Here is a 50,991-nt window from a genome sequence, read left to right as displayed (position 1 = left end):
GGCGTCCGCAATGACCCCTTTTGCTAGTTGTGGTCGTATTCGCCGGTGCGGGTGTCCGTGTGAGCTGGCTCTCAATGTGCAGGTCAGGGCCGGTTATGGCATGCCCATGGCGTCCGTTATGTCCCACTAGGGTGGATCGTAGGTGATGTGGGTCATGTGGGGTGCTTCACCGGTCAGCGGTCCTCGAACGTGACCCCCGTCTCGAACCCCACCCCGAAATTCCCCTTGCCCACCCCCCACCCCCCTCTTTATAGTCACCAAGACTATTAAGGAGCTGTCCGTGAACTGGAACCTGACCTGGACCGAAGCGCTCGGCTTCGCGACCGGTGCCGCCTGTGTCTGGCTGGTGGCCCGCCAGCACATCGCGAACTGGCCCGTCGGCATCGCCAACAACGTCTTCTTCATCGTGCTCTTCGTCCAAGCCGGCCTGTACGCCGACGCCGGCCTCCAGGTCGTCTTCATCGCGCTGGCGGCCTACGGCTGGTGGACCTGGGCCCGCGGCGCCGGACCGGTCACCGGCGGCGCCCTGCCGGTGCGCCGCACCACGGGCGCCGAATGGGCCTGGCTCGCCGCCGCCGGAGTGCTGGGCACCGCTGCCCTCACCCTGCTCCTCGACCGGGCCACCGACTCCACCGTCCCCTTCTGGGACGCGCTCACCACCGCCCTCTCCCTGACCGCCACCTACGGCCAGTGCCGCAAGCTGCTGGAGTCCTGGTGGCTGTGGATCGCCGCCGACCTGGTCTACATACCGCTCTACGCGGCAAAGGGTCTGTACCTGACCTCCCTCCTCTACGTCGGCTTCCTGGTCCTGTGCGTGGTCGGCCTCCTCGGCTGGCGGCGCACCCTCGCGGCCGCCGGCCCGCGCCCCGCCACGGCGGTGGCCGCATGAACGCCGTCCCCGCTCCCGCCCCCGTCCCCGCTCCCGTCGCAGGCCCCGCCGTCGCCCGCCCGTACCGGCACGGCCTGGTCCTGGGCAAGTTCTATCCGCCGCACGCCGGCCACCACCACCTCGTCCGCACCGCCGTCGCGCAGTGCGACCGGCTGACCGTCCTGGTCTGCGCCGCCTCGGTGGAGTCGGTGCCGCTCGCCGACCGGGTGGCGTGGTTGCGCGAGGCCCATCCCGAAGCCGAGGTCGTCGGCGCCGTGGACGACCACCCGGTCGATCTGCACGACGCCGCGGTGTGGGAGGCCCACATGGGGGTCTTCCGCACGGCCGTCCCGGAGCCGGTGGACGCCGTGTTCACCTCCGAGTCCTACGGCACCGAACTGGCCCGGCGTTTCGGCGCGGCCGAGGTGTGCGTGGACCCGGACCGCACCACGTACCCGGTCTCCGCGACGGCCGTCCGCAAGGACCCGGTGGGCTGCTGGGACTTCCTCGGCCCGGGCGTGCGCGCCGCACTCACCCGGCGCGTGGTCGTCCTGGGCGCCGAGTCCACCGGTACGACCACCCTCTCCCGGGCGCTGGCCGCCCACTACCGCGCACGCGGCGGGGTCTGGGCGGACACCGGCTGGGTGCCCGAGTACGGGCGCACCTACAGCGAAGAGAAGCTGGCCGCCCTGCGGACCGCCGACCCCGAAGCCGACTGGACGCAAGTCGAGTTCACCTCAGACGAGTTCACCGTCATAGCCCGCCACCAGGACGCCGACGAGGAGCGGGCGGCACGCGACGGCTCCCCGGTGCTGATCTGCGACACCGACTCCTTCGCCACCGCGATCTGGCACGAGCGCTACCTCAACGCCCCCGCCCCCGAGGTCGCGGCCATCGCCGACCGCACCCCGCGCCACCTGTACCTGCTCACCGACCACGAGGGCGTGCCGTTCGAGGACGACGGCCTGCGCGACGCCCCACACCTGCGCCCCTGGATGACAGCCCGGTTCACGGAGGAACTGGAGCGCACCGGCCGCCGTTTCCTCCTGCTCACCGGCAGCCCCGAGGAACGACTGCGCGCAGCCGTGACCGCGGTGGACGGCCTCCTCGCCGAGGGCTGGCACTTCAACGACCCGCTCCCGGAACGCCGTTGACGATCGCCACCGAAGCGTCGTCTGCTGGTCAGAGGGGATGGGTGAACGAGACCGGCTTCCCGGTGGCGCGGGCGTATGCGATCTCCCTGCTCGTGGAATCGCCGACATACCCGCCCGGGTTGACGACCAGAACCCGGTCAGCCAGATCGATCTTGCGCAGGTGGAGGGCGGACAGCGCGGCCTTCTGCTCGTCCGTGATCGACTCGTCCGCTGCGTGATCCTCGGCGCGCGGGAAGACGCCCGGCGCGACGACGATGGCACCTGCGAAGGTCAGTTCACGGTTCGCCGCGCTCATCTCGTCCACAAACCGGACAGAGCCGCAGATGCAGACGATCTCAGGTCGGTCGGACACGGTTCAGTCCTTCTTCCTTCATCAACACGGCAACACGTGGCCGACGCCCGCAAGTTCAACGCATCCTGGACCCTATCGGTCGGCCGCGACGCCCGGCCCTGACGTGACGCCGTCGTGGCCGGCGCGAACAGACGCGAAGGCCGTCGCGAGGTGGTCGAGCAGGGCCGCCGTACAGGGGTGCGGGCCGCGACGCGGTACGACCGTGTAGACGCCGCGAGTTGGAGGATCGACCAGGCTCACCGTGGTGACATCCGTCCGCAGCCCGCGTGTCAGCACCCCGGGGATCAGCGCGATGGCGTGGCCGGTCGCGACGAGCGCCAGTTTGCCGGGCAGGTCGGCCGCGGTGAGTTCGATGCGGGCGCCGACTCCGGCACGCGCGGCGTGCTGGTGCAGAAGGGCCGCGGAACCGTCGTTGTCCTCGGCCCAGGTCTCGTCGGCCAGCGCCCGCATACGCAGCGGACCGCGCCCGGCCCGAGGATGATCTACGGGCAGTGCGACGACCATGTCGTCCACCCCGAGGAACCGGCGTTCGGTCCGCGGGTCGTGCGGCAGCCCGGGCGGCGCGTCCGTGACGACGGCGACGTCGAGTTCCCCGGCGACCACACGGTCGTGCAGTGGCGCGCTCAGGCCGGGAAGCAGGCTCCACCGAAGGGATCCGGATTCCTTGGACAGGGCCTGGAATTCCTTGAGCAGGGCCCGGACGGCCTCGGGCACGACCCCCGCGGCGAGCGAGGGCGTCGCGCCGACGGTCAGGGGCCGGTTGAACGCCGCCCCGTCGCCGGCCTCCCGTGCGGCGCGAACAGCGCGGTCGGCCTCGTTGAGCGTGGCCAGGGCGTGGTGCCGGAACACCTCGCCGGCGGGCGTCGGACGTACACCACGCGCATGGCGCTCCATCAGAGGCACACCGAGCTGCCGCTCCAGTCCGGCGATCTGCCGGGAGACGGCCGACTGTGTGTGATGGAGTTCCGCGGCCGCCGCCGACAGCGACCCGAGCCGGCACACGGTCACGAAGGTTCGCCACACGGTCAGATCCACATCACCAGGATATGCGCTTCACGCAGAGCTGACCTGCGCAATATGCGCTTGTCGCAGCCCTCACACTGCACCAGTCTGACGACCATGACCACACCTCACACCCACACCACGACACAGGGCACGATCGCCGTCCTCGGCCTGGGGCGGATGGGCGAGGCCATCGCGACCCGACTGGCCGCCCAGGGCTGGGACGTCGTCGGCTGGACACGCTCCGGGCGCACATCGGGCGCGGTCAAGACGACCGGCGACCCGAACGACGCCGTGGCCGCCGCCGACTTCGTACTCCTGGCGCTGTTCGACGGCCCTGCCTGCCGCCAAGTCCTGGACGATGTACGTGACTTGCTGCGGACGGACACGATCGTGCTCAACACCAGCACGATCGCTCCCGCCGAAGCCTCGGAACTCGCCCGGCAGTTCGGCCCCTCCTACGTCCACGCGCCCGTGCTCGGTTCCGTGCCCGCCGTTGCCGCCGGCACCCTTCAGATTCTCGCCGCCGCGGATCACGACGCTCTCGACCGGGCGCGGCCCGTTCTGGAAGCGCTGGGCACGGTCCGGCGCGTCGACGACGCCTCAACCGCCGCCGCGCTCAAGCTGATCGCCAACAGCAGCCTCGCGGGTGCCGTTTTCGCGTTGCGCGACTCACTGCGGCAGGCCGACGCGCTCGGTCTGCCCCGTGCCCAGGTTCTCGACGTCCTCGAACTCGGCCAACTCGGCGGGCTCGTGGCCCGCAAACGCCCCTTCCTGGACACCCCTCCGGCCCCGGCCGCGGCGACGTTCACGATCCAAGCGCTGTCCAAGGACATGGCCCTGCTGGCCGACGCGTCGAACACCCCCTTGCGCAGCGCGTCCGGCCTGGCCGAGACCGCCTCCGAGCCCGACCCCGACCCGGAGGCCGACATCGCCGTAGCCGCCACGGTCCCCGCCGTGGAGGACGCCGTACTCGCACCGCTCCGCGCCTACATCCGCGGACACGCCACCGGCGACCCCTCCTACTTCCGGGACGCGTTCCTGCCCACCGCCCACATCGAGGGGATCCGGGACGGCGCGTTCGTCTCCTGGCACCTGGACGAGTACTGCACCCTCTTCCCGGGCCGACCGGCCCCGGACGAACCGACCCGCACCCGCCGCATCGACGCCGTCGATGTCCACGGGACCGTCGCGACCGCCACGATGACGCTCTCACACGGGGCGGACACGTTCACCGACGTCTTCCTGCTGGCCCGCGTCGCCGACGGCTGGCGCATCGCCAACAAGGCGTACCACCACCGCACTTGCGCGACGTAGATGCAAAAGAGATGTCACTGCGTATCGGCGGCGAACCGATCGGTGCCCAGCACGCTGAGCAGGGCGAGCTTCTCGTGGCTCTCCGTGCCGGGGGTGGCGGTGAAGACGAGCAGCGACTGTCCCTGGTCGGGGTCAAGGAGGAGTTGGCAGTAGAGGTCCAGCTCGCCGACCTGGGGATGGACGAAGCGTTTGGTCTCGCTCCAGCGCAGACCCACCTCGTGGCGCTCCCACAACCGAGCGAATTCCTCACTGGTGCGCCGTAGGACGTCGGCCAGGTCGGCCGCGGCGGAGCCGGGCCCGCCCCGGGTGACGGCTTCGCGCAGCAGCGCGACGTTGGTGCGGCTGTTCTTGCCGTGCTGGTCGGGGTGGTAGCGCTCGCGCGCGGCGGGGTCGGTGAACCACCGGTACGTCGCGCTGCGGGCATGGCCGGTGTACTGGGTCTGGTGGCCGAGAAGGGCCACGGCGGGCGGCGTCTGCACCAGCGTCTCGCCGAGCGGCCCCATGATCTGCGCGGCCTGATGGGCCAGACCGTCCATGACCCGCATCAGCCCGGGACTCACATGCGCGGACCGCAGCTCGCGAGGGGCGGTGCGGTAGCCGGCGAGCAGGAAGAGGTGGTCGCGTTCGTCGGGTGTCAGGCGCAGGCCCCGGGCGATCGCCGCGACCATCTGCTCCGAGGGCTGCGGGCCGTCGCCGCGTTCGAGCCGGGCGAAGTAGTCGGCGGACATGGTGCACAGCTCGGCCACCTCCTCGCGGCGCAGGCCCGGGGCACGTCGGCGGGGGCCCCGGCGCAGCCCGACGTCCTCGGGTTGCAGCGCTGAGCGCCGGGTGCGCAGGAAGGCGCCCAGGGACGAACGGTCGAATGCATGCTCCATGGCTTCATGGTTGGGCATCCGGCGCGGCCCAGCCACGACCTGTCGTTCAGTGGTTGAGCGTGTCCTTCCTCCGTCTGTGGCGGGGCCGTTGACTGGCGTTGTGCTCAGCGATCACGCCGAGCACCGCGACGCCGACTCCTGGAGCCAGAGCCATGACCCGATGGACAGCGAACGACCTTCCCGACCTCACGGGCCGCACGGTCCTGATCACCGGTGCCGGCCGTGGCCTCGGCCTGATCACCGCCCGGGAACTCGCCCGCGCCGGAGCCCACTTGGTGCTGGGCGTGCGTGACGTCGGCAGGGCCCGCGCCGCCGTGGCCGGCCTGCCGGGCACCTTCGACGTCCGCCACCTCGACGTGTCGGATCTGACCTCGGTCCGCACCTTCGCCGACTCCTGGTCGGACCGTCTCGACATCCTGATCAACAACGCCGGTGTGATGGACGTCCCCGCCGGCCGCACCCCCGACGGCCTCGACATCCAGACGGCCACCAACCACACCGGCCCCTTCCTCCTGACCAACCTGCTCCTCGGACACGTCACCGACCGCGTCGTACACGTCACCAGCCAGTTGCACCGGCAGGGCAGGATCGACCTCACCGACCTGGACTGGCGTACACGTGTGTACAACGGCATGGCCGCCTACCAGGCGTCGAAGCTCGCCGTCGTCCTGTTCTCCCTGGAACTCCAACGCCGCCTGACCGCCACCGGCAGCCCGCTCCGCTCGGTCCTCGCCAGCCCGGGCATCGCCCGCACCACCCTGGCCTCCCACTCCCGCTCGAACATCGTCAACCGCTTCACCTTCCTCACCAACACCCCCGAACGCGGAGCCCTGTCACTCCTCTACGCCGCCACCCAGGACGTCCCCGGCAACACCTACATCGGCCCGAACGGCCTCGGCGGCCTACGAGGCGACCCGACGATCCGCCGCCAGGGCGAGAACGGCCTGGACGAGGCGATGGCGGCACGGCTGTGGGACGCGACGGCAGATCTCGTGGGAGCGATTGCCCGATGAATTGCCGGCGACCGCTGCCCACTCACCCCAGACGGGGTCTGGCGGGCGGCGAGTGCGTGATCGTCGAAGGCATGCTTCACGTCTGAGGAGCGGCCCGCTCGGCTTCGCAGCCAGTTTTCTTCCGGAGGGTGTCGTGTAAACGGCCCGTTCGATCCCCCTCCTTTTGTAGGGCACCACTTCGGCGTGCACAGCCGGGCGGTGCGAGAGCATACAAAGGAGAGCGCGATGGGGAGCACGGCTGTGGGGATGATGATCCTTCTTGTACTCGGTAACAGGTCGTGGCGCAGGGCCGAAGTCATTCGCGCCAAGGCAGCAGCGGGCAACAAGCTGGAGCGTCGCCGTGGCTGAGGACAACACCTCTGAAGAGTCCATCGAGGCCTCTTACGAAGGGCGGCGCACGCAGATGGTCGGCGTGGCTCGCAAGCTGCTCGCGGACGAAGGGATCCCCGAGTCCAAGGTCGGTGCCGAAGACGTCGTCCAGAACGCATTTCTCAAAGCCCTGCAGAAGCAGAAGACCACCCCCATCGCCCGCTCAGGCGCTTATGTCTTCGCTGTGCTCCGTAACCAGGTCCGTGACGAGGCACGTCGACGGGACAACACCACCGTGCCGGTACCGGAGCACGACTCCACCGTCACCGTTCGGCACGCGCATCCCGATCCGGCCGAGCAGGTGCACCAGCGGATCGCCCTGCGCAACGCCCTGAGACGGCTGTCCCCTGTCCAGCGGCGCGTCGTCTGGATGACCCGGCACATGGGGTACACGCACGCCGAGACGGCCCGCCTCACCGGGGTCAGGACGACGACCGTCAGCATGCACGCCCTCCGCGGAACCATTGCGGTCAGGGCCTTGCTGACGGGGGTCTTCATGATGATCGTGGCACTGGGCCTGAAGGCGCTGGGTCTCCTGGACGGCAGCGCGGAACTGGCCAGCACGGGCCGGACGGATCTGGTTGTCCGAGCCGAGGACCTGGCGTGGGGCGGCCTCTACGTGGTCCTCTTCCTGGGTGCCGCACGCGTCGTGAGCAACACCCTTGCCGGTATCCGGACCCGCCGCCCCCTGCTGTGGCTGCTCGCCGTTCTGATGCTGGCTGCGCAATTCACCGTCACGGTGTGCAGTCTGCGGCTCCTCTTCCACGTCGGTGTGCACCCGCCCGGCTGGGCGGGGGCCGTGACGGTGATGGACTGGCTCAACGTGCCGATGGAGCCCCGGGCCAACGCCAAGGTCCTCGTGGGTGTGCACACGTTTCTCTACTGGGTGGGGCGGTGGAGAGAGGACGCCATGGGTCGCCGCACGACGGATCGGGCCCCCGTCCCGTACCCGACGATGCGAGCGCGCCGCCGTCGCGCCGGACCCGCCTGGCTGCGGCGAGCCGTGCCCGGCCGAAGGCGGCGGCACCACGACTGGTAGGCGCACGCTGCGTGGCTGGTGGTCTCTGGCTGCGTGGTCCGCGCTCGATCAGCGGTCTCCTAAACGCTCGTGATCAATGCACGTGGAGGCTTGGCTGCCCTGTTGGCGCCGGGCCCGGTACGGTGGTGATCGACCGGCCACCGATGAGGAGGTGGGCACCTGTGACCCTTCCTGTGATGCACCCACGCCCCGGCAACCTGCGTGAGGTCGCTGAGCAGATCGAGGCATCCACCGGACTGCGAGTCGAGATCATCGGAGGCAGCCTCGTGATGTCCCCCACCCCGCGCGGCAAGCACGCCGGTACGATCCGCCGCCTCCGGGTGCAGATCGAGCCGCGTCTGTCAGAAGCGTTGGCGCCGTACGAGATGTCGTCGGTTGCGATGCCGGAGGACCCGGACGACTACGCCACCCCGGATCTGACGGTGCTGCCGGTGGAGTGGGACGAGGACGACTCCTGGCTCGCCGACCCCCGCGATGTCGCCCTGGCGGTCGAGGTGATCTCCCAGTCGGAGAAGGCGAAGGACATCACCGACAAGAACGGCTGGTACGCCCGTGCAGGGATCGCTGTCCTGCTGGTCCTGGACCCCCGTACTGGCCGTTGGACCCTGCACACCCACCCGAAGGACGGCGAGTACCACGGTCGGCTCGACGGCGTGTATGGGGAACCGGTCGACCTGCCGGCTCCGTTGCCGTCCCCGATCGACACCGGAGTTCTGCCACGGTACGGCTCCTGACGCGGTTGGCGATCGTGCCGGACGCGTCCGTGGCGGCGTACGTAATGGCTACTCCTTCACGAACGCCAGCAGGTCGGCGTTCAGGACCTCGGCGTGGGTCGTCAGCATGCCGTGCGGGTAGCCGTCGTAGGACTTGAGGCGGCCGTTCTGGAGGAGTTCGGCGGAGAGGGGACCGGCGTCCTCGTAGGGCACGATCTGGTCGTCCGTGCCGTGCAGGACGAGCGTGGGGACGGTGATCGTCTTCAGGTCCTCGGTGAAGTCGGTTTCCGAGAACGCCTTGATGCATTCGTAGTGCGCGTTGGCCGCGCCCGTCATGCCCTGGCGCCACCAGTTGGCGATGACGCCCTCGGACACCTCGGCGCCGGGCCGGTTGAAGCCGTAGAACGGGCCCTCCGGGACGTCACGGAAGAACTGGGCGCGGTTCGCGGCCAGGGCGGCGCGGAAGCCGTCGAAGACCTCGATCGGCAGCCCGCCGGGATTGGCCGGCGTCTTCACCATGATCGGGGGCACCGCGCTGACGAGGACGGCCTTGGCGACCCTGCCCGGCTTGGCACGCGCCACGTAGCGCGTGACCTCGCCGCCGCCGGTGGAATGGCCGATGTGGACGGCGTCACGCAGGTCGAGTTCGTCGGTCAGGGCGGCGACGTCGGCGGCGTAGGTGTCCATCTCGTGGCCGGTCGCGCTCTGGGTGGAGCGGCCGTGGCCGCGCCGGTCGTGGGCGATGACGCGGTAGCCCTCGCCGAGGAAGAACAGCAACTGGGCGTCCCAGTCGTCCGCGCTCAGCGGCCAGCCGTGGTGGAACACGATCGGCTGGGCGTCGCGAGGGCCCCAGTCCTTGTAGAAGATGCTCGTGCCGTCGCTGGTGGTGACCGTACCCATGGGAAGTCCCGTCTATTGACCTTGTTTCCGGACTGGTGATGCGCAAGATCGGTATGCCCCAGCATCCAGGGTATGACCAGGCCGGGTTTGGTGCTAATTAGAACTTTCTGCCTGATACCTCCCTGAATCGTCGGAATGCCGGCCCAGGCCCGCGATGCGAAGGTGAGAGGAGCACGACGTGAGGGGAGGCGCCACGACCATGACCGGCGATGAGCAACGACGCGATCTCGGGCTGCTGTTGCTGCGTATGGCCGTCGGCGGCACCCTCGCCGCGCACGGCTCGCAGAAGCTGTTCGGCTGGTTCGGCGGGGGAGGGGTCAAGGGCTCCGCCCGGTTCATGGAGTCCGTCGGCTTCGACCCGGGCGAACCGAGCGCGGTGGCCGCCGGGCTCGCCGAGGGAGGCGGTGGCACCCTCCTGGCCCTCGGCCTCGCCACCCCCGCCGCCGGATCGGCCGCGGCCGGCGCCATGACCGGCGCGAGCGCGGTGACCTGGCCCAACGGCTTCTTCGCCCAGAAGGGCGGCTTCGAACTATCCGGCGTCCTGGGGGCGGCTTCCCTCGCCCTCGCCGTCTCGGGCCCCGGCCGCTACTCCCTCGACCATGTCCTCCGCAACGTACTCAACCGCCCCTGGATGGTCCCTACGGCACTGGCGGTGGTCGGCACGGGAACGGCACTCGTGGTGCACAGACGCGACCAGCGCGTGCAGCGGCAGAGGGAACAGAAGGCAGCGGAGACGGCGGACACCCACACAGAATGACGTCCGCGCGGGCAGGGTGCGCCGACCCTACAGACCGGTCCCCGGCATACGCACGACCGCCCTGCCCCCTTCCAGATCAACCGTCGTCCGGTTCGGCGGCGCCCCGTCCTCCTCGTCGTCGCGCATCACCAGCGCCGACTGCCGTTCCTTGAGTTCGTTCTGCTTCCCGGGCGAGAGACTCGCGTGGAGCTGCTCGAACCCGGTCGCCGATATCTGGCCCTGCCGGGCGCTGTTGCGCCAGGGCAGAAATCCGGCCCGCCCCGCGCGCAGCAGCAGTTGATCCACGAAGGCCACGACGGTCAGCAGGATGACCAGCCCGGGCAGGGTCGCGAAGACGGCGAATTCCATGCCTTCAGTATCCCGTCCGAGCGAGCCCTGCCCAGGCCCCCGCCCTCGGCCCCACCCGCGCCCCCTCACCCGGACCGCCCCTCCACCCGCCGCGCGAATCCCGCCGCCCCCGCCGCCCCGACCGACAGCAGACCGCACATCACCCACACCACCACGTACCCGGCCTCGCTCGGTGATCCATGGTCGCCGGAGGACGACGAGACGCCCTCCGACGCCGGCGTCGCCAGGATCACGGCGATGGCCGCGCCGGCGATCGCCCCGCCCAGCGTCTTGACGTTGTTGTACAGGGCCGTGGTGACGCCCGTGCGGGACGGCGCGCTCGCCTCCGCGATCACCGTGGGCATCGCGCCGAGCGCCACACCCATCCCGAGTCCCGCGAGCACCTTCGCCGCCACGAGCTGCCAGATCTCCGCGTGGAAGGCCGCGGTGGTGAGGAAGCTCGTGCCGATCAGCGCGAACGACGCGACGAGCGTCGGACGGTACCCCAGGCGCCCGGCGATCCTCGCGGTCAGCGTGGAGCCGAGGACCGCCACCACTCCCGCGGGCAGGGCGACCAGCGAGATGGACAGGGCCGAGAGTTCGAACCCGTAGCCGGTGCGTTCGGGGTCCGCGGCCAGGAAGGTGGCGTCCGGCGCCAGACTGCCGAAGTAGACGACACCGAAGGCGACCGCGCACAGGAAGTACGGCGCCACGCGGCGGTCACCGAGCGCCCGCAGGTCGACCAGCGGCTCGGCGACACGCAGCTCCCGGACCGCCCACCCCGTGCCCACCAGCAGCGCGAGGAGCACCGGGATGAGCACCGCTCCGGAAAGCAAGACACCACCCTTCGCCGCGGAGATCCCGGTGAGCAGCAGAAGCATGGCCACGCTCAGCAGGCCCACGCCCGGCCAGTCGAGCCGCCCGCCGGGCACCTGCCTGGACTCCGGGATCGCGAGGAACGAGACCGGGATGCACAGCAGCGCCAGGACGGCCGGGATGAGCAGGGTGATCCGTACGTCACCGGTCGCCCGGTGGGCCAGGCCCATCAGCACCCCGCCGAGCAGGGTCCCGAGGGTGAGTGCCCCGACCAGGCGGGCGATGGCACTGCGGGCCTGCTCCACGGAGAGCCGATCGCGGACGAGCGCGATCTCGAGGGGCAGCAGCGCGGCGAGCGGCCCGAGCAGCACGCGCCCCACGAGGAGCACGGGCAGCGAGGGAGCGAGGGCCACGAGCAGGGAGCCGACGGCGATGCACACGAGCGAGACGCGCAGCATCAGCCGGTGCCCGTACAGGTCGCCGAGCCGGCCGAAGGCGGGCACGGACACGGCGGCGGCGAGCAGTTGGGCGGAGATCACCCAGTTGAGATCGGCGTCGGCCATGCCCAGTTCGGCGCCGATGGCCGGCAGCAGCGGGGCGATGCCGCCCTGGAGGAAGCCGCTGGTCACTTCGAAGAGGACGAGCAGCCCGACGACCGCGCCGACCGAGCCGACGGGCGGGGCGCCGGTGGCCGCGGACGCTGACGTGCGGGGGTCGGTCTTGCTCATGAGGGCTCCTCGGCGGCGAACTGGAGGCGGATGGCGGCGAGTTCGGCGAGGAGCACGGCGGCGTCCACGACCGCGCGGTCGTCGTAGACCGCCTGGGCGGAGTGGTTCATGGGGGCCGTCATCGGGTCGCGGCCGGGCGGGCAGGCGCCGAGGCCGACGTAGGCGCCGGGCACCTCGCGCAGGATGTACGAGAAGTCCTCGGAGCCGGCCATCGGGCGGGGCGTCTCGAAGACCTGCCCGGCCCCGAACAGGGCCCCGGCGGTGCGCAGGGCGAAGGCGGCCTCGGCGGGATCGTTGACGGTGACCGGGTAGTTCTCCCGGTAGTCGATGTCGACCGTCACGCCGTGCGCGTCGGCGACTCCGCGCACGGTCCGCTCGAATCCGGACCGCACGCGCGCGTGGGCCTCGTCGGAGAACGACCGTACGGTGGCGACGAATTCGGCGTCCTCGGGGATGACGTTGCCCGCGGATCCGGCGTGCAGCGAGCCCACGGTGACCACGGCCGGGTCGAAGATGTCGACGCTGCGCGTGACCATCGTCTGGAGCGCCGTGACCATCTCGCACACGGCGGGCACCGGGTCCTTGGCCGCGTGCGGCGAGGAGCCGTGGCCGCCGGCGCCGGTGACCCGGACGGTCACCTCGTCGGAGGCCGCGAGGACCGGCCCCGGCCGTACGGTGGCGACGCCCGCGGGCAGCAGCGCGGAGGTGACGTGGAGGGCGTACGCGGCGACGACCCGCGCCCCCGCCGCGTCGAGCACGCCCTCCTCGATCATCAACCGGGCGCCGCCCATGCCCTCCTCGCCGGGCTGGAACATGAAGACCACGTCGCCCGGCAGCTCCTCGCGCCGGGCGGCGAGCAGCCGCGCCGCACCGACCAGGGCGGCGGTGTGCAGGTCATGACCACAGGCGTGCATCCTGCCGGGGACCTTGGAGGCGTACGGCACCCCGCTGTCTTCCTGGACGGGCAGCGCGTCCATGTCACCGCGCAGCAGGACGGCGGGACCGGGCCGGCCGCCGCGCAGTACGGCGGTGACGGAGGTGAGCCGCTTCCCGAGGCTGATCTCCAGCGGCAGACCGGCCAGGGCGTCGAGCACCGCCTGCTGGGTACGGGGCAGCTCCAGTCCCAGCTCCGGCTGCCGGTGCAGGGCATGGCGCAGCCGGACGAGGGAGTCTTCGAGGACGAGGGCGTCGGCACGTTCGAACATGGCTGGTATGGTGCCGATCCGATCGATAGGGTTGATGATGATGCCGGAATCTGCCGAATCTGATTGATCATTTGCAGGAAATGACCAAAAGATCGCCCTCTCGGCGTGCTGGAAGAAGGTGGCCCGTGCTCGACGAACTCGACCATCTCCTCGTCACCGCGCTCCAGATCGCGCCACGCGCCGACTGGAGCACCCTCGGCGAGGTCCTGGACATCGACGCCTCTACGGCGGCCCGGCACTGGGCCCGGCTGACGAAGGCGGGGCACGCCTGGATCGGCGTCCACCAGTCCGTGCAGGCGATCGTCCCCGGCAGCCCCCTTCTCGTTGCCTTCATCGAGGTCGACTGCTCCGCCGGCCGGCTGCACGAGGTGGCCGCCCGTATCGCCGAGGACACCCATGTGTTCAACCTCGAACACGTCAGCGGCAGCCGCGATCTCCTGGTGACCGCCGTCTTCACGGACCATGCGGAACTCGCCCGGTACGTGGGCTTCCGGCTGGGCGCCCTCGACGGGGTGGCCGCATCCCGCACCCAGGTCGCCACCACACTCCACACCGAGGGCAGCCGCTGGCGGCTCGACCGTCTCACCGAGGAGCAGCGCCGCAAGCTCGCACCCGCGACCACCGACCGGCTGCCCAACCGCACGGTCCCCGAACGCGACCTGGAACTCGTCCGCGTGCTGAGCGAGGACCCGCGCCAGCCCGTCGCCCGGCTCGCCGAACGCACCGGTCTGAGCCCCACCACCGTCCGTCGCCGCCTCGACCGGCTCGACGCCGAGCAGGCGCTCGCCTACCGCTGCGAAGTGGCGCGGTCGCTGTCGGGCTGGCCGGTCTCCGTCTCGTACTGGGCCGCCGCCCCGCAGAGCCGGGCCGCACACCTGGCCAAGAGCATCAGCACCATCCGCGAGATCAGGCTCTGCGCATCACTCTCGGGCCCGCACAACCTGCTCCTGGCCGCGTGGCTCCGCTCGGTCGACGACATCGCCGCCTTCGAGTCCCAGCTCACCGACCGCCACCCGGAACTCGTGGTGGCCGACCGGGCCGTCACCCTGTGGCCGATGAAACTGGCCGGCCACCTTCTCGATCCCCAGGGCCGCCACCTCCGCGCGGTCCCCCTCGGCCGCTGGCACGACCCGCGGTCGGACACCGCCGAAGCCGACCTCCTGGCGCGCCTCCGCACGCCATCGGTCCAGTGAGCCGACGCGTTCGCCCAAGTGGCGGTGTGGCATCGCTCCGGCGGCTTCAGGTGAGCACCAACCACCGTCGGCCGTCGACGAGTTCCGGTGTGGCATCGAGATGTCCGGCGTGGCAGGCGGTCTCGGTGATGACGTGCAGCAGCACGTCCCGAACGGTGTGCAAGTGCGGTGCGCCGAAGAGGTGGTGGGGCCACCAGACCAGCGGGGCGTCCGCGTCCGCGGCGGCCACGGCGGCGTTCGCGAGGCCGGCCTCGGCGCGGTACCGGTCGAGCACCTCGGTGTGGGGTACGTCGGCGGCCGCCTGGTCACTGCGCGATCTCCCAGATGTGCCCGCCCGGATCCTTGAAACTGGCCGTTCGTATGCCCCAGGGGCGGTCCATCGGACCGTTCAGCAACGTCACGCCGCGGCTGGTCAGTTCCTCGTACATCGCGTCCACGTCGTCCACGGGGAGGGTGAACGCGGGAACCGGCGTCCGGCCTCCGCACCGGCTCCCCGAAGGCTTCCCGCCGGCCTCCCGAGGGCTCGCGGGCTCGGCTCGGTGAAATGGGGTGGCCCAGGACGGCCCCGGCGTCAAGAATCGCCGGATGCGTGAAGTGAAGCTGTCCGACGGGATCGTCACCCTCTCCCCGCTGCGCCCGGACGACGTGGAGCCGCATCTCGCGGGGGAGGACGAGCTGCTCGTTCGCTGGCTCAGCGGCGGGCCCAGCACACGGGAGGGCGCCGAAGCGTACTTCCGGCACTGCCGGGAGCAGTGGGACACCGCGGGACCCCTCCGCGCGTTCGGCATCCGGGTGGGCTCCGACGAGGTGCTCGCGGGCACGATCGACCTGCGGTTCGCAGGAGCAGGTCTGGAGCCCGGCCAGGTGAACGTCGCCTACGGCCTCTATCCGCCCTGGCGGGGGCGCGGCCTGGCCACCCGCGCCGTCTTGTTGGCGTTCCCGTACGTGGCGAGTGAGGGCGGGGCGGAGGCCGTGATCAAGGTGGAGCCCGGGAACCCCGCCTCTGCCGCGGTCGCGCAGCGGGCGGGATTCACCCCCGGCGGATCGGCGTACGACAAGGACGGCACACTCTACGACCGGTACGTCCGCACCTGCACACGGCCGCCCGGTGATTGACCAACTGCCGTGGGAGAGCGCCTAGTCGCCCCCGCCACCCCCACCGTCGCCGCCTCCGCCGTCGCTTCCACCGGAATCGCCGCCGTCACCGCCGTCACCGCCGTCGGAACCCCAACCGTCGCTGCCGCCGGGCTCGTTGTCCTCGCTTCCGCTGCCGAGGTTGCTGAACCAGGGACGGTCCCAGTCGGCGTCGACGGCGATCGGTTCACCGTCGTGCACCGGGTGTCGCTGGGCCCGGAACCGCGCCCGGCCCGTGGTGTCCCCGAGCCCGAAGGCGACGGCGCACACGTGCGCCATGACGGCGTCCAGCGGGTCGGAGCTCTCGTACCGCACCGGGGCGAGCGGCAGCAGGACCGTGGCGGGGTCGAGCGTCGGCCGGCGCGGGGGACGGGTCAGAAGGGCGACGCGCCGCTCGTCGCGCAGGAGCCACGAGCTGACGGCGTTCTCCCGCCGCAGCACCCACTGCTGCCCGGGCAGGCGCACCTCCACCGAACTCCTGGACTTGCGCAGCTTCTTCCTGAGCGCGAGCTGCGCCGTGACGTCGCCGACGGTCAGACGCAGACCCTGGGACGGATCCGCAGAGCCGAGCCGGAAGCCGTGCGGCGCCCGGATCCGGACGACGGGAGCGTGCGGCCCCCACACGTCCACACGCACCAGACGCCGGTCCACACAGACGGCTATCGGCCCGGCGGGCCCCGGCGCGAAACGCCGGGCCATCCACAGCGGTACGCCCTCGGCGCGGGCCCGCGCCGCCAGGGCGGCGACCTGATCCGGTCCGCCGCACTGCCGTACGGCCAACTCGCCCAGACGGTCGGCGAATTCGGCGGCATGGCGCACCCTCACCGGGGCGGCGGTCCCGGTGACGCGTGTCACCGGGACGACGCCGGGCCCGTTCGCCAGCCGCTCCCGTGGACGTTCCGCCCCGCCGCCCCCGAGCCAGCGGCCCCGCAGGAACGCCTCGGCCATGGCGGCGAGGTTCAGCTCGCCCAGCGGCGTGGTCCTGCCGCCCTGGCGCAGACCGGCCTCGGTCAGCTCCACGGTCCGCGCCAGCGGGTTCCACGACCGTTCGCTGTAGAGCACCTGGCTCACGACAACCCCCGTAGTACGTCTCCTACTTGAGCTACTTGCTGATGGCGAAGCGCATGAGGGCGTGCTCGTCGCCCTGCTTGATCTTCCCCGTCGTGTTGATCACTTCGAGCTTCCAGGCGCCGCCGACCCGTATCGCCTTGGCCACGGCGCAGCCGTTGTCCTGGGTGAGCAGACTGGGCCAGATGTCGGCGACCTGCTGGGTGGTGCCGCCGGTCGCGTCGTACACCTTGAAGCTGATGTTGCGCGCCTTCTGGAAGGAACTGCCCTTCTTGAAGGCGGCGGCGACGAACACGATCGACGTGATGTTGGACGGGACCCGGCCGAACTCGACCGTGACGGTCTCGTCGTCACCGTCCCCGCGCCCGGTCTGGTTGTCACCGCTGTGCACCAGGGAGCCGTTGCCCATGGGGTCCAGCGAGTCGAGCCCGGCCAGACGCACGGGGTCCGTGCCCTGCATGGCGATGGCGATCAGATCGAGGTCCGTCCCCGCCTTACGGCGCAGGAAGCCCATGGCACCCCCACTGGCGCCGGCCGTGGGGTCCCAGGACACCCCGATGGACAGGTGGGTCACTCCATCCAGGTCCGCCGGACCGTCTTCCTTCGTGAGCGTGATCATGCGTGGACCATCCTTCTGCCGGTGCGATTACTACAGGCAGAGTCTGCCTGGCGCCTTCTTGGTTCCCTGCGACGGGGCCCTGTAGCGTGCGGGCCCGTACGTGCCGGACCTGCATACGGGGAGAATCTCGGCCCCCTGGGCATGTGGTCGATCCAGTACAGGTCATACGTTGCGGCGAGCGGGCGTGTCATCGCCGTGGGCCCGGGCGTCCTATGGCAGTTGGGCACGAGCTTCGCAGAGGCGCTGACCTACGTGGTGGATGGCGACGGCGGCGCCGACCGCGCCGAGCGGGCAGCGTGGCTGTACTCCTAGTCCAAGGTCGCATCAAGGGCCCATACCGTGGACAGGTGGTTCCGGGATACCGCTGAACGACCAAGCAGGGGGCGCAACATGTCCGAGCGGACACCGACCTGGCAGGAACTCCTGGACACCGCCGTCGAGCAGCGGACGCCGACGGCGTTCCGCGCGGCACTGGACCGTTTCCGTGACGACGGGTTCACGTACGACCGGCTGGTCGTCGTCGCCAACGGGATAGTCGAGAGCAGGGAGTTCCCCGGTTTCGAGGGTGTGGGACGCGGTCCGTCCGAGGACGCGTGGGTCAACGCCCTCACGATGAAAGGCCGGAAGGCGCGTCGGCTGCCCGACTGGAAGTACGTGGAGCTCCTGGTCGTGGCGTACTGCAAGCACCATGGCCTCAGCGGGGAGGCGCAAGACGGCTTGGTCGTCCGCTGGGCGGACGGCTACACCGTCTGCGGCGGTCAGCCGCGGTCGAAGTATCGCCGCTCGGCCGCGACCGTGGTGACGCGGCGCAGGCGTGTCCCGTACGTCGTGGGCACGGTCGTGGTGGCGCTGGCGGCGAGTTCGGCGTACGTCTTCTGGGAGCGGGACCCGGAATCGCCCCTGTCCGTGGACGACGTGTCCTCGCTTGGATTGAGCAAGGGGGACTACGTCTTCCCGTCCACCATGAAGTTGTCGTCCTCCCAGGTGGAAGAGCTGAAGAACGAGGACTATGGGGACGGCTTGAAATTCGATGACTGGTTCCGTCAGAACGAGGGGGTGCCGTCCCATTTCCGAACCATCACTCTCACCGTCAGCGGACGCAGTGAGAAACAACTCCGCATCACGAACATCGACCTGCTCAAGGAGGACTGCACCCCGCCCCTGACCGGCACGCTGTTCCTCAACGGCGGCACCAATGGCGGCGAGGAAAAGACGAGGACTCTGTTCTTCAACCTGGACGACCGGCTTCCCGAGCCAACTGACGAGAACGGCGAACCCTATTTCGCGAGAAAGAGCATCACCCTGAAAAAGGGGGAGAGCGAGACGATCGCGGCTTTCGTCAGTGCCAATGAGCGTTCCTGCGGTTTCACGTTCCGGTTCACCGTCGTGGTCCCGGGCCGTGATCCGGTGAAACTGGAGATCGACGACGACGGAGAGCTGTTCCGGCTGACCGCTCCCGCGAACGGACTGGGAGAACACCCCTACGACCGTTATCGGGTCATGTATGTGGGAGGCGTGGCGGCCCCGGTCGGCGTCGGCCTGGTCCCGGCCGATCCCTCGACCTACGACGGGAACCCGCAGTCGCTCGTCTCTCCTTGACGGCCCCCTCCGGTGGTAACAACTGTTACCATCCGGGTATGGCGAAGACACAGCTAGGCGCACGCGTGGACGAGGACGTGGCGGAACTCGCGAAGAAGCGTGCCGCTGACCTGGGACTGAGCATCGGGGACTATCTCGCCCGGCTCGTGCAGGACGACGCCAGCGGGCTGCGCGCCCGCGCGCTGGACGCGGCTTCGCGCTTCCTGGCCGAGCATCAGTCGGTCTTCGATGACGCCGAGGACGCCCAGCAGGCGTCCGGGGGAGCGCGCGCGGCTTGATGAACCTGCACATCGACGTTCCCTGGATCCTTCAGGTCGCCGAGGCCGCCGGAGCGGACGACCCGGCCCCCGACGACTACGGGGTGCCGGTCTCCGCGGTCGCCCGCCACCGCGCCGAACTCTTCGAGCAGCCTGTCTACGACGGTCCCTACGCCAAGGCCGCCGCCCTGGTGCACACGCTGGGACGATGCCGTTGGCTGGAGCGCTCCAACCTCGCTGTGGCCGCGGCCACCGGCGTGATGTATCTCGAGGCGGCCGGCGTCACGGTCAAACCCACCCGCGAGGACGCCGTCGCCCTCAAGGACGTGCTCCTGGACCCGGCCTGCACTGCGGTGAAGATCGCCGCTGTGCTGAGGGCCTGGCCCACCGCTACGTGAAGCAGCTCGGCAGCCCGCCTCCCCGTGGGGAAGTCACTAACCGAGGAATACGTCTATCCCGACGTCGCATGTCCCCGGCTCACCGGTCCCTCCACTAGGCAGTCACGTGCCTGTTCGAGGGGAAACGAGCGAGGCCAACCCGTTCAGCACCGCCGCCCGAGCAGGCTCGGCATGGGTGTCCTGAACGACGCTCTGCCACCACTGGGGACCGTCCTCCACGCATCGCAGCAAAACACCCTCGCGCACAGCCCAGGGGCAGACGGTCACCGTGCGTAGTCCCATGAGCTTCATGGCGGTGTGAGCCACCACCGCCCCGGCCAGGCTCTGCGCCGCGCGCGGCACGGAGATGCCGGGAAGCTGGGCCCGTTCGGCTGCCGGTAGGGCGGACAGGGTGGTGATCGTCCTGCGCAGGTCGTCGCGGTGGATGCGCCGCTGAATGAACGGGCCTCGTCGCCCGGGGGCACAACCGCACAGCCGGGCCAGTTGCTGGAAGGTGCGGGAGGTGACGACCGTGGAGCGGGGGTTCTCCCAGCGGATGCGGTCCGCGGCGTCGCGCAGTTGATGGCGTGCGCGGCGGCGCACCGCCTTCACCGCCTCCGCCGTGGGCGGGTCGGGCTCGGTGAGGAACTGCCGGGTCAGCCGGTTCGCGCCGAGCGGGAGGGACACGGCGAACTCGGGGACACTGCCCTGACCGTACGCCACCTCCAGCGAACCGCCTCCGATGTCGAGCAACGCCAAGGGGCCCGCGCGCCACCCCATCCAGCGGCGTGCGGCCAGGAAGGTCAACTCGGCCTCCACCTGACCGGGCAGGGTGCAAAGCTGGACCCCGCTGCCCTCGCGCACAGCACGCAGTACCTCCTCGCGGTTTGGTGCCCGGCGCACCACGGCGGTCGCGAACGCCAGCGGCTCGGCCGCCCCCACTCCCGCGCCGTACGGACCGCCCCGGTCACTGCTTCGACGAGCTGCGCGGTGGCGTCCGGGCCGAGGGATCCGTCGGCACCGACCTGCTCGGAGAGCCGTAGCTTCCACTTGACCGTGTGGACCGGCAGCGGCACACCGGCTTCCATGTCCGCGACCGCCAGCCGCACCGTGTTCGACCCTGCGTCCACCACGCTCACCCGCATGTACTCCGGGTACCCCGCGGCGGACATCCCAGCGGGGGAGGGCGGGCCGATCTGCCTCCGCGGTCCGAATGCTGTCCGTCCGGTGGTGCCAGGTGGTGCCCGGCAGGGAGAGTGAGGAGGATGGCCCTGTGGCCCCGGTACCGAACGACCCTGATGAGACGAACGACGACAGCGCGCGCATCGTCGAACTGGAAGAGGAAGTCGAGCAGCTCAAAGCGGCCGTCTCCTCGCACGCCGTCGTGGATCAGGCGATCGGGATGATGGTCGCGCTCGGCCGGGTGTCCCCGGACCAGGGCTGGGACGTGCTCAAAGAGGTCTCCCAGCACACCAACATCAAGCTGCGCAACGTGGCCGAGCTCATCCTCATCTGGGGCCGCGAAGGCGAGATCCCCGCGGACATCCGGACCGAGCTGGAAGACGCACTCGACCGTCACGGCCCCACCCAGATCCCGGGAAGCCCGTCGGAGTGACCTGCTGGCGAGCCTTCTCGTTCAGTCGGCGCGTTGCAGCACGGGCGGGGTCCACTCACCCGTGAGGGCAGGCTCCCGGGGCCAGTACAGGCGCAGGAAGACGTTGAAGCAGCCCGCGGGGGCCGGTAGCCAGTTGCTCTCGCGGTCGGGGCCGGGGTTGTCGTGCTGGACGTAGATGTCCAGGGACCCGTCGGGGTTGGTGCGCATGCCGCTGCGGTCGCCGATCGCGTAACGGTTCAGCGGGTTGTCGGCGAAGAACTGGTGCTCGTTCATCATCGTGAGGGACCAGAAGCCGTCGACGGGCGGGGTCCGACCGGCGTCGAAATGGAGCACGTAGGCGTGGGCACCGTCGAGGGGCCGGCCGTCGGCGTCGGTGGTGGCGTGCGGGTACAGGGCGTCGGCGTCGAGGTTGGCTCCGTATCCGAACCGGGTGATGACCGCGCGCTTGGCGTAGTCGGTGCCGTAAGCCCCCAGGCCCCGGTGCACGGTCCAGCCACCGGCGTTCGCGGCCTCCGCCCGGGCGAGCAGGTCGCGCAGGGTGTCCGGGCCGCGCCGCGCGCCCGCGTCCAGGGCGGCGAGCTCCTCGGCGGACAGGCCGTCCAGGCTCCCGCCGGGCGCGATGCCGAGTGTGGCGAGACGGCCCAGGAACGGTGCGTCGGCGGGGTCGGGAGGGTTGTCGACCATCATCTGGTTGAGCAGGGCGAAGTAGTCGCGGCCGCTGAGCGCGTGGACCTGGTCGACCGGCGAGGTCGTCGTGTCGGCTCCGCTGGGGGCGGGGACGTCGGTGGGCGGGGAGTAGTCGTCGGGGTCGCCGGTCCACTCCGACAGTGGGATCAGCCGCGTGGCGTCCTGGAGCCGGTTGACGGCCCGGAAGTCGGACGGGCCGCTGGTCGCGTACCGGGCGATGATCCAGTTCACGGCGGTGGGCGACTTCAGCAGGGTCAGGCCGGGCGGAGTCTCGCCTGACCAGGACGGCCCGGCGATCAGGAACGGTCCCGCGGACGGGCCGTTCTTGCGCCGGCCGACGACGTCGCAGACGTTCGACCAGGCGTCCAGGATGGGGACCATCCAGAACCGGTCACCGAACTCGGGCAGGGACAGCACCAGGGGCTCGTCGGACAGATCGAGCCAGGCACTGGAGTACAGGGTGTCGGCGTTCGGCGAGACGACCTCGGTGAACGAGGCGTCCGGGGTGGAGCGCAGGTAGCAGAACTGGTTGACCGGAGCTTTCCGACGCCCGTCGTCCCGGGCCGGGACCGCCGTCATCGAGCGCTTCGTCACGGCCGCCGTGACCAGCGGATACCCGTAGAGCCACGCCTCCGTGATCTGCTTCTCCAACGCCTCGTCCGTCATCAGCTTCTCCCAGGTGCCACCGCGATCCGCATCCGGCCCGACGCTACGAGCGTCACCCGCCAACCGCGCGGCGAGTCCGCCGAACGGGTGGCGGGGGAGTGGTCTGCGCCGAGGTCTTGCCTCGTCGAAGCGACGTACGGGTTCATGGATGCGGTTGTGGAGAAGCTGACCGCACGCCGGGGCTGGTGGCGCTGGACAGGAAGGCCACCCCCGATCAAGGACACGGACGCCCGACCCCCTTCGATGCCCTTGCCGACGGTGGGGCCAGTGCGTGATGGTGGCGGACCCGGCCTGCTACCGGGCCGTGTACCCGCCGTCCACGGGCAGCGCGACGCCCGTGACATAGCCCGCGCCGTCGCTGCACAGCCACAGGACGGCCTGGGCGACTTCGTCGGCGGTGCCGAGTCGGTCGATGGCCTGGCCCGCTTCGGCCTGGCTGCGGTCCAGTTCCCCGCTCTCGACCATGGCGTCGACCATCGGGGTGCTGATCGTGCCGGGACAGACGGCGTTGATACGGACACCGCGGGTGCCGTACTCGAGGGCGGCGCTCTTGGTCAGGCCGATCACCCCGTGCTTGGTGGCGTGGTAGGCGGCGCGCCCGGGGTTGCCGACCAGGCCGCCCAGGGAGGAGCAGTTGACGATGGCCCCGCTGCCCCGGGCGCGCATGTGGCGCAGTTCGTGCTTCATGCTCGCCCAGACGCCGCGAAGATTGACGGCCTGCACACGGTCGAACTGCTCGGCGCTCTCGTCGGCGGCGTCGGTGGACGGGGGCATGATGCCGGCGTTGTTGAAGGCCATGTCGAGGCGCTCGAACGTCTCCACGGTACGGTCGACGGCTGCGGCGACCTGCTCCTCGTGGGAGACGTCGCAGACCAGCGCGAGGACCCGGCGGCCGTCGTCGGCGAGCTGTTTCGCGGCGGCGTTGACGGCGTTCTCGTCGGTGTCGGCGAGTGCGACGGCGGCTCCCGAGACGGCGAAGGCGCGGGCGGTGGCCAGACCCATGCCGGAGCCCGCACCGGTGACGAAGGCGACCTGCCCCGTGAAGTCGTAGGCGGGGTTCATGACGGGTGCTCCCAACGAAGGTATGCGGGCGGGGTGTTCAGCGGGAGATCGTCTTCCTGTACGAGGGTGTGGGGGGCGAAGTCAGGAGACTGCCTCGATGGTGATCCGGTCGGCCGTGGACAGCACACCGGCGTCGGCGTCGATGCGGCCGAGGACCAGCAGGTCGGAGGACGCGGAAGGGCCGTCCTTGTAGAAGACGGCGAGGTTGCCCCACGGGGCGTAGTAGGCGAGGTCCCCGGTCTTCGGCGCTTGGGGTTCGGGAGCGTCCTCGGTGGTCAGCTTCCTCGGCGGGTCGGCGATCCGCTCGGTCCCGTGGAAGTCCTCCAGGCGCAGGGTGAGCGGGAGCAGGGATGCCAGGTCACGGGCGGCGGGACTGTCGTTCAGGGACGCGTCGACGGACCGGCCGTCGATGGTGACGCGGATGTCCATCGGAGTGCTCCTGACCGATTCGGACGAGGGCGCCGGCGCCGGAGTCCGCGGCGGCCGGGACGATGACGCGGGGGACGGCGCCTGCTCGCTGGGTGAGTCGCCGGAACAGGCGGTCGAAGCCAGCAGGAGCACGCCGGTGGTGGCGGTTGCGGTGGTGGCGGCGCTCAGGGCTCTGCGAAGGGTGAAGGTCATGGGGCGCCGTTCCGCAGGTCGGGTATGGGATCGGGGTACAGGCGGAAGCTCTGAACGGTTCCTCCTCGTACGGCTGGGGGCCGGCGGGTCAGGGGGTGAGGAGGGTCTTGATGGCGCGGCGCTCGTCCATGGCCCTGTAGCCCTCGGCCACCTGGTCGAGGGGGAGGGTGAGGTCGAAGACCTTGCCCGGGTCGATCGCGCCGGTGAGGACACGGTCGACGAGGTCGGGCAGGTAGCGGCGTACGGGGGCGGGGCCGCCGCGCAGGCCGACGTGGGAGAAGAACAGCTCCTGCCCGTCGATCGCGACCCCGTGCGGGACGCCGACGAAGCCGACGCTGCCACCGGGGCGGGCCGACCGGAGGGCCTGGCTCATGGACTGGGCGGTGCCGACGCACTCCAGGACGCTGTCCGCGCCGATCCCGCCGGTCATCTCTTTGATCCGGGCGACACCTTCCTCGCCGCGCTCGGCGACGATGTCCGTGGCCCCGAACTCGCGGGCGAGCTTCTGCCGGGACGCGTGGCGGGACATGGCGATGATCCGCTCCGCCCCCAGTTCCCTGGCGGCGATCACCGCACACAGACCGACCGCACCGTCGCCGACGACGACGGCGGTGGAACCGGGTCCGACCCCGGCGGCGTCGGCGGCCCACCAGCCGGTGCCCATCACGTCCGAGACGGCCAGCAGACCCGGCCAGAACCGTTCGTCCGGCACGCCGTCGGTGGCGACGAGCGTGCCCTGGGCGTTCGGGATGCGGACGAAATCCGCCTGGCAGGTGGACATGAACTCACGGTTCACACAGCTCGACTGGAACCCGTGCCGGCAGTTCGCACACGTGTTGTCGGAGGTGGCGAACGAGCCGATGACGAACTGGCCCGGCTGCACCGCGGTGACCTCGGACCCGACCTCCTCCACGAAGCCGACGTACTCGTGGCCCATGGGACGGGCCTGATCGGTCGGCTCCGCACCGCGGTACGGCCACAGGTCCGACCCGCACACACAGGTCACCGCCGTGCGGATGATCGCGTCGGTGGGCTTGAGGATCTTCGGGTCCTCCAGAGTCTCGAAGCGGATGTCGCCGGGAGCGTGAAGCACTGCGCCGCGCATGAGAGGTTCCTTTGCGTACCGGATTCGGGATATGGGATTCGGGATACGAGATACGGCCCCGGACCACGAACGGCGGACCACCGGAGCCGGCTGTGAAACTCGGTCTCCGCCGTCCCTGTGGCCCCTGTGACCCTCGTGGCCCGAGGGAGAAGTACTGCGCCTTCCAGACAACCCGCTCGACACGCGCGCGGCGAGTCACTGACAAGGGGTGTACCGGCAGTACATCCCTACAGCCGCGTCCGGGACGTACCGTCGAAGGCATGGACAACCGTGAGGAGGTCCGCGAGTTCCTCACCTCGCGGCGCGCGAAGATCACCCCGGACCGGGCCGGACTGCCCTCCGGATCCCGCCGCCGGGTGCCGGGCCTGCGCCGCAGCGAGGTCGCCGCCCTCGCCGACATGAGCGTCGAGTACTACGCCAAGCTGGAGCGCGGCAACCTCGCCGGCGTCTCCCCGGCCGTCCTCGAAGCCCTCGCTCGCGCGCTACAGCTCGACGACGCCGAACGCGCCCACCTGCTGAACCTGGCCCGGGCCGCCGACGGCTCGGACGTCCTCACCCGCCCCCGCCGTCGTACCACCACCCGGCAGTGGACACCCCACCGCAGCCTGCAATGGACCCTGGACGCGATCACCGCCGGACCGGCGTTCGTCCGCAACGGCCGGATGGACGTCCTCGCCGCCAACCAGCTCTTCCGCGCCTTCTACACCGACCTCTACGCCACACCCGGCAACCGGCGGAACCTGGCGCGCTTCACCTTCCTCGACCCCGCCTCCCGCCGCTTCTACCCGGACTGGGACGCCTTCGCCGACATCACCGTCGCCATCGTGCGTGCGGAAGCCGGCCGTGACCCCCACGACAAGGACCTGCACGATCTCGTCGGAGAGCTGTCCACCCGCAGCGACGCCTTCCGCACCCGGTGGGGTGCGCACGACGTCCGCCACCACGGCACCGGCACCAAACACTTCCACCACCACGCCGTCGGCGACCTCACCCTGGCCTACGAGGGCCTGGAGATGGCTGCCGCGCCCGGTCTCACGCTCACCATCTACACCGCCGAACCCGGCTCACCCTCCGAACAGGGACTGCGCCTCCTCTCCACCTGGGCCGCCACCGAGGAAGCCGAACCGGACACGGAAGAACGATCTGCGACCATCTGAACGCCGCTCATCGCCAGGTGCCCCCGGTGCGCTGCGCCAGTGCTTCGCACAAGGTGGTGCGTGAGGCTCATCGACGGCGCCGCTGCCTTCGCTCCTCTGATCCACTCAAGCCGCGCCCGGGTATCCGAACGGGAAGGTGTTCGCCGACCTGCTCAACCCGGGACCGAGCAGTCCAGGATCCGTCCGTCCAACGTCCCGACGACCAGGCGTCGTTGATCCGCCCGGTACGCCGCGGACACCGGCGTCACCGCGTGGCCGTGCGCGCGCAAGGTGTGCCGGGCTCGCACCTCACCCGTAACCGCGTCCAGGATCTCCACCTCACCGTTGAGATACACGACGTACACCCTCCGCTCGTCGCCGTCGAGATCGGCGAGCGGCTTGTCGGTGAGGTGCACCCAACGTGCCTGCCCGTCCGGGAGTTGGCGGCTCGCGACGTACGTGCCCTCGCGGGAGTCCAGATAGGTGGCGCCCGGTTCGTACGACCGTCCCGCGTGGACGAGGCTGTCACTCAGCTCGACGGCGGGGCCGTACCAGGGCTGGATGGCGGACGTCGGATCCCAGCGCAGAGGGAACAAGGCCCGTACGGTGGCGGGGCCGTGGGCGCCGGGAGGGTCGATCGCGTGGATCCAGGGTGAGTCGTCGTCCGGGCCGCGGCCGCCGTCCACGTACAGCAGTCGGTCGCTGTGCTTGACGCGCAGCGCGGGGGAGTTGGAGCGGCTGGGGGAGAGGTCGAGGCGCGCGGCCTCCTGGTGCGTGGGGGCGAGGAGCAGCGCGGGGTGTGCGTCGCGCCCCTGCGGACGTACGGCGAGCCAGCCGTCGGCCGTGGCGTGCAGCGCGGGGGCCGACGGCACGTCCATGGTATCCACCACGTCGCCGCCCGCCGTGGATACCCGCTGCACGGCGATCGCACGGTCGACCAGGCGCCCCGTTCCCTCGTCGCGCCGGTGCCCTTGATACGTCACCCACGCCGACTCGCCGTCAGGGGCGGCCTCGACCCGTACGCTCCCCTTCCCGTCCGCGGGAAGAGCCCACGTCGGTGTGCCCGACGGATCCCAGCACTCCAGGTCCGTGTGCAGGCCGGTGGCGAGCACCCGGCCGTCGGCCAGCACCGCCAGGTCCCGCACCTCCGCGCGCCGCCGCCAACGCCCCTCCGTCAGCCGCGCGAGGGTGTCCTCCACCCGTGGGTCGTAGAGGAGCCCGCTCTCGACCATCGGATGGCGGGTGTCGTCGGGGTCGACCAGTCCGGCCGGAGCGGACAGCCAGTCGTCCGCCGCCACGGCCAGCTCGAAGCCCTTGCGGAAACCGCCGTCCTTGTCCTCCGGGGAGAGCAGCATCGCGAGCCTGCCGTCGTCCTCCAGCCAGCGCAGATGACGCACTTGGCGGCTCTTGCAGAGCAGGTTCGTCACCTGCCCGGTCTCCAGGTGCAGCAGGAGCAACTCCCCCTGGAAGTCCCACGATCCGTCGTAACGGCCGGTGCCGACGGCGACGAGCGGCAGCTCGGGGTGCGGTTCGACGGCACATACGGGGTACCGGGAGGCGACGACATGGCGCGGACGGAGCGTGCCGGCCTCGTACACGCCGATCCGATGACCGAGCCATTGCCCCGTACCGCGCCACATGACATGTCCGAGGTCACCGGCCGCGATGACACAGCCATGACGCGCGTCGGCCATCGCCCACACGGGCCGGCCGATCTCGGCGAAGGGCTGGTCTCCGAGTATCCGGCGGACGGTCAGCTCATCCGGCACGCTGTTCTCCCCCCAAATGGCGCACAGTCTGCCAGGTCCAGCAGGGCCCAGATGGGTGCCAGTGTGAGAGGCGTCAGGTGGAAAGTTGCCGTGGCGCCGTAACCACGGCCGATCACCGCAGGTTGGCGGGCCATGAAGAAGATCATCTCTGTGACCGCCCTGGCTCTCACGAGCCTGGCGCTGGCCGCCCCCGCCCACGCCGACGACGACAGCAACTTCGGGGCGGGGGTCAACGCCGCCAGCGACTGGAACTTCAGTGCCGCGTCCGTCTGCTTCCAGGAGCTGGCGGTCGTCCCGGTGGGCGGCGCGTGGAACGGCAACACCGTCAACCACTGCGTCAACGGCAACGTCCTGAACCCCAGCGGCGGCTGATCGGTCGGCAGCCGTCTGCTCCGACTCGGAACGACGCCTCCGGGGGGGAGGTCTCCGACGAGTCTTGTGGTGAGTGTGACCCCCGATTCCGGGACGCGCGCTGGGGCGGGCTGCGGGCGCGCGTCCTGGTTCGGTGAGGCACTCGACCGGCCACCGGGACCGAAGACGCCGCGAGGTGCGAGGCCGTCCGGCGTTGGCCTGGGTCAGGTGAGGGCGGGGTTCCACGGACACGCAGAGCCCTCGCCACTCTCCCACCGGCCCCCCGCATTCACCTAGACGACGCGCGGCTGTCCCCCTTCTCGCAGCCGTTCGGGCGAATCCGCCGCGGCTCTGCGCTCACGACGTCGCCGTACGGGAAGGCAGCATCCGGCGGAGGCGCGGCCAGGTCATCGGCTCCATGCAGCCGCACGCCGGACGGTGCCACGGCCGGCACGGATCCCCGGCGGGCGGCGCGCAGCCGCGCTCTCGACCTGTCCGACGAAGTGCCTCGACGAAGGGAAGTCCCACCATGGCTGTCCACGATCACGTGCCCCCGGCACCCCGCAGACCCCGGCGGCGCGTCAACGCGGTGACCGCCGCACTCACCCTCGTACCGGCTCTCGCCGCGGTACCGGCGGCGGCCGGATCCGCCTACGCCGGACCGGTCGGCGATCCGGGCCCCTGCCGGGTCTACGCAACCGTCACCACCTGCACGTACACCGTGACCGGCGAGACGACGTTCGTCGTGCCCCAGGGGGTTTCCCAGATCAGCGTCACGGTCGTCGGAGCCCCCGGCGCCGCGGGGACGGACGGCGGTGCGGGCGGATTCGGCGCCGAGGTGACGGCCAACCTGCCGGTGTCGGCCGGACGGACCCTGTACGTGGAGGTCGGAGGAGCGGGCAGCGGCAACATCGGCGGCTCCGGCGGCGGAGGAACCGCCGGCACCGGCGGTGCGGGTGGCGGAGGCGCCAGCGCGATCCAGATCTGCTCGGTGACCGCTCTCGGCTGCACGCCCACCGGCGCGGCCGGCGACCCGCGGCTCGTGGTGGCGGGCGGCGGCGGGGGCGGAGGTCCCACGGCGGCCGGCACCGGCACGGTCGGGGCGGGCGGCGGAAACGGCGCCGGCGCCGGCGGCGCGGCGGGCACCGGCGGAACCGGCACCGACGGAGTGCCGGGCAGCAGCGGTGGCACCTTCGGCACGGCGGGCGGGAACGGCGGCAACGGCGGCCCCGGCCAGACCGGTGGCGCCACCCAGGGCGGCCTGGGCGGCGGCAGCGCCGCCACGGTCGCCGGAGGCGGCGGAGGAGGCGGCGCGGCCGGCGGCAACGGCGGCAACGCGGGCGGCGCGGGCGGCGGAGGCGGCGGCAGCACGGCGGGCACCGGCGGCAACAACGGCGGCCTGACCGGCGGGCCCGGCAGGGGCGGCACCGCAGGAGCGCGAGCGGGCGCCGGCGGAGGCGGCTGGTTCGGCGGCGGGGCCGGCGGGGTCAACGGCGGTGGTGGCGGCGCGGGTTCGTCGTACGTCACCTCCTCGGCCACCGGAGCGATCGCCACCCAGGACGCCACCGGCACGCCCGAGGTCGTGATCAGCTACACCACGTCGTGCTCCTGCCGCGACCACAAGGACGAAGAGACCCACCCGTCCCGCCCGGTCCCCTCCACGTCCACCCCTCGGCCCGGCCAGCGCCTGGAGCGCCCCAACGGCGCGTGACGCGCGGCTACTTGGAACCGACAGCACCGGCCATCCTCGGTGGATCTATCCGGCAGATCGAACCAGCGTGACGCCGATACCGCAGCCGACCTCCCCGCCCGCCCACGTGGCGGCGGGGAGGCGCTGACGGAAGGACTTCGCACGCCGGACGGCAGACGCGGGGCGTCCGTAAGACCCGGGCGCCCGCGCGCTCCGGTTCCAGTCGGCGACGATCACGCAGATTGCCGAGAAGGTCGTTCTGGCGAAGGGTAGTTCCAGCTATCACGTACGGCTGCTGGAGCGGGCCGGGCTGGCGAAGGTGGTGCGGACGCGGAAGGTCCGGGGGGTCACCGAGCGGCACGTACGGATGGCCCATCTGCGGCTCACCGAGGAGCAGTTCGCGGAGCTGGGGGCGCGACTTGAGGCACTGGCGGACGAGTACCGGGAACTGTCCGATCCGTCCCTGCCGGACGCGTCGCTCGTCTTCGCACTGTTCCACCCGGCGACGCGCGAGCAGACGGGAAGGGACGCCAAGTGACCTCGGACATACGGAAGTTGCCGACCGGGTTCGGACGGCTGTGGAGCGCGCAGACGATCTCCTCGCTCGGTGACGGCGTCACGCACGCCGCGCTGGTGGACCGTTGGGACCGTCGGCGCACGATGTGGGTCACCGACGCGGCACGTGCGGTGCTGATCGGGATACCCGCGGCGGCGGCCGTACTCGACATCCTGAGCATTCCGCTGCTCGCGGCCGTCGCCTTCCTGCTCGGCCTCGGCGGACTCCTCTTCGACACCGCCGCCACGGCCTACCTGCCGGACCTGCTCCGCCGCGACCCCGCACTCCTGGAGAGCGCCAACGCGGCGTCCTTCATGCTCTCCGCACTGCTCGTCCGCACCCTGCCCGCCATGCCCCGGCCCGTCCCGGAGGCCGGCGATTCGCTGCTCCGACAGGCGCGGGCCGGGGCGTCGTACGTCTTCCGGGACCGGCTGCTGCTCGGGCTGGCGCTCCGCCCTGCGGTCGGGAACGTCGCCTTCCTCGCCGTGGAGACCGTCCTCGCCCTCTTCGCGCACGACCGCCTCGGCACCGGCACCGCACTGACCTGCACGGCCGCCGTCGAAGGACTCGCCATCCTGGGCCTGGCCGCCGCCCCGAACCCGTACGTCGCCGGGCTGCCGCTCGCCCTCTGCGGGGCAGGAATGGGCGCCACGATGGTCCTCGGCCCCTCCCTCCGCCAGGCGATCGTCCCGGCCCACCTGATGGGCCGAGTCGCCTCCGCCTCCCGCATGCCGGCCATGTGCGCCGCCCCCGTCGGAGCCTTCCTCGGCGGCTGGCCGGCCACCACCCACGACATCCGCACTCCGCTCTATGCCGCCGCCGTACTCCTCCTGTCGATGACGGCCGTCACGGCATCCATGACCAGCAACCGGCGTGTCGAAGCGGCGCGGCGTGCCGCGGCGGCCGCGGCCGATCGTCCAGACCACCAAACACCCGAGAAACCTGCCGAGGCGAGTGCAGCCGACGTGTCGTGAGCCTGCCGTGAAGGCGTCGCGACCCGACAGGTGCCGGGCGCCTGCGGGGTACGACGACGGGCCGCGCCCGACAGAGTGTGCGGACCAGGCCCGGCCGCCGATGGACCACCGACCGTCACGCACGCGGTCAGGGCGTGAGCACGAGCCTCCCTCCCACCGATCCGTTCTCGATACGACGGTGCGCTTCCGCCGCCTGGGACAACGGCAGGGTCTGGACGTCGATCGGCATCAGGCCCTGGCGTATCGCCTCCAGCGCGGCGCGGGCAGCGGGGCGGGCCTGCTCCGGGTGGTCGGGCAGGTGGTAGCCGACGGCGAAGCCGAGCATCGCGAGGTTGCCGCCCCAGAGGTGGTTGGTGGGCACGGTGTGCTGCCAGTCGCCACTGGCGTTGCCCACCAGCAGCATCCGCCCCAACGGGGCCATCACACGCAGGCTGTCCGTGCGTACCTGGCCGCCGACCGGATCCACGACGACGTCGAAGCGCCGGTCGCCGACAGCCTCGGCGAAGTCGTCACTGGCGAGCACCTCGTCATAGGGCAGGGCGGAGGCACGCGCACGCTCCAGCGAAGGGCGACGCACCGTGCCGGTCACGCCGGCCGCGCCCAGGGTGCGCGCCATGCCGGGAAAGGCCGACGCCAGCCCGCCCAACGCCCCGTGTACGAGGACATGTTCGCCGGCCTTGAGGTGCGCCACCTCGGTGAGAGCGAGGTAGGCGGTCGCGGCGTTGGGCACGGCTGCCACCGCCAGCGCCGGATCGACGCCACTGCCCTCCAGCCTGACGGTCATCGCGGCGTCGACGACCGCGACGGAGGCGTACCCGCCCTCGGCGCCGGTGCCCGACAGCGTCACCACCGGTTCGCCGACCCGCAGACCCTCAACTCCTTCGCCCAGCGCACGGACGGTGCCGGCCACCTCCAGTCCGGGCACGTAGGGCGGCTGCGGCAGCCCCTGCTGGTCCTTGTACAGACCCTGGCGGAGGTACACGTCGATCAGTCCCACCGCAGCGTGGGTGACGTCGATGGCGACTTGCCCGGGTCCGGGGGAGGGGTCGGGAAGTTCGGTGAGTTCGAAGACATCGGGCGAGCCGAAAGTCGTGACGACGGCGGCATGCATGGGGAAGTCCGTTCAGTAGGTGGGGGGTTGGAGCGCATGGCTAATTACGCAATCAGCCCGCGTTAAACCGATATGCGTCGACAAGGGTCGGGGCTGATAGCGCAATGTCATTGCGTTAAATCGACGCTAGCATGCCCGCCGCTCTAACGCATCCCGCGTGCGTTAGGCTGAGGGCATGCAGAGCCGCGCCCGTTCCCCAGAGGCCAAGCTCCGTCGTACCGAGGATCTGCTCGACGCGGCGCGCGCTCTCGCGGTTGCCCGCGGGGGAGTGCGGCACGTGACGCTCGCGGCCGTGACGGAGGCCGCCGGCCTGCACCCGTCCGCCGTGCGACGCTACTTCGACAGCAAGGAAGAACTCCTGCTGGAGCTGGCCGAACGCGGCTGGAACCAGTGGCACGACAGCCTCACCGCCCACCTGGCGGACGCCCGGAACCTGACACCGGCCGAGTCCGCCGCCGCCGTTGCCGCCACCCTGACCGCCCAGCCCCTCTTCTGTGACCTGCTCACCCACGTGCCGCTCAGCCTCGAGGGCGAGGTCGACATCGAACGGGCCCGCCGTTTCAAGACCAACTCCTTCGCGGCCCACGACGGCATCGTCGACGCCCTCACCGCCTCCTCCGACACCCTCACGACCGCACAGGCCCAGGAGTTGGTCGCCGCGGCACTCGGCCTCACCGCATACCTCTGGCAGGTCGCCCACCCGACGCCCACGCTCGCGGAGCTCTACGCCAAGAACCCCCGCTGGGGGCACGCCGCCCTCGACTTCGAACCACGCCTCACCCGCCTGTTGCAGGCCGTCGCAGTGGGAGCCACTGTGCTGGACGGCGACTGAAGAGGTGGTCGTACGCGCCAGTCCCGGGTGTGGCGGCTCCATCGACGACCTGATCGTCCTCCCGCCTGCGCCGACAGAAAACGGCTGGCAGGCGTCGATCACCGGTTGCACGGCCGGGTTCCGCGAACTGTCGTCAACGGAGGGCGGAGTGCTCGGAGTGACCTGGGTGCTGACTGAGTGCTGCCTTGGGGCAGTGGATGCAACGCAAACGAACTCGGTTAGCTGATGACCGGACCGAACCTCGACCAATGGCCTGTGGTTGTTTCGTCCATTATGAGGAGCAGGAACACCGGTTCGACGCAGGCTTGGACCCGATGGCTGGCAAACCAAACCCCCACGTGAACAGGTTCGTCTGACCGGCAGTCAGTCACTCGACTCAGGGAGGCAGGCTCTAAGGTCGTGCTCGTGATCGAGTCTTGGGTGATCAATGAGGACAGCCCTGTCCCTGTGAGTTCGGAGACGGTGCTGGGAGCCCTTCGGTCGAGGATCGACAGTGGGCGACTTGAGACGTGGCTGACCAGTTCGTCGGGACGATCGCTGGCCTTCGTGACGAATGCCGAGCGTGCGATGGTGGTGCTGCTTGAGGACGGGGACGATCCGGGCGAGCATGCCGTGGACCCCGGGGCTCAGGGCTCGAGCAAGGGGTTCGTCCTCTCCAACGGGCAGGACGACGAGTACCCGGATCAGGACACTGTGCCGATCCTTGAGGCGTGCAGGCTCGTGAAGCAGATCGTCGCCACGGGATCCTGGCCGGCAGACGCCCACTGGGTGGCAGATCGCTGAACGGAGTCCGCTGTGGCGCGGTGACTACTGAGGCGATCGTTCTCGACGGTGGTTCCAGGGGGGAGGCCGCGATGGCCCGTGCGGGTGCCCGGGTCATTGGAATGGCGGCGTCCCAGGCGGGCGCGGTCCACCGGGGCATGCTCCATGGCCTGGGGGTGGACACCACGCTCGCCGAGTCGATGGAGTGTGCACGGACCATCGCCGCGCACGTCACGTGATCGGAGTCCGGCCGTCCCCTCGCTGTCCGAGGTCGGGCGAATAGCCGACTGCCCGCTCCGAGTAGGGATTTCAGCGTGCCGCGACCACCGGACAGCCGAACCCCCGGGCGGTTCCTGGCACTTCGGGGGCTCGCTCTAGGATGTCTTGATCGCGGCGCACACCGCGCGCGTCACGGGGGAGGGGAACTGACTGATGATCAACGGGCAGGTTCTGCACGGCGGTTGGCGGACGGGAGCCCTTGTGGTCGCCGCGGCCATGGGCGCCGCACTGCTGTCGGCCGCGCCCGCAGTGGCCGTGCACGGGGCGGTGCCCGGTGACTTCAACGGCGACGGCTACCGCGACGCCGTACTGCCCGCTCCGGGGGCGAACGTAGCGGGCAAGGCGGGAGCGGGCGCCGTGGTGGTGCTCTACGGATCGAAGTCGGGCCTGTCGGCGTCCCGCAGGGCGATCGTCACGCAGAACACCGCGGGGATTCCGGGCACGGCTGAGCCGTACGACGGATTCGGTGGCGCCACCGCCACGGCGGACCTGAACCGGGACGGCTACGCGGACCTGGTGGTCTCCGCCCCCTACGAGGACACCGCGCGAGGCCGGGACGCCGGGGAGGTGACTGTCCTTTGGGGCAGCAAGAAGGGGCTGACCTCCGGCACCGACCTGCCCGAGAGCGATGCCGGCGGCTACTACGGCCTGGACGTCGCGGCGCTGAGCACGGGCCCTGGTGCGAAGACCGAGGTGCTCGTCGCCGGATACGGGGGCTCGATGCGTTTCACGGGGCCGTTCAGCAGCCGTGGCACGTACGGCGCGGCCGTGCAGAACCAGGACACCCCTTCCGTCGGAAGCGTCGCGCTGGGCGACTTCGACCGCGACGGCTTCCCGGACGAGGTGGCCGTCACGCTCCGGCTGAGCGACCTCAGCGGCGGGGAGGTGTACGTCGACCCCGCCCACGACGGCGCACAGCAGAAGGGCAACGGCCTGATCGCGGCCACCGGGGACATCAACGGCGACGGATACGCCGACCTCGTCGCCGGGGACCCCGACGAGCCGGACAAGGCCGGAGCCGACGGCGCGACCGGCGGCAGGGTGCTCGTCTGGTACGGCTCGGCACATGGCATCGCGCGGGATGCCCGCCCCGTGCAGCTCACCCAGAACACCTCGGGTGTTCCTGGCGCGAGCGAGAAGGGAGACGGCTTCGGCGGTGCCCTCGCGGTGGCCGACCTCAACCGGGACGGGCTGGCGGACATCGTGATCGGCGCGCCGCACGAGGACACGGGCAAGACGGACGCGGGGCAGGTCACGGTCGTCCCAGGGCGCCGCACCGGCGCCCTGGGCGGTGGCGCCTACGCCTTCACCCAGGACACCACTCACGTCCCCGGGGCCAGTGAACTCGAGGACAACTTCGGCACCACCGTGGCCGTCGGCGACATCAACAAGGACGGCCGACCGGAACTCTTCGTCAGTTCGGCGGCGGAGGACAACTACACCGGCGCCGTATGGGTCTTCCCCGGAGGCACCGCAGGACCCACCGGCAAGGGCAGCCGCATGTTCACCGCCCCGTCCGTCGGCCTCCCGCAGAAGGACAGCACCCGCCTCGGCGGCAGCGGCCTCCTCGGAGTGATCTGAGCCGGCCGAACCCACCGCACGGTCTTCTCCGGCAGGCTCCCGGCCCCGCCGGAGGAGACCGGCGGGCCGGAGCCGACGAGCACGAACAGCAACCTCCGGTCGCCGTCACGGTGGTAAACCAGCGCCCCGCGAACTCAGTATGCGCAGGATGGGGGACAGGAGGCTCCGGGACCAGGCGGTGCGCCGGTCGTCTGCGCCGTCAGGCTGTTCATCGAGTTCGGCAAGGACACGGCGCAGCAGTCCGACGCCTCCCAGCAGCAGTCGGGGGCTGGGACGCAGGGCGAGGACGGAGCCTACTCGTCGGGTCAGTCCCGGCCACTGCACTTGGTGAGTGACAAGCGCCCCAAGTCCGATCGCGGCCGTGACGGGGGCGCGGTTCGTCGGCAGATGTTCCTTCAGGAGGTCGACGAGGGGGCTGGCGATCTCGTCTTCCGCCTCGGGGATGCCGAACTGGATGGTGAAGGCCCGGGCGAAGTCGTCGACGGCCTCCGCGTACCGCTGCGCGTACAGGCGGACCACGCCACGCCCCACCAGGCACCCAGGCTCGAGCCGGTGCTCGGCGGAAAGAGCACGGTCGAAGTCCCGCTCCGCTTCGGTGAGTCGTCCCGCCTCCCAGTGCAGCCATCCGCGCATCTCGAACGCCGACCAGTACGAGTCGTCGAGGGACACCGCATGGTCCAGGTCGGCCAGGGCTTCGGCGTCGCGGCCCAGGCCGTGCTGTGCCCAGGCACGGACGGCGTACGTCCAGGCACGGCTGCGCGGGCCGGTTTCGTCCGGGTCGGCCAGGGCCTGGTCGGCCTCGCGAAAGGCTTCCGCGTGTCGTCCGAGAAACAGGTGCAGTTCGGCGAGGGAAGCGCGGTGCCACTCCGACGGTGAGTCCAGATCGGCAGCCCGGGTCATGTCACGGACCGCTTCGTCCCACCGTTGCAGCCTCCACAGGCAGCGCGACCGCTCCGCGTAAGCCCACATGTACTCCGGATCGATGCGCAGGGCGCGATCCAGATCCGCCAGCGCCTCCTCAAGGCGCCCGCGCGTGCGGTGCAGCCCGGCGCGACTGGCAAGGGCCCAGTCCTGTTCCGGATCGAGTTCGACGGCCCGGTCGAAATCGGCGAGCGCTTCGGCGTGACGCCCGGCCGCCAGGCGGACGTGCCCCCGATACACGTGGTTCCACGCCCCGTCCGGGCGGATGCGGATCACCTCGTCCAAGTCGGCGAGAGCGTCCTCCAGATTCCCCCTCTGCTCATGAGTGAGGGCACGTCCCACCAGGGCGTCGCCGTTCTGCGGCTCCAGGGCCAACGCCGCGCTGAAGTCCCTGATCGCCGGCTCGTGCCGCTGTGTACGCCGATGGAGACGCCCCCGGACGACTCGTGCATGCACGTGTCCCGCACTGTCCATACCCGGGTGGGCGAGCAGTGCGTCAAGGACGGCCATGACGGTCGAGCCGTCGTCCCGGGACGCAGCGGTCAGCCGCTCCCCCCAGGCCACCACGCCCTCGTCCGCACCGTCCGCCCCGGCCTGGGCGAGAAGCCGTGCCCAGCGCCGGGCCGTGCCGCTTTCGTGCTCACAGGCATGGACGATCTCCGCGAGCGCCTCGGGCAGGGCCCGGCGCGGATCGCCGCACAGGCGGTGGTACGTCTCGTTCGAACGGTGTTCGCGCCAGCCCGCGTCGTCCCAGTGGTCCTCGACCGGCACGACCTCCTCCCGCTGCGCCCGCCAGGTGCGGAACGTCTCCGCGAGCAGTTCGTGCGCGGCACGCCACCGGGCGGGGGACTGGGTGCGTTGCAGCCGGAGCATGGGAACTCGTACCACGTCGTGGTACCGGCACCGGCCGGCCTGGTCGGTGACGAAGGCCAGTCTGCGCAGCCAGGAGTACTGCTCGGCGGCCTCCGGCGGGGCGATGGCCCGGTAGAGGTCCTCGTCGAACTGCAACGGCAGGGCGCAGGCAAGGGCGGTGGCCCGCCGTGACGGGTCCATCTCCCACTTCAAGAACCGCTCCACCGCGGTTCCCGAAGGATCGTCGACCGTCTGAGCCGAGTCGGGCCGGGCCTGCGCCAGGGTATGGACCAGGACAGGAAGCCTGCCTGAGAGGCGCAGCACGACCTCGACAACCCGCTCATCGGTGACGCCCCGCAGCGCCAGCAGCGCTCGGGCCTCCTCCTCGGTGAACACGTCCAGCGGCACCTCGGTGACCAGGTCGAGCCAGTCACCCCAGCACCGGGCGTCCAGGCGGCCCTGACCGGACAGGACGATCTGGACGTTGGCCGGCAGCGTTCCGTGCACCTCGCCGAAGGCGATGTCGCGCAGCCACTCGTCCAGAGCCGGTCCCGTCCGCTCGTACACGTCGAAGATCAGCACCACCCACGGCCGCCGCCGCGCCGCCTCCGCCAGGTCCTCCAGGAACACCGGGGTCAGGCTGCGCACCGGGTCCATGACGAGTCGGACGTCGTCGTGGGAGCGCAACCGCGCGCCGAGCGCGGCCCGCAGCCGGTCCGCGCCCTGGGCGACCTGCTGCGGATCGACCGCGCCGGCGACGGCACCGACGACCGGCACCATCCCGAGGCCCACCAAGCCCACCTGTGCGGCGAGCGAGCCCGACAGGGAGGCCGCGGGCGGCTGCGCCGCGCCGCCGTCCTCCGCGGCCGTCCCCGTACCCTGCGCAGACTGAGCCTCGTGGTCGCGCTGACGGAACGTCGTGAGCAGCTTGCCGAACCTTCGCAGCTCCAGGCCCTGACGCCCCAGCCGCTCACCGATCTCCTCCATCGCTTCCACAGCGCTGTGCACGCTGTCGTCGAGATACACCGTCAGCGCACCCTGCTCGTGGGCCACCGCTTCCCACTGCCGCACGAGCGACGTCTTGCCCACGCCGGCGTTGCCTCGCACATGGAAAAGGAACTGATAGTCGTCGGCTTCCGGATCCCGGCCGAGATTCTCCCGGAACGCGGTCATCTCCCCACGCCGGCCGACGAAGCCGCTGCGACGCCGACGCCGTATCAGTTCCTGCCGCGATAAACGCTGTTCTCCCATAACGCCCCCCGCCGCCAGTATGGCAAGGCATCCCGCGTCCTGCCCGGCCTCAGCCGGCCGCGAACGCAGACAGCAGGGTGTCCGCTCGCAGCTCCAACTCCGCCGTCACGACACCGCTCACGGTCACGGAGACTTCGTCGCCGCCGACGGAGCGGGCAAGCCGGACCTGTATCTCGTGCATGCTGCCGACCAAGGGATACGAGTACCAGTGATCGGCGTGCTCGTCGTCCGTGCCCGCCAACGCCAAGGCCACCGTGTCCCAATCCGTGGCGTCGAAGTCGTATCCGACGTATAGCGACAACAGTTCCAGAAACGACCGCAAGTTGCGTCGCCAGATCCATCCACTGACTTCTGCCATGGTCCCCGTCCTGCTGGAGCGTTCCTTTGGTGTGTGAGGCCGTTGGCGCTATTCGTCGCCCCATCCCGCCCTGTTCGAGTACGACTCGTAGGAGTAGCGGGTCCCGCGATCCCACTCCTCGCCGGTGAGGTGTCGGTATGTCTCGTCGGGCACGTAGAGCAGGCTCTCTGCCCAGACCAGGTCTCGTGCATACGGAGCGAACAGTTGCGGATCATGAAGCACTGCTTCATAGGTTTCCCGGCCAGCGGCCACGATGGCCGCGCGAGTGTAGAGGAAGCTGTCGCTCGACAGACCCTGCCCGTACTCTTTGCGGTCCAGTCGGTAGAGCGCCCATGACAGTTGTTCAGCGAACCCGATGACTGTCGCCAGTGGCTCAGCGCAGAGACGGCGTGTCAGTGCCGCGGCCAGTTGTCCGGCGTCAGGGTCGGGCATGGACGGTGTGCAGCTTTCGATGAGCTTCCAGAAGGCGTCGTCATGCATGGGCAGAGCATGACGGACGGCGGTGACAACGGGGGTGCTTGGCCTGCCGCCCTGTACGGTCAGGGCCCAGCCGTTGGATGACCCAGTGATTCATGGGACCGTCGCGTGCCTGACGATCGCGCCGGGCCTGCAAGAACTCGGCGCATAAATTGCCGGTCAATTTGGTCTGCCGCCCCTGTCGTTACGCGGTACCCACCAGAGCGCCTTCAGCCCGCACCCCTCCGCCCGGTGGACTCCAGTACCGCGGTCAGAAAGCGACGCACCGTCTCCAATTCGCCCGCCTCGAAGCTCTCCGCGGCCGTCACCACCTCGCTGATCACCGGTCCGAAGAAGGCCCATCCGAGTTCCGTGGCCTTCTCCGTCACGTTCAGAAGTACGCGGCGTCGGTCCGCGGTGTCCCGGCTGCGCTGGACCAGGCCGAGCCGTTCGAGTCGGTCCACGAGGGCGGTGGTCCCGGCAGAGTTCAGTCGTAGTTGCTCGCCGAGCCGGCCGGGCGTGGCCCGCGTGCCGGCGCGTGCCGCGTCCAGCAGGTGGATCAGCGCGCGCACATCGGTGGGATGCAGGCTGTGGCGCGCGGCGAACTCGGCGCCGAGCAGGTCGAACTCCACGGTGACCGCACGCAGCAAGTGGACCAGTCCCATCGCCGGGTTCTGATCTTCGTCCATGCATCCTCCTCGACGTGACGTAATATCTCGCTGAGCGAGATTATCGCCTGGCGAGAGGAATCCCCGTGTCCCTGCCCGCCTTCGACCGCGCCTACGACGAACTCCGCGCCCGCTGGCCCGAGTCCACGGAGGAGCGCGACATCGCTACGCCGTACGGGCCCACCCGAGTTCATGTGTACGGCGCGGCGGACGGCGCGCCGCTGGTGCTGCTGCCCGGCGGCTCCGCCACCGGCCTCGTCTGGTTCGCCAACGCGCCGGCCCTCGGCGAGCGATACCGGGTCCACGCCGTGGACCTGCTGGGCGACGCCGGCCGCACGGAACGCCGGGGCACGCCACTGAAGAACGCGAACGATCTGATGGCCTGGCTGGACGCGCTGCTGGACGGCCTCGGGATCGCCCGCACGCACCTGTGCGGCCACTCGTACGGCGCCTGGATTGCCGCCAGGTACGCCCTGCACGCACCGCAGCGGGTGGACCGCCTCGCCCTCGTGGACCCCACCCAGGTCTTCGCCGGATTCCGCCCCGGCTATCTGCTGCGCGCGCTCCCCACGCTGATCCGCCCGAGCGAGGCCCGGGCCCGCGCCTTCCTGGCCTGGGAGACGGCAGGTACACACCCGGACGAGACCTGGCAGCGTCTCTACGCGCTGGCCACCACCGTTCCCGGCCGGAAGCCGATCACCGGCTCCCGCCCCCCGGATCGCCGACCTCCGCATACCGGTCCTGGTCCTGCTCGCGGAACACAGCCGCGCCCACCACGCCGCCAAGGTCGCCGACCGAGCCCGCCGGATGCTCGTACAGGGGGAGGTGGCGGTGCTCCCCGCGGCCACCCATCACTCCCTGCCGCTCACCGAGCCGAACCAGGTGAACGACCGGCTGATGGCTTTCCTCGCCTAGCTACCTCCAACGCCGCCCAACGCCGCCCACCGTGCCCTCTAGCCCCGGCCCGCCAGCCACACGCGACCCGGTGCGGTCCGGCAGGGCCTCCGTCCGCCGCCCTCCCCGTCACACTCCGCCCCCCACCGTCCCCGTGCTTTGCCGTACCACCAGATGCGTCGCCAGCTCGATGCGCTGGGCCTCTTCGCTCGGTTCGTGCTGGCGGAACAGCATTCGGGTGGCCTGTTCCGCCATCTGGCGGAGGGGCTGGTGGACCGTGGTGAGCGGGGGGCTCGACCACTGGGCTAGGGGGACGTCGTCGTAGCCGACCACTGACAGGTCGCGCGGTACGTTCAGCCCCTTGAGCCGGGCCGCCTCCAGGACGCCGAGTGCCTGGAGGTCGCTGCCCGCGAAGATCGCCGTCGGCCGGTCGGGGCCGTCGAGCAGGCTCATGGCCCGGTCGAAGCCGCCCTGTACGTGGAAGTCGCCGAAACGGATCAGGCTCGGGTCGACGTCCAGGCCCGCCATCGCCATGGCCGAGCGGTAGCCGTCGAGCCGGGCCAGCGAGCACAGCATGTCCTCGGGGCCCGTGATGATCGCGACGCGTGTGTGGCCCTGTGCGGTGAGGTGCCGGGTGGCCGCGAGGCCGCCCGACCAGTTCGCGGAGCCGACCGACGGCACGTCGGGGTCGGGGTCGCCCGCGGGGTCGATGACGACGAAGGGGATGGCCGCAGTCCTGAGCTGCTGTTTGACGTCCTGCGGAAGGGCTGAGAAGACCAGGACGACGCCCACCGGCCGCCTGCGCAGCACCCCGTCGAGCCACTCCGGCGCGGGCATGTGGCGGGTGCCGCTCGCGGTGAGGACGACCGTCGCCCCGTTGGCCCGTGCCACCTGCTCCACGCCCTTGATCAGTTCCATCGCCCAGATGCTGTCCAGCTCGTGGAACACCAGCTCGACCAGGGGCGACCGGGACGGCGTCCGGGCGCGGCGGCGATAGCCGTGGGCGTCCAGCAGGTGCTCGACCTTGGCCCGTGTCACACGGGAGACATCCGAACGTCCGTTGAGGACCTTCGAAACTGTCGGCATCGACACACCGGCCGCTTTCGCCACCTCGGCCAGGGTCACCCTGCCGCTCTCCTCGTCGTCGTGCATGTCAGCAGGGTATAGCCATGGGCGTCCGTAACGGTTTGAACGGCTGCCTGTTCGACCGTTGACCGCGTCACGGGTCTGACCTAATGTCCCCCACGCAAAGACTTTCGGTAATGAGGCCGAAACTTTCGAAAGGCGAACGATGAAGACACGTGCGCACTTGCCCAGACTGGTCGCCTGCGGTGCGACGCTCGCCCTGGCGCTGAGCCTCTCCGCCTGCGGCAGCGGCGAGGCGTCGTCGGACGACGGCAAGATCCATGTTCTGGTCTACGGTGACGCCAGCAACAAGGTCGAGAAGCAGATCGTCGACACCTTCAACAAGACGTCCGACGTGAAGGCCGTACTCGACACCATCCCCGGTGCCGACTACCAGCAGAAGCTCCAGACGATCATCAGCACCCCGCAGGCGCCGGACGTCTTCTTCAACTGGGGCGGCGGCAGCATCCAGCCGTTCGTCGAGGCCGGCCTGCTGCTGCCGCTGGACGACTTCATCAAGAAGAACCCCGACCTGGACAAGAGCTTCCTGCCGTCGGTCTTCAACAGCGCGGTCGTCGACGGCAAGCCGTACGGGGTGCCGATGCGCGGCACGCAGCCCGTCCTGCTGTTCCACAACAAGAAGGTCCTGGACGAGGCCGGCGTCACCCCGCCCCAGACCTGGGACGAGCTGCTCGACGCGGTCAAGAAGCTCAAGGCCGAAGGCGTCACCCCGATAGCCCTCGGTGGCGGCGACCGGTGGCCGACGCTCATGTGGTTCGAGTACCTCTACGACCGTATCGCCGGGCCGGGCCTGTTCCAGAAGGCCCTGGAGGGCGACAAGCAGGCGTGGGAGAGCGACGACAGCAAGAAGGCCCTGGGCATGATCAGGGACCTCGTCGACGCCGGCGCCTTCGGCAAGAACTACGACTCGGTGAAGTACACCAACGGCGCCTCACCGGCGCTGCTGGCCTCGGGCAAGGCCGGCTTCGAGCTGATGGGCTCGTGGTACTACGCCCAGCAGCAGCAGGACGCCAAGGCGTTCGCGGAGAAGGACCTCGGCTACACCACGTTCCCGTCCGTGCCCGGTGGCAAGGGCGACGCCGCGAACGTCGTCGGCAACACCAACAACTTCTACTCCGTGCTGAAGAAGACCAAGCACCCGGAAGCGGTCGCCGAGTTCCTGAAGCTCATGTACTCGGACGAGTTCGTGAAGGCGCAGCTCGCCATCGGCAACCTGCCGACGACGACGAACACGTCACAGTTCCTCGACTCCTCGGCGAACCCCGACTACTCGCGCTTCCAGTACGACCTGGTCGCCAAGGCCCCCGCGTTCCAGCTCTCCTGGGACCAGGCGTACCCGCCGGCCGCGGGCACGCCCATCCAGCAGGCCGTGCAGCAGTTCTTCAACGGCCAGATCGACGCGGACGGCTTCATCAAGGCCATGCAGGCCCTCCCGACCGAATGAACGGCTCATGACGACCGACATCAAGAGCCCCCCGCCCGCCGCCAAGTCCCGCACCGGGGCTCGGCGGCGGCCGGCCGGCTCGCCCGCCGCGAACGTGGGAAGGCCCGGCTTCGGCTGGGCGCTGCCCGCCGCCTTCTTCTTCACCCTCTTCGCGATCGTTCCCCTGATCATGGTCGCGGTGCTGTCCTTCATGAGCTGGAACGGACTCGGATCCCCCCGCTTCGTGGGCATGGACAACTGGTCGCGTCTCCTCGACGACCCGGTGATGCTCCAGAGCATCTGGATCACCCTGCTCCTGACGGTGCTCGGGATCGTCGTACAGACGCCCCTCAGTATCCTGCTGGGTGTCTGGGCCGCCGGCCACCAGCGCAACCGTGCCGTGCTCTCCGCCATCTACTTCGTCCCGCTGCTGCTGTCGGCGACCGCCGTCTCCGTGCTGTGGCGGGCCCTGCTCGACCCCAACTTCGGTATCCCCGCCGAGGCCACCTGGCTGTTCGGCGACGGCAACCTGTTCGGTGAGCAGGCCACCGCGATCGGCGTGCTGGCGTTCGTGAGCACCTGGCAGTTCACGCCCTTCCACACACTGATCTACCAAGGCGCCGCCCGCGCCGTCCCCGAGGTGCTCTACCAGGCCGCGGAGATCGACGGAGCCGGCCGCTACCGGCAGTTCTTCCACATCACCCTGCCCCAGCTCCGCAACTCGATGATCACCTCCATGATCCTCATGACCGTCGGCGGTCTGACCACGTTCGAGACGGTCCTCATCCTCACCCAGGGCGGACCCGGCACGGACACCACCATCAGCGCCTACTACATGTACGAGAAGGCGTTCAAGGGCTTCGACTTCGGCACCGGCTCGGCGATCGCCCTCACCCTGGTCGTCGCGGCCACCGTCATCTCGCTCGTCGTCGTCCGGGTGTCGGGCTACGACAAGATGCGCAGCTCCATGGAGGGTGTGTCATGAGGCGCCGTCCCAACTACCTGGCCGGAGCGGGCTCGCTGGTCTGGCTGTTCCTGGTGGGCCTGCCGCTGTACGTGATGCTCGCCGCCACCCTGCGGACCCGTGGCGACTACGCCGAGAACGGCCCCGTGTCGGTGCCCGACACCTTCACCCTGGACAACTATCTCGGGGCGTTCGACGCCGGCTTCGGCCAGTACTTCCTCAACACGATCGTCGTCACCGCGGCGGTGGTCGGACTGGTGCTGGTCCTGGTCCCGCCGCTCTCGTACGCCATCGTCCGCAGCCGCAGCAGGGTGACCTCCCAGGTCTTCCGGCTGTTCCTGCTGGGTCTCGCCATCCCGGCCCAGGCCGTGATCGTCCCGATGTTCTACCTGATCAGCGAAGCCGGGCTGTACGACAATCTTCTCGGCGTGATCCTGCCGACGGCGGCGTTCTGCCTGCCGATGTCGGCGCTGATCCTCAGCGGCTCCATGCGGGACATCTCCCCGGAACTGTTCGAGGCCATGGCCGTGGACGGAGCGACTCCGCGCCGCATGTTCTTCCAGTTGGTCGTACCGCTCTCCCGCGGCGGCCTGTCCACGATCACCGTGTTCGCCGCGCTCCAGGCATGGAACGGCTTCCTGTTCCCGCTCGTGCTGACCCAGTCCGACTCCACCAAGGTGATCACGCTGGGTCTGTACAACTTCCAGACCGAACACGGCATCGACATCCCCGGCCTGCTGGGGGCCGTGATGCTCTCCATGCTGCCCGTCCTGCTCGTCTACCTGTTCGCCCGTCGCGCCCTGGTCCAGGGCCTGATGGGCGTCGGAGGAAAGTGACCGCCACCGTGGCCGTAGAGACCACCCCCGAAACCCCCGTCTGGAACGATCCGACCCGCCCCGCCACGACCAGAGTCGCGGCCCTGATGGACGCCATGACCCTGGAGGAGAAGATCGCCCAGCTCTACGGAGTCTGGGTCGGGGCCTCCGACCAGGGCGGCGAAGTGGCCCCCCATCAGCACGACATGGAAGAGGCGGTCGATCTCGACGCGCTGCTGCCGGCCGGACTCGGCCAGCTCACCCGGCCCTTCGGCACCGTGCCCGTCGATCCCGCGCTCGGCGCCCTGTCCCTCCAGCGCACCCAGGCACGCATCGTCGCGGCCAACCGCTTCGGCATCCCCGCACTCGCCCACGAGGAATGTCTCGCCGGCTTCGCCGCCTGGGGTGCCACCGCCTACCCCGTCCCGCTGTCCTGGGGCGCCACCTTCGACCCCGGGACCGTACGCAGGATGGCCGCCGCCATCGGCCGTGACCTGCGGTCCGTCGGTGTCCACCAGGGCCTCGCCCCGGTCCTCGACGTGGTGCGCGACGCCCGCTGGGGACGCGTGGAGGAGACCATCGGCGAGGACCCCTACCTCGTCGGCACCATCGGCACGGCCTACGTACAGGGCCTGGAATCGGCCGGGGTCGTCGCCACCCTCAAGCACTTCGTCGGCTACTCCGCCTCCCGGGCGGGCCGCAACCTCGCCCCGGCGGCGGTCGGACACCGTGAACGCGCCGACGTCCTGCTCCCCCCGTTCGAGATGGCCGTGCGCGAGGGCGGCGCCCGCTCCGTGATGCACGCCTACAACGACACCGACGGCATACCCGCCGCCGCCGACCGGCGACTGCTCACCGGACTGCTCCGCGACACCTGGGGTTTCGACGGCACCGTCGTCGCCGACTACTTCGGCATCGCCTTCCTCAGGACCCTGCACGGCGTCGCCGCCGACTGGGCCGACGCCGCCGGCACCGCCCTCACAGCGGGCGTCGACATCGAACTGCCCACCGTGAAGACCTTCGGCGAACCCCTGGTCCAGGCGGTCAAGGACGGCCGTGTCCCGGAGTCGCTCATCGACGTCGCCCTGCGCCGGGTCCTGCTCCAGAAGGCCCAGCTCGGCATGCTCGACCCCGACTGGAGCCCGGTGCCGGCCGCGCTGCGCGGAGCCGACGTCGACCACCCGGAGGCGCTGCGCGGCACGGTCGACCTGGACCCGCCCGCCAACCGCGAACTGGCGCGCGAGATCGCCGAGAAGGCGGTGGTCCTGCTCAGCAACAACGGTGTCCTGCCGCTCGCCGAGCCCCTCCGGATCGCGCTCGTCGGACCCAACGCGATGGAGGCCACCGCCGTACTCGGGTGCTACTCCTTCCCCCTGCACGTCGGCGTCCAGCACCCGGACACATCGGTCGGCATCGACCTGCCCACCCTGTACCACAGCCTCGCGGCCGAGTTCCCGGGCGCGGACATCCAGGTCTTCCGCGGCACCGGCGTCGACGACGGAGACCTCTCCGGCATGGAGGAGGCGGTCGACGCGGCCCGCGGGGCGGACCTCGTCGTCGCCGCCCTCGGCGACCGTGCGGGACTGTTCGGCCGGGGCACCAGCGGCGAGGGCTGCGACGCGGAGTCGCTCACCCTGCCCGGTGCGCAGCAGCACCTGCTCGACCTCCTGCTCGACACCGGCCGTCCCGTCGTCACCGTGCTGCTCGCCGGCCGGCCCTACGCCCTCGGCCGCGCCGTGGACGAGTCGGCGGCGATCGTGCAGTCCTTCTTCCCCGGGGTCGAGGGCACCCGGGCGATCGCCGGCGTGCTCAGCGGCCGTACCAACCCGTCCGGGCGCCTGCCGGTCAGCGTGCCGCGCCGTCCCGGGGCCCAGCCGACCACCTACCTCGGCGCCCGGCTGGCCCAGGTCAGCGATGTGTCCAACATCGACCCGACCCCGGCGTTCGGCTTCGGCCACGGGCTGAGCTACACGACGTTCGCCTGGAGCGACCTCACCGTGGAGACGGGGCGGGCCTCGACGGAAGGCGAGTTCACCCTCACCTTCACGGTCCGCAACACGGGCGAACGTCCCGGCACCGAGGTGGTCCAGCTCTATCTGCACGACCCGGTGGCCTCCGTCGTCCAGCCGGTGCAGCGCCTCGTCGGCTACGACCGCGTCCCCCTGGAACCGGGCGAGGCCCGCCGCCTGCGGGTCACGGTCCCCGCGGACGTCGCCTCCTTCACCGGCCACGACGGTCACCGCGTCGTCGAGCCGGGCGACCTGGAGCTGCGTCTGTCGGCCTCGACGACGGACATCCGCCTGACGACGACGGTCACCCTCACGGGCCCGGTCCGCACCCTGGACGAAACCCGCCGCTTCCACGCGACGTTCACCCAGGACGGGTGACCGTCTCCGCCCCCCCATGGGAACGACCCTCAGCTCCCCCTGAACCCGATGATCGCGACGTCGTCGCTCTGGTTCTCGAGGCGGCTGAGGAGATCGTCGATGACGGCGGCGAGCGGCAGGGCGCGGAGGGAGGCCCTGTCCATGTGGCGGGCGAGGCGGTCGAGGCCGTCGGCGATGTCCTCGCCGGGGACCTCCACCAGACCGTCGGTGTAGAGCAGCAGCGTGTCACCCGGGGCGAGATCCAGGCTCCAGTCCGTCCGCGCCAGGCCCGGCGCCACGCACAGCGGCGGGTCCGCCCCACCGGGGGTGGACAGGTACCGGGCCGGCGCGGTGGCGGGAATCAGCAGGGGAGGCGGATGGCCGGCGTTGGACAGCACCGCGCTCCAGTGCCCGGACGGCTTCCGGCGGAGCACCACATGGACGGCGGTGACGAGCGGCGCGATCTCCAGCCCCTGGGCCACGGTGTCGAGCCGGCTGAGGCTCTCGCCCGGGCGTTGGCCTGCCGCGCGGTCGAAGATGATGCCGCGGAGCATGCCGTGGAGCTGGCTCATGGCGGTGGCGGCCACCAGATCGTGACCGGCGATGTCCCCGATGGTGAGGGCGAGGGCCCCGTCGGACAGGCCGAGCGCGTCGTACCAGTCGCCGCCGATCTCCGCGGTCGAACTCGCCGGCCGGTAGGAGGCGGCGACCTCGCCCCCGGTGACGGTGGGCGGCGGGATCAGCAGGGAACGCTGGAGCGCCAGCGCGGTGGCGCGCACGGACTGGTGCTCGATGGTCCGGCGCAGTGGACCGCTCATGCGTTCCAGCACCTCTTCCAGCAGAGCGAGGTCGGCGCTGCTGGGCGGGGGGTTGCCGCGGCAGGTCGCGGCGGAGGCGAGCGCGACCGGTTCGCCGTCGACGACGACGGGGATCAGCGCGAGACTCGTCGCCCCCGCCCGCTCCAGCCACGTCCCGGACAGGCCGGAGACGAGATCGCCCGGAGGACGCCCCTCCGGAAACGTGAGCAGTCGGGTGCGCCCCTCGTCGAGCGCCTGCCGCGCCAGCGGCCCCAGCTCGAATCCTTCGGGAAGGGGCGGGGGCGGCGGCACCCCGGGGGCGGTGACCGAAGTCCGCCCGCCGGCGGTGGTGTAGCGGCCGGCGTGCCGCGAGGGGAACGCGGAGTCGCCGGGCGGGCGCAGCAGGAAGACCGCCAGAGCGTCGAACAGCTCGGGAACGACCGCGGCCGAGGTGACGGAGAACGCCTCGGACAGATCGCGGGCCGTCGGCGCCTGGGCCATACGCGCCAGGAGACGGTCCCGCGTGCGCACGCGCCACTCCTCCTCGGCATCCCGGGTGGTGCCGACCCACTCCAGGACCGTGTCGCCGTCCAGCACGGGCGCCGCGGAGATGCGTACGTGCCGGTAGACGTCCGGCGAGTCCGCCTCCCGCACCCGGACGACGGCGGTGAAGGGGCTGCCGCCGCTCTTCGCCGCCTCCATCTCGCTGTCCAGCCGGGCCCGGTCCTTGGGATGCACGAACTCGATCCACGCCTGCCGGCTCTCGTGCCGCCACGGCCGCCCGCCGAGGTCGTCGGGGGTGAGCGACAGGAGGCTCAGCTCGCCGTCGAGGTTCTGCTTCCACACGACCTGCTGGGACGCGGCGAGCAGCGTCTCGAAGCGCCGCAGCGCACGGAGCCGGTCCGCGTCCGCCGGGGACGGCGCGGGGTCCTCCGGGGCCGGGGAGGATTCCGGCAGCGGGGTGGCGAGGACCAGCACCGCGGTCCCGTGCCCGGTCGCCACGGGGGTGCAGGTCACGACACAGTCCCGCGCGGTCCCGGCCCCGGCTGCCGACGGTCCCGTGGCGGTCAGGGGCCGGTCCACCCGACTCGGCTTTCCGAGGTGCCCCGCGCGGTCCAGAGCCTCGATCAGGGGCGCGTACCGGGAGCCGGGGAGGGCGTCGGCGGCCTCGGCGCCGATCTCCCAGCCGCCGAACAGCTCCCGGAAGGCTTCGTTGCGCTCCGCCAGCCGGTGCCGGCGACCGGTGGTCAGCGCGGCACCCGTCAAGGCGTCGCCGATGGCCCTGAGATCCAGCTCGTGTCCGTCCGGACGTCCGTCACTGTGCCCCACCCAGCGATCCTTGCCCGGAGTGGTGGCCCTCCGCCAGCCGGGCCGCCTCGGGATTACCTCGCCCGGTCGAACCGCGTGCCTGGGCGGACAGGGGCTCGATCGGTGAAGCACCCCACATGACCCACATCACCTACGATGTGACTTAGTGGGGCATAATGGACGCCATGAGCATGCCATAACCGGCCCTGACCTGCACATTGAGAGCCAGCTCACACGAACACCCGCACCGGCGAATACGACCACAACTAGCAAAAGGGGTCATTGCGGACGCC

At 70.7% G+C, this 50,991-nt stretch carries 48 protein-coding genes and 3 pseudogenes; 27 read left to right on the top strand and 24 right to left on the bottom strand.

From position 1 onward, the window contains the following. The first annotated feature begins 274 nt into the window (after positions 1–274). Positions 275–889, top strand: coding sequence for a nicotinamide riboside transporter PnuC (gene pnuC / locus G6W55_RS27715; RefSeq protein ID WP_217687453.1), 615 nt, complete (start codon positions 275–277; stop codon positions 887–889). Then, a complete protein-coding gene (locus G6W55_RS27710) occupies positions 886–2,022 on the top strand; it encodes an AAA family ATPase (protein ID WP_175523526.1) in 1,137 nt (378 codons plus the stop codon). The genes pnuC and G6W55_RS27710 overlap by 4 nt, the downstream gene beginning before the upstream one ends. Positions 2,023–2,050: 28 nt before the next feature. Here the strand turns inward: G6W55_RS27710 and G6W55_RS27705 are convergent, their stop codons facing one another. Beyond that, complete coding sequence (locus tag G6W55_RS27705; RefSeq protein WP_175523525.1) at positions 2,051–2,374, bottom strand: hypothetical protein; 324 nt, start codon at positions 2,372–2,374, stop codon at positions 2,051–2,053. 72 nt (positions 2,375–2,446) lie between these two features. Next, positions 2,447–3,409: a LysR family transcriptional regulator gene (locus G6W55_RS27700; protein WP_175523524.1), complete on the bottom strand. Its 963-nt coding sequence runs from the start codon at positions 3,407–3,409 to the stop codon at positions 2,447–2,449. Positions 3,410–3,493: 84 nt separating this feature from the next. Here G6W55_RS27700 and G6W55_RS27695 point away from each other — a divergent pair, with 84 nt between their 5' ends. Continuing rightward, complete coding sequence (locus G6W55_RS27695) at positions 3,494–4,693, top strand: nuclear transport factor 2 family protein (RefSeq protein WP_175523523.1); 1,200 nt, start codon at positions 3,494–3,496, stop codon at positions 4,691–4,693. Positions 4,694–4,707: 14 nt separating this feature from the next. Here G6W55_RS27695 and G6W55_RS27690 read toward each other — a convergent pair whose 3' ends face one another. After that, the gene (locus G6W55_RS27690) at positions 4,708–5,568 is read right to left on the bottom strand and encodes a helix-turn-helix transcriptional regulator (RefSeq protein ID WP_175523522.1); all 861 of its coding nucleotides are present in this window, start codon (positions 5,566–5,568) and stop codon (positions 4,708–4,710) included. Between the two features lie 152 nt (positions 5,569–5,720). Between G6W55_RS27690 and G6W55_RS27685 the strand changes: the two genes are divergently transcribed. The 3 genes from G6W55_RS27685 to G6W55_RS27675 all read left to right on the top strand — a co-directional run bounded on the left by G6W55_RS27685 (position 5,721) and on the right by G6W55_RS27675 (position 8,723). Continuing rightward, on the top strand, positions 5,721–6,581 hold the full coding sequence (locus G6W55_RS27685) for an SDR family NAD(P)-dependent oxidoreductase (protein WP_175523521.1): 861 nt from the start codon (positions 5,721–5,723) through the stop codon (positions 6,579–6,581). A 340-nt stretch (positions 6,582–6,921) separates the two neighbouring features. Next, positions 6,922–7,989, top strand: a complete 1,068-nt coding sequence (locus tag G6W55_RS27680; RefSeq protein WP_175523520.1) for an RNA polymerase sigma factor — start codon at positions 6,922–6,924, stop codon at positions 7,987–7,989. Between the two features lie 176 nt (positions 7,990–8,165). Then, positions 8,166–8,723, top strand: a complete 558-nt coding sequence (locus G6W55_RS27675) for a Uma2 family endonuclease (protein WP_205070464.1) — start codon at positions 8,166–8,168, stop codon at positions 8,721–8,723. A gap of 48 nt (positions 8,724–8,771) precedes the next feature. Here the strand turns inward: G6W55_RS27675 and G6W55_RS27670 are convergent, their stop codons facing one another. Further along, positions 8,772–9,602 carry an alpha/beta fold hydrolase gene (locus G6W55_RS27670; RefSeq protein WP_175523518.1) on the bottom strand — a complete coding sequence of 277 codons (831 nt, stop codon included), beginning with the start codon at positions 9,600–9,602 and terminating at the stop codon, positions 8,772–8,774. A 199-nt stretch (positions 9,603–9,801) separates the two neighbouring features. On the opposite strand from G6W55_RS27670, the gene G6W55_RS27665 reads away from it, so the two are divergent. Continuing rightward, positions 9,802–10,359: a DoxX family protein gene (locus G6W55_RS27665; RefSeq protein ID WP_175523517.1), complete on the top strand. Its 558-nt coding sequence runs from the start codon at positions 9,802–9,804 to the stop codon at positions 10,357–10,359. 27 nt (positions 10,360–10,386) lie between these two features. On the opposite strand, the gene G6W55_RS27660 is transcribed toward G6W55_RS27665, so the two are convergent. The 3 genes from G6W55_RS27660 to G6W55_RS27650 all read right to left on the bottom strand — a co-directional run bounded on the left by G6W55_RS27660 (position 10,387) and on the right by G6W55_RS27650 (position 13,435). Next, positions 10,387–10,707, bottom strand: a complete 321-nt coding sequence (locus tag G6W55_RS27660) for a DUF6191 domain-containing protein (protein WP_175523516.1) — start codon at positions 10,705–10,707, stop codon at positions 10,387–10,389. Positions 10,708–10,772: 65 nt separating this feature from the next. Next, positions 10,773–12,230, bottom strand: coding sequence for an MFS transporter (locus tag G6W55_RS27655; RefSeq protein ID WP_175523515.1), 1,458 nt, complete (start codon positions 12,228–12,230; stop codon positions 10,773–10,775). Then, positions 12,227–13,435 (bottom strand): M20 family metallopeptidase, encoded by a 1,209-nt coding sequence (locus tag G6W55_RS27650; protein WP_175523514.1) that lies wholly within the window; start codon positions 13,433–13,435, stop codon positions 12,227–12,229. Before G6W55_RS27650 ends, G6W55_RS27655 begins: the two co-directional genes overlap by 4 nt. A 125-nt stretch (positions 13,436–13,560) precedes the next feature. Between G6W55_RS27650 and G6W55_RS27645 the strand changes: the two genes are divergently transcribed. Further along, a complete protein-coding gene (locus G6W55_RS27645; protein WP_175523513.1) occupies positions 13,561–14,628 on the top strand; it encodes an Lrp/AsnC family transcriptional regulator in 1,068 nt (355 codons plus the stop codon). 46 nt (positions 14,629–14,674) lie between these two features. Here the strand turns inward: G6W55_RS27645 and G6W55_RS27640 are convergent, their stop codons facing one another. Both G6W55_RS27640 and G6W55_RS27635 read right to left on the bottom strand, forming a co-directional pair. Further along, a complete protein-coding gene (locus tag G6W55_RS27640; RefSeq protein ID WP_375372478.1) occupies positions 14,675–14,902 on the bottom strand; it encodes a DUF664 domain-containing protein in 228 nt (75 codons plus the stop codon). A 31-nt stretch (positions 14,903–14,933) separates the two neighbouring features. Continuing rightward, complete coding sequence (locus G6W55_RS27635) at positions 14,934–15,248, bottom strand: VOC family protein (RefSeq protein WP_175523512.1); 315 nt, start codon at positions 15,246–15,248, stop codon at positions 14,934–14,936. Here G6W55_RS27635 and G6W55_RS27630 point away from each other — a divergent pair. Further along, the gene (locus G6W55_RS27630; protein WP_175523511.1) at positions 15,214–15,744 is read left to right on the top strand and encodes a GNAT family N-acetyltransferase; all 531 of its coding nucleotides are present in this window, start codon (positions 15,214–15,216) and stop codon (positions 15,742–15,744) included. The two genes, G6W55_RS27635 and G6W55_RS27630, sit on opposite strands and share 35 nt — an antisense overlap. A gap of 21 nt (positions 15,745–15,765) precedes the next feature. Here the strand turns inward: G6W55_RS27630 and G6W55_RS27625 are convergent, their stop codons facing one another. After that, positions 15,766–16,833: a hypothetical protein gene (locus G6W55_RS27625; protein ID WP_175523510.1), complete on the bottom strand. Its 1,068-nt coding sequence runs from the start codon at positions 16,831–16,833 to the stop codon at positions 15,766–15,768. A gap of 31 nt (positions 16,834–16,864) precedes the next feature. Further along, positions 16,865–17,449: a TerD family protein gene (locus tag G6W55_RS27620; RefSeq protein ID WP_175523509.1), complete on the bottom strand. Its 585-nt coding sequence runs from the start codon at positions 17,447–17,449 to the stop codon at positions 16,865–16,867. 390 nt (positions 17,450–17,839) lie between these two features. Here G6W55_RS27620 and G6W55_RS27615 point away from each other — a divergent pair, with 390 nt between their 5' ends. The 3 genes from G6W55_RS27615 to G6W55_RS27605 are packed head-to-tail and all read left to right on the top strand — an operon-like array spanning position 17,840 to position 19,703. Then, entirely contained in the window at positions 17,840–19,048 is a 1,209-nt protein-coding gene (locus tag G6W55_RS27615; protein WP_175523508.1) for a hypothetical protein, read from the top strand. A 38-nt stretch (positions 19,049–19,086) separates the two neighbouring features. Then, positions 19,087–19,326: a hypothetical protein gene (locus G6W55_RS27610; protein WP_175523507.1), complete on the top strand. Its 240-nt coding sequence runs from the start codon at positions 19,087–19,089 to the stop codon at positions 19,324–19,326. Beyond that, positions 19,326–19,703, top strand: coding sequence for a fic family toxin-antitoxin system, toxin component (locus tag G6W55_RS27605; protein WP_175523506.1), 378 nt, complete (start codon positions 19,326–19,328; stop codon positions 19,701–19,703). The genes G6W55_RS27610 and G6W55_RS27605 overlap by 1 nt, the downstream gene beginning before the upstream one ends. Positions 19,704–19,805: 102 nt before the next feature. Here the strand turns inward: G6W55_RS27605 and G6W55_RS27600 are convergent. Continuing rightward, positions 19,806–20,827: pseudogene (locus G6W55_RS27600) on the bottom strand (Ppx/GppA family phosphatase). Positions 20,828–20,955: 128 nt separating this feature from the next. Here G6W55_RS27600 and G6W55_RS27595 point away from each other — a divergent pair. Further along, the gene (locus G6W55_RS27595; protein WP_309243829.1) at positions 20,956–21,297 is read left to right on the top strand and encodes an ANTAR domain-containing protein; all 342 of its coding nucleotides are present in this window, start codon (positions 20,956–20,958) and stop codon (positions 21,295–21,297) included. Positions 21,298–21,318: 21 nt separating this feature from the next. Here the strand turns inward: G6W55_RS27595 and G6W55_RS27590 are convergent, their stop codons facing one another. The 4 genes from G6W55_RS27590 to G6W55_RS27575 form a co-directional block, all read right to left on the bottom strand. After that, entirely contained in the window at positions 21,319–22,650 is a 1,332-nt protein-coding gene (locus G6W55_RS27590; RefSeq protein ID WP_175523504.1) for a DUF1254 domain-containing protein, read from the bottom strand. Positions 22,651–22,944: 294 nt separating this feature from the next. Next, on the bottom strand, positions 22,945–23,712 hold the full coding sequence (locus tag G6W55_RS27585) for an SDR family NAD(P)-dependent oxidoreductase (RefSeq protein ID WP_175523503.1): 768 nt from the start codon (positions 23,710–23,712) through the stop codon (positions 22,945–22,947). Positions 23,713–23,793: 81 nt separating this feature from the next. Then, entirely contained in the window at positions 23,794–24,141 is a 348-nt protein-coding gene (locus tag G6W55_RS39465; RefSeq protein WP_309243828.1) for a cyclophilin-like fold protein, read from the bottom strand. A 280-nt stretch (positions 24,142–24,421) separates the two neighbouring features. After that, positions 24,422–25,438 carry a zinc-dependent alcohol dehydrogenase family protein gene (locus G6W55_RS27575; protein WP_175523501.1) on the bottom strand — a complete coding sequence of 339 codons (1,017 nt, stop codon included), beginning with the start codon at positions 25,436–25,438 and terminating at the stop codon, positions 24,422–24,424. Between the two features lie 260 nt (positions 25,439–25,698). On the opposite strand from G6W55_RS27575, the gene G6W55_RS27570 reads away from it, so the two are divergent. Continuing rightward, positions 25,699–26,595 (top strand): helix-turn-helix transcriptional regulator, encoded by an 897-nt coding sequence (locus G6W55_RS27570; RefSeq protein ID WP_175523500.1) that lies wholly within the window; start codon positions 25,699–25,701, stop codon positions 26,593–26,595. A 152-nt stretch (positions 26,596–26,747) separates the two neighbouring features. Here the strand turns inward: G6W55_RS27570 and G6W55_RS27565 are convergent, their stop codons facing one another. Then, positions 26,748–28,343: a hypothetical protein gene (locus G6W55_RS27565; RefSeq protein ID WP_175523499.1), complete on the bottom strand. Its 1,596-nt coding sequence runs from the start codon at positions 28,341–28,343 to the stop codon at positions 26,748–26,750. Between the two features lie 132 nt (positions 28,344–28,475). On the opposite strand from G6W55_RS27565, the gene G6W55_RS27560 reads away from it, so the two are divergent. The 4 genes and pseudogenes from G6W55_RS27560 (at position 28,476) to G6W55_RS27545 (ending at position 31,914) form a co-directional block, all read left to right on the top strand. Beyond that, positions 28,476–28,715, top strand: coding sequence for a hypothetical protein (locus G6W55_RS27560; protein WP_175523498.1), 240 nt, complete (start codon positions 28,476–28,478; stop codon positions 28,713–28,715). Between the two features lie 508 nt (positions 28,716–29,223). After that, entirely contained in the window at positions 29,224–30,405 is a 1,182-nt protein-coding gene (locus G6W55_RS27555) for a hypothetical protein (protein ID WP_175523497.1), read from the top strand. A 190-nt stretch (positions 30,406–30,595) separates the two neighbouring features. Beyond that, a pseudogene (locus tag G6W55_RS27550) lies at positions 30,596–30,922 on the top strand (transcriptional regulator); the annotation flags it as partial. Next, positions 30,919–31,914, top strand: coding sequence for an MFS transporter (locus G6W55_RS27545; protein ID WP_175523496.1), 996 nt, complete (start codon positions 30,919–30,921; stop codon positions 31,912–31,914). The pseudogene G6W55_RS27550 and the gene G6W55_RS27545, both read left to right, overlap by 4 nt. Before the next feature lie 127 nt (positions 31,915–32,041). Here the strand turns inward: G6W55_RS27545 and G6W55_RS27540 are convergent, their stop codons facing one another. Beyond that, on the bottom strand, positions 32,042–33,025 hold the full coding sequence (locus G6W55_RS27540) for a zinc-binding dehydrogenase (RefSeq protein WP_175523495.1): 984 nt from the start codon (positions 33,023–33,025) through the stop codon (positions 32,042–32,044). A 175-nt stretch (positions 33,026–33,200) separates the two neighbouring features. On the opposite strand from G6W55_RS27540, the gene G6W55_RS27535 reads away from it, so the two are divergent. The 4 genes from G6W55_RS27535 (at position 33,201) to G6W55_RS27520 (ending at position 36,479) form a co-directional block, all read left to right on the top strand. Continuing rightward, positions 33,201–33,857, top strand: coding sequence for a TetR family transcriptional regulator (locus G6W55_RS27535; RefSeq protein ID WP_175523494.1), 657 nt, complete (start codon positions 33,201–33,203; stop codon positions 33,855–33,857). 399 nt (positions 33,858–34,256) lie between these two features. Continuing rightward, positions 34,257–34,640 (top strand): hypothetical protein, encoded by a 384-nt coding sequence (locus tag G6W55_RS27530; protein ID WP_309243827.1) that lies wholly within the window; start codon positions 34,257–34,259, stop codon positions 34,638–34,640. Positions 34,641–34,711: 71 nt separating this feature from the next. Next, positions 34,712–34,858 carry a hypothetical protein gene (locus G6W55_RS27525; protein WP_175523493.1) on the top strand — a complete coding sequence of 49 codons (147 nt, stop codon included), beginning with the start codon at positions 34,712–34,714 and terminating at the stop codon, positions 34,856–34,858. Positions 34,859–35,051: 193 nt separating this feature from the next. Next, entirely contained in the window at positions 35,052–36,479 is a 1,428-nt protein-coding gene (locus tag G6W55_RS27520) for an FG-GAP-like repeat-containing protein (protein ID WP_175523492.1), read from the top strand. A 105-nt stretch (positions 36,480–36,584) separates the two neighbouring features. Here the strand turns inward: G6W55_RS27520 and G6W55_RS27515 are convergent, their stop codons facing one another. From G6W55_RS27515 to G6W55_RS27500, 4 genes are all read right to left on the bottom strand, one after another. Then, complete coding sequence (locus G6W55_RS27515; RefSeq protein WP_175523491.1) at positions 36,585–39,425, bottom strand: tetratricopeptide repeat protein; 2,841 nt, start codon at positions 39,423–39,425, stop codon at positions 36,585–36,587. 127 nt (positions 39,426–39,552) lie between these two features. Beyond that, a complete protein-coding gene (locus G6W55_RS27510) occupies positions 39,553–39,861 on the bottom strand; it encodes a hypothetical protein (RefSeq protein WP_175523490.1) in 309 nt (102 codons plus the stop codon). Positions 39,862–39,909: 48 nt separating this feature from the next. Next, complete coding sequence (locus G6W55_RS27505; RefSeq protein WP_175523489.1) at positions 39,910–40,341, bottom strand: DUF4240 domain-containing protein; 432 nt, start codon at positions 40,339–40,341, stop codon at positions 39,910–39,912. A gap of 206 nt (positions 40,342–40,547) precedes the next feature. Further along, on the bottom strand, positions 40,548–41,006 hold the full coding sequence (locus G6W55_RS27500; protein WP_175523488.1) for a MarR family winged helix-turn-helix transcriptional regulator: 459 nt from the start codon (positions 41,004–41,006) through the stop codon (positions 40,548–40,550). Positions 41,007–41,071: 65 nt separating this feature from the next. Between G6W55_RS27500 and G6W55_RS27495 the strand changes: the two are divergent. After that, a pseudogene (locus tag G6W55_RS27495) lies at positions 41,072–41,900 on the top strand (alpha/beta fold hydrolase). A 108-nt stretch (positions 41,901–42,008) separates the two neighbouring features. On the opposite strand, the gene G6W55_RS27490 reads toward G6W55_RS27495, so the two are convergent. Beyond that, positions 42,009–43,031 (bottom strand): LacI family DNA-binding transcriptional regulator, encoded by a 1,023-nt coding sequence (locus G6W55_RS27490; RefSeq protein ID WP_175523487.1) that lies wholly within the window; start codon positions 43,029–43,031, stop codon positions 42,009–42,011. Between the two features lie 139 nt (positions 43,032–43,170). Here G6W55_RS27490 and G6W55_RS27485 point away from each other — a divergent pair, with 139 nt between their 5' ends. The 4 genes from G6W55_RS27485 to G6W55_RS27470 are packed head-to-tail and all read left to right on the top strand — an operon-like array spanning position 43,171 to position 48,614. Further along, positions 43,171–44,469: an ABC transporter substrate-binding protein gene (locus G6W55_RS27485; RefSeq protein WP_175523486.1), complete on the top strand. Its 1,299-nt coding sequence runs from the start codon at positions 43,171–43,173 to the stop codon at positions 44,467–44,469. 7 nt (positions 44,470–44,476) lie between these two features. Beyond that, entirely contained in the window at positions 44,477–45,433 is a 957-nt protein-coding gene (locus G6W55_RS27480; RefSeq protein WP_175523485.1) for a carbohydrate ABC transporter permease, read from the top strand. Next, complete coding sequence (locus tag G6W55_RS27475) at positions 45,430–46,248, top strand: carbohydrate ABC transporter permease (RefSeq protein ID WP_175523484.1); 819 nt, start codon at positions 45,430–45,432, stop codon at positions 46,246–46,248. Before G6W55_RS27480 ends, G6W55_RS27475 begins: the two co-directional genes overlap by 4 nt. Beyond that, positions 46,245–48,614: a beta-glucosidase gene (locus G6W55_RS27470; RefSeq protein WP_175523483.1), complete on the top strand. Its 2,370-nt coding sequence runs from the start codon at positions 46,245–46,247 to the stop codon at positions 48,612–48,614. The genes G6W55_RS27475 and G6W55_RS27470 overlap by 4 nt, the downstream gene beginning before the upstream one ends. A 29-nt stretch (positions 48,615–48,643) precedes the next feature. On the opposite strand, the gene G6W55_RS27465 is transcribed toward G6W55_RS27470, so the two are convergent. Continuing rightward, positions 48,644–50,719, bottom strand: a complete 2,076-nt coding sequence (locus G6W55_RS27465) for a SpoIIE family protein phosphatase (RefSeq protein WP_309243826.1) — start codon at positions 50,717–50,719, stop codon at positions 48,644–48,646. Between the last annotated feature and the right edge of the window lie 272 nt (positions 50,720–50,991).

This window comes from Streptomyces sp. CAI-85, from assembly GCF_013363615.1.
Classification (GTDB): domain Bacteria; phylum Actinomycetota; class Actinomycetes; order Streptomycetales; family Streptomycetaceae; genus Streptomyces; species Streptomyces antibioticus_B.
Note: the sequence above shows the minus strand (reverse complement) of the source record. Positions and strands in the feature narration are given on the sequence as shown.

Bases quoted from the DNA above. Each gene is read 5' to 3' on its own strand.
- G6W55_RS27710 (WP_175523526.1), top strand. From the start codon at position 886: ATGAACGCCGTCCCCGCTCCCGCCCCCGTCCCCGCTCCCGTCGCAGGC.
- G6W55_RS27695 (WP_175523523.1), top strand. From the start codon at position 3,494: ATGACCACACCTCACACCCACACCACGACACAGGGCACGATCGCCGTC.
- G6W55_RS27690 (WP_175523522.1), bottom strand. From the start codon at position 5,568: ATGGAGCATGCATTCGACCGTTCGTCCCTGGGCGCCTTCCTGCGCACC.
- G6W55_RS27685 (WP_175523521.1), top strand. From the start codon at position 5,721: ATGACCCGATGGACAGCGAACGACCTTCCCGACCTCACGGGCCGCACG.
- G6W55_RS27675 (WP_205070464.1), top strand. From the start codon at position 8,166: ATGCACCCACGCCCCGGCAACCTGCGTGAGGTCGCTGAGCAGATCGAG.
- G6W55_RS27670 (WP_175523518.1), bottom strand. From the start codon at position 9,602: ATGGGTACGGTCACCACCAGCGACGGCACGAGCATCTTCTACAAGGAC.
- G6W55_RS27665 (WP_175523517.1), top strand. From the start codon at position 9,802: ATGACCGGCGATGAGCAACGACGCGATCTCGGGCTGCTGTTGCTGCGT.
- G6W55_RS27660 (WP_175523516.1), bottom strand. From the start codon at position 10,707: ATGGAATTCGCCGTCTTCGCGACCCTGCCCGGGCTGGTCATCCTGCTG.
- G6W55_RS27655 (WP_175523515.1), bottom strand. From the start codon at position 12,230: ATGAGCAAGACCGACCCCCGCACGTCAGCGTCCGCGGCCACCGGCGCC.
- G6W55_RS27650 (WP_175523514.1), bottom strand. From the start codon at position 13,435: ATGTTCGAACGTGCCGACGCCCTCGTCCTCGAAGACTCCCTCGTCCGG.
- G6W55_RS27630 (WP_175523511.1), top strand. From the start codon at position 15,214: ATGCGTGAAGTGAAGCTGTCCGACGGGATCGTCACCCTCTCCCCGCTG.
- G6W55_RS27620 (WP_175523509.1), bottom strand. From the start codon at position 17,449: ATGATCACGCTCACGAAGGAAGACGGTCCGGCGGACCTGGATGGAGTG.
- G6W55_RS27615 (WP_175523508.1), top strand. From the start codon at position 17,840: ATGTCCGAGCGGACACCGACCTGGCAGGAACTCCTGGACACCGCCGTC.
- G6W55_RS27610 (WP_175523507.1), top strand. From the start codon at position 19,087: ATGGCGAAGACACAGCTAGGCGCACGCGTGGACGAGGACGTGGCGGAA.
- G6W55_RS27605 (WP_175523506.1), top strand. From the start codon at position 19,326: ATGAACCTGCACATCGACGTTCCCTGGATCCTTCAGGTCGCCGAGGCC.
- G6W55_RS27590 (WP_175523504.1), bottom strand. From the start codon at position 22,650: ATGACGGACGAGGCGTTGGAGAAGCAGATCACGGAGGCGTGGCTCTAC.
- G6W55_RS27585 (WP_175523503.1), bottom strand. From the start codon at position 23,712: ATGAACCCCGCCTACGACTTCACGGGGCAGGTCGCCTTCGTCACCGGT.
- G6W55_RS39465 (WP_309243828.1), bottom strand. From the start codon at position 24,141: ATGGACATCCGCGTCACCATCGACGGCCGGTCCGTCGACGCGTCCCTG.
- G6W55_RS27575 (WP_175523501.1), bottom strand. From the start codon at position 25,438: ATGCGCGGCGCAGTGCTTCACGCTCCCGGCGACATCCGCTTCGAGACT.
- G6W55_RS27570 (WP_175523500.1), top strand. From the start codon at position 25,699: ATGGACAACCGTGAGGAGGTCCGCGAGTTCCTCACCTCGCGGCGCGCG.
- G6W55_RS27560 (WP_175523498.1), top strand. From the start codon at position 28,476: ATGAAGAAGATCATCTCTGTGACCGCCCTGGCTCTCACGAGCCTGGCG.
- G6W55_RS27555 (WP_175523497.1), top strand. From the start codon at position 29,224: ATGGCTGTCCACGATCACGTGCCCCCGGCACCCCGCAGACCCCGGCGG.
- G6W55_RS27540 (WP_175523495.1), bottom strand. From the start codon at position 33,025: ATGCATGCCGCCGTCGTCACGACTTTCGGCTCGCCCGATGTCTTCGAA.
- G6W55_RS27535 (WP_175523494.1), top strand. From the start codon at position 33,201: ATGCAGAGCCGCGCCCGTTCCCCAGAGGCCAAGCTCCGTCGTACCGAG.
- G6W55_RS27525 (WP_175523493.1), top strand. From the start codon at position 34,712: ATGGCCCGTGCGGGTGCCCGGGTCATTGGAATGGCGGCGTCCCAGGCG.
- G6W55_RS27520 (WP_175523492.1), top strand. From the start codon at position 35,052: ATGATCAACGGGCAGGTTCTGCACGGCGGTTGGCGGACGGGAGCCCTT.
- G6W55_RS27515 (WP_175523491.1), bottom strand. From the start codon at position 39,425: ATGACCGCGTTCCGGGAGAATCTCGGCCGGGATCCGGAAGCCGACGAC.
- G6W55_RS27510 (WP_175523490.1), bottom strand. From the start codon at position 39,861: ATGGCAGAAGTCAGTGGATGGATCTGGCGACGCAACTTGCGGTCGTTT.
- G6W55_RS27505 (WP_175523489.1), bottom strand. From the start codon at position 40,341: ATGCATGACGACGCCTTCTGGAAGCTCATCGAAAGCTGCACACCGTCC.
- G6W55_RS27500 (WP_175523488.1), bottom strand. From the start codon at position 41,006: ATGGACGAAGATCAGAACCCGGCGATGGGACTGGTCCACTTGCTGCGT.
- G6W55_RS27490 (WP_175523487.1), bottom strand. From the start codon at position 43,031: ATGCACGACGACGAGGAGAGCGGCAGGGTGACCCTGGCCGAGGTGGCG.
- G6W55_RS27485 (WP_175523486.1), top strand. From the start codon at position 43,171: ATGAAGACACGTGCGCACTTGCCCAGACTGGTCGCCTGCGGTGCGACG.
- G6W55_RS27480 (WP_175523485.1), top strand. From the start codon at position 44,477: ATGACGACCGACATCAAGAGCCCCCCGCCCGCCGCCAAGTCCCGCACC.
- G6W55_RS27475 (WP_175523484.1), top strand. From the start codon at position 45,430: ATGAGGCGCCGTCCCAACTACCTGGCCGGAGCGGGCTCGCTGGTCTGG.